The following is a 53,183-nucleotide window of genomic DNA, read 5'->3' as shown; positions in this document are numbered from 1 at the left end:
GGGCGCGCGACGGGCGCTGGAGAAGCTGGGGCTAGGGGATACCGGCGCCAGCAAGGACATGGGCGAATTGCGCGAACTGCTAGGGGCCTGGCGCGACGCCAAGCGATCGGCGCTCAAGGCGGCGTTCGCCTGGGGCGGGCGGATGCTGGCGGCGCTGGTGCTGGTGGGGCTGGCGGTGAAGCTGGGGTTTCCGGGCTGGCTGAAATGATCCTTCGACAGGCTCAGGATGAGCGGAGGCTTCGACAAGCTCAGGATGAGCGGGTGCGCTTCGCGGGCTATGCGGCGGTGTTCGACGCAGTGGACCGGGGTGGAGATGTGGTTCGGCGAGGGGCGTTTCGAGTGGCGGGGAAGGTGCCCTTGCTGTGGCAGCATGCGGGCGCGCCGGTGGGGGAAATCGAGTGGCTGGGCGAGGATTCGCGCGGGCTTAGGGTGATCGGGCGAGTCGAGGATGCCAAGCTGGCGGGGCTGGTGCGCGCGGGCGCGGTGAACGGGCTTTCGTTCGGCTATCGGGTGCGCGAGGCGCGGCGGGGCAGGGTGCGCGAGATCAGGCAGCTGGAGCTGATGGAAGTCAGCCTGGTGACGAGCCCGATGCAGCCGCTGGCGCGGGTGCATGCAACGGCCAGGGCGCCATGATCGGGCCGCGCGGAGATGGGCCATGTCTGTTGTCGCGCCATCATGGGCATTGCGCTATGAACGGTGCTGGCGAGAGGCAATGCCTGGAGTCTGGTGGCAAATCCTTTTCCCATGGCACGGTTCACGAGGCAGGGGACGATCTTCAAGCGGTAGTTCGATCGGATCCCCGAATCCTTGCGCTGTGGGAAAGCCTGACGCCGCTGGGCCGGAACGAATTCATCTGCTGGATCGATGACGCGAAACAGCCGGCGACGCGTCAACGCCGCATTACACGAACCTGCGAGGAACTGTTGGAGGGCAAGAAGCGGCCCTGCTGCTGGGCGGGCTGCATCCACCGAACCGACAAGGCGCCGAGCCGATGGCAACAGGCGGTCCTGATCGACGGGAAGCGAAAGAGCGGTTCGTAACGGAATGCGGCGAAGGTGGCGACGCCGCTGCATGCGCTGGCGGATCAGCCGAAGAACGGACGCACGATGTAGCTGACGAAATAGAAGGTCAGGACGGAGGCGGCGGCGGCATGATCGAGCCACCGGCGGCGCGAGAGCAGGAGCATTGCATAGCTGGCGAACAACCAGAAATTGCGCAGGGCATAGGCGGTCAGCTCCGCCGGATCGGATGCGCGATGGCCCTGAACCATCGCAGTGATCTCGGTGATCATCAGCAACAGATTGGCGGCCAGGAGCAGGCCGACGATCCAGGGGCGGCGGCGATCGAAATAGCTGTCGAGATCGGGCCAGTCGTCGAGGTGGCGAGGGACCATGACGACGCCGAGCACGAAATAAACGAGGCCGACCAGCATGGGCACGGCGAATTGCGGCATATTGATCCCGATGCCCCTGAGCGACATCCAGGCATCGATGAAGGTGGCCATGATCTCGATCAGCGCGATGACGCCGACCAGCGGAAGGATGATCCCGAGCCGCGGCGGAGCACGCTCGCGCAGGATGCTGGCGAAGCCGCCGAACAGCTCGGCGGTCGCCAGGCCGAGCAGCAGGCCGTAGAAGGTCATGAAGAATTCGAACTGGCTCATGAGGTGAGCCACGCGAAGAGGCCGAACAGCGACAGGCCGCTGTTGCCGTAGGTGCTGAGGTAGACCAGGATCAGCCCGCCAAGGGAGATCGCGACCGCCAGGCGTGGGCGAAGCAGCATCCCTGCGGTCATGAGGCTGAGCGCCACCAGATTGACCAGCGCGTAGGGCAGCAGAAACTGCGCGGGCACTCGGCTGCTCTCGTTTACCATGATGAGCAGGTTCGCGGCGAACAACAGCCCGAGCGTCCAGCGGCGGTTGCGATAGGTATATTCGTCGAGATCGGGCCATTCCGACGGGTCTTTCGGTACGACGAGCGTGCTGGCGGCAAAGACGCAGACGCCGATCGCCGTCGGCACCGCGAGCGCGATCATGTCGATCTCGATCGTCTTGAGGCTCATCCAGGCATCGATGAAGAGCGCGAGCAATTGAACGAACATCAGCACGCCCATTAGCGGCGTGAGCAGGCCGAGCCTGGGTCGCGCGCGGTGGCGCAGCAGTCCGGAGAAGCCGAGCAGCAGCTCCGCCACGGCGATGCCGATCAGCAGGCTGTAGAAGGTCATGAAGAATTCGAACTGGGTCATGCGGGCGTCCCCATCATGGCGGGCGCGGCGCCGGAGTAAATCCGACGCCGTCGGACCTCGCTGACGCGAGGCCGGCCGGCCTCGTCCGCGACGCGGGCCAGCTGCGCTGCCCCGCTGACTTCGGTGAAGAATTCGAACTGAGACATGCGCCGGGCCCCCGAAGGGGTCAGAATAAGGCCGGCTTTTCAACGTGCAACCAGGGGTTTCGCCGCGGCGAGGCCCCTTTCCTTTTCGTGAGCGGGAGAATGAGCATGATCGAAGTGAAGGCAGACAGTCTCGAGGCGAGCTTCGAGGCGGTGGAGCGGGCCGGGTTGCCGGCGGCGCGGCCTATGCTGATGGGCGGGCGGCCGGTGGCGAGCGCGGCGTTCGAGACGTTCGTGCGCTCAGGGAGCGGCGCGCTGGAGATGAAGGCGCTTTCCGGAGCCAGCGATGCGGCGGGCGGCTATGCGGTGCCCGAGGAGATCGACGCGCTGATCGACGCGACACTGAAGAGCATCTCGCCCATTCGCGCGATCTCCAACGTCGTGAAGGTCGGATCGTCGGGCTATCGCAAGCTGGTGACCAGCGGCGGCTTTGCTTCGGGCTGGGCGGCCGAGACCGGCGCGCGGGCCGAGACGGCGACGCCGACCTTCAACGAAGTCGCGCCGCCCTCGGGCGAGCTCTTCGCCAATCCGGCGGCGAGCCAGGCGATGCTCGACGATGCGGCTTTCCAGGTCGAGGATTGGCTGGCGGGCGAGATCGCGCGCGAATTCGCCGCGGCCGAGGGCACCGCGTTCGTCAACGGCAACGGGACCAACAAGCCCCTGGGCTTCCTCCAGGCGACGACTTCGTCCTCGGGCGATGCGGCGCGGGCGTTCGGGCAGCTGCAATATGTGGCGAGCGGGGCGGCGGGCGCGTTTGCCGCGAACCCAGAGGAGAAATTGATCGATCTCGTCCAGACACTGCGCGCGCCCTATCGCCAGGGCGCGAGCTGGGTGATGAATTCATCGACGCTGGCGAAGATCCGCAAGTTCAAGACCAGCGACGGGGCGTTCCTGTGGGCGCCTTCGCTCAGCCTGGGCCAGCCGGCGACCTTGCTCGGCTATCCGGTGGTCGAGGCGGAGGACATGCCGGACGTGGCCGCCAATTCGCTGTCGATCGCATTCGGCAATTTCAAGGCGGGCTATCTGATCGCCGAGCGCGGCGAGACGCAGATCCTGCGCGATCCCTATTCGAACAAGCCCTTCGTCCACTTCTACGCGACCAAGCGCGTGGGCGGGATGGTGAGCAATTCGGAGGCGATCAAGCTGCTCAAGTTCGCGGCTTCGTAAGGAGAGAATGATCACGCGGAGGCGCGGAGACGCGGAGAAGAAGGGGCCGTCGGGGGCACCGCTAATCTCTGCCTCCGCGCCTCCGCGTGAAATCCAGCTTCATTCTGAAAAGCCGCTTCGCGGCAGGGGACAGAAAATGGCAGATCAATTTTCCAACGCCGCCGATCGCGTGTCGGCGCCGGCGACGCGGGGCGTGGCGGTGACGCCGCATGACGGCAATGCGCTGACCGATATTCCCAAGGCATTGTTTATCGGCACCGGCGGCATCGTGACCGCGCGCGGCGTGAACGCATCCGCGGACACAATATTCAAGAACGTGCCGAGCGGATCGGTGCTGCCGTTCCGCGCCAGCCATGTGCGCGCGACCGGCACCACCGCCACCGATATCGTGGCGCTCTACTGATGGTCGCGATCGTCGATGCGCAATCGACGGCGGTCACCGCGCTGGGGGACGGCAGCTACCGGATCGACAAGACCGCCGGATCGGCGGCTTTCGACGCATCGGCGGTGTCGGCGGCGGCGATCGCGGGCGATTGCGTGCTCCGCGTGCGTGACCTGAGCGCGCCGAACAGCCTGTTCTTCGGGCTCTCGATCGAGCCTGGCGAAGGCTTGGGATTCGGGCAGATGGACTATTCGGCGCACCTCTATGGCGGCGATTTATACGTGTACGAACGCGGCGTGTATGTGCCGACGCCGAGCACGCACGCCGGCACGGCGTGGATCGTCCGATCGGGAAGCGTGCTGACCTATCTGATCGGCGACCATCCCGCGACCGCGCTGGTGGCGCGCAGCGTGAGCGGCGTGACAGCGCCCTTGTGGTTCGACAGCTCGATTTCCAAGGAGGAGGGCGCGATCGAAGTGCGCTTCGAGCCGCCGGGAAGCTGGTGCGAGCCGCCGTTCAGGGCGCCACAGGCGCTCGAAATGACCTTCGGCTCCAATTTCTGACCTGGGAGAGGCGCGATGACGCTGGACGACGCCAAGGCCTATCTGCGCCTTGAAGGGACAAGCGAGGACGCCTTGATCGAGCGGCTGGTCGCGACCGCCACCGGCCTGTGCGAAGCCTATCTGGGACAGGCGCTGGTGGCGCGCGAGATGCAGGACATGCTGCCGGCGAGCGGGGCTTGGCAGCGGCTGGGCACAGGGCCGGTGCACGCGATCACCGCAGTGGAAGGCGTGCCCGCCGAGGGCGCGGCCTTCGCGCTGTCGCCCGACGCCTACGCCATCGACGTGGATGCCGCCGGCGACGGCTGGGTGCGCGTGATGCGCCCAGGCGCGGCCGGGCGGGTGCGAGTGACCTATGAGGCGGGGATGGCGGCGGATACGGGAGCCGTTCCCGCGCCGATCGGCCAGGGCGTAACCCGGCTCGTCGAATATCTCTATGCCGACCGCGACGGGCGCGACGGGCCGCCGGCGGCGGTGGCGGCGCTATGGCGGCCGTATCGGCGCGTGCGGCTGGCGCCGGAGCGCCGCGCGTGACTCGGCTTGAGCGAATCGGGCGGCGCGTGCAGGCGCGAGCCGCGGCACGGGCGGGTGCGGCGATCGAGGCGCTGCTGCCCGATGCGCGAGTCTCCACCGGCGAAAGCGGCGTTACGATCGAAGGCCGCGGAATGCGGCGGCGCTGGCTGAGCGATGCACGGCTGCGATGGATTTCGGAGTGGCTGCGATGAACGCCGAAGGAGCGGTTCGCGAAGCCGTGGCGGCGGCATTGCGCGGCGACACGGCGCTGATGGCGGGACTCAATGGCGTGTTCGACGGGCCGGCGGTGCGCGCCAGCCCGCCTTATGCCGAGCTGGGCGACACCCTGGCGAGCGATTGGGGCACCAAGGACCGGCGCGGGCGCGAAGTGCGGATCGCAGTGATGCTGCGCGATCATGCCGAGCGGGCGGCGCGGCTGGGGGAGCTGGCGGGCATGGCGGGCGCGGCGATCGAAGCGATGCCTCGCGCGCTCGACGGATGGCGGATTGCCAGCCTGGCGCATTTGCGCAGCCGGATGGCGGGCCAAGGTCCGGGCAAATGGATGGCGGTGATCGAATATCGTGTGCGAATTCTGGAAGGAGACGAGTGATGGCGGCGGAAAAGGGTAGTGCGTTCCTGCTCAAGGTCGGGAACGGGGCGACGCCCGTGGTCTATGCCACAGTGGCGGGCCTGAGGACCACGCAGTTGAGCGTCAATGGCGAGGCCGTGGCGATCACCAGCAAGGATTCGGGCGGGTGGCGCGAGCTGCTTTCCGGAGCCGGCGTGCGATCGGTCAGCGTGAGCGGCGCGGGGGTGTTCACCGGATCGGCGGCGGAGGCGCGGGTGAAGGCCAATGCGCTTTCCGGCGTGCTCGACGATTACCGGCTGAGCTTCGAGAGCGGCGATACGATGACGGGCAAGTTCCTGGTCACGCGGCTGGATTATGCCGGGGATTTCAATGGCGAGCGCAGCTATACGCTGAGCCTGGAGAGTTCGGGCGCGGTGGTGAGCTCGTGAGCGCTGGCGCTGGTCTCGGTGAGACTTCCACCCACCCCCAGCCCCTCCCTGGAAGGGAGGGGAGCAATCCCATGCGAGGCGAGGCGGAGCTGCGCGTGGGCGGCGAGACCCTGGTGCTGCGGCCGAGCTTTCAGGCGCTGGTGGCGGCCGAAGCCGAAGTGGGGCCTTTGTTCGCTTGCGTGGAGCGCGCGGCGGACGGGCGGCTTTCCTTGTCCGAAATGGTCGCCCTGTTCTGGCATTGCCTGAAGGAGCGGCCGGAGGGGCTGACGCGCGACAGCTTTGCCGATGCGGTGGCGACGCGCGGGCTGGCGGCGAACATGCCGGCGCTCAAGATCCTGATCGGCCAGATTCTGGCGGGGCGATGATTTCCTTCGCCGAGGCCGCCGCGAAACTGGCGGGCGCGGCGGGGCTGATGTTCGGCTGGGCCCCCGAGCAATTCTGGCGCGCGACGCCGGCCGAACTGGGCGCGCTGATCGATGCGCTGAAGGGGGAGGCCGGAGCGGACGCCGTGGACGCGGCGACGCTAAAACGGCTCAAGGAGCAATTTCCCGATGGATGAAGAAATCGAGCGGCTGATCGTATCGGTGCGCGCCGACACGGCGGGCTTTGCGCGCGACGTGGCCGAGATGCGCGGCAGCCTGGAAGGGCCGATGGAAGCGGGCGCGAACCGCGCGGGCCGCGCGATCGAAGGCGCGCTGCTTCGCGCGGTGCGCACCGGCAAGCTTGGCTTCGACGATCTCGGCAAAGTGGCGCTGAGCGTGATGAACGAGATCGCGCGCGCGGCGATGCAAAGCGGAGGCCAGCCGGGTGGGGGCCAGCCGGGCGGGTTCGGCGCGGTGCTGGCCGGGGCCGTGGCCGGGCTGTTCGGCGCGCCGGGCCGCGCGACGGGCGGCCCGGTGAGCCCGATGCGGCCCTATTGGGTGGGCGAGCGAGGGCCGGAATTGTTCGTGCCGACGAGCGCGGGGCAGGTGGCGGTTCCTAGTGGCGGGGGTGCGCGCGACGTGCGCGTGTCGATCATCGTGAATGCGGGTGCGGGGGATGCACCGCGAGCGCTGGCGCAATCGAGCCGGCAAGTGGCGCGCGCGGTGAAGGCGGTGCTGGCGGGGGTGGAGTAACTAAAAGCCCCTCCCCTTCAGGGGAGGGGGTTGGGGGTGGGGCAGGTCAGTCTCATCGAAACCGCGGCCTATTGGGACAGGCCCACCCCAACCCCTCCCCTGAAGGGGAGGGGCTTAAGGAGGATGATTATGGGGCATTGGCTTGCCGAAGCGCGCAGGGGGCAGATCGAGGGCGTGGTTTCGCGGTTCGATCCGGCATATTGGACGGTCAATTTCCCGCGGCCGATGATGGCGGCCGTCACCACGACTGCGCATGATGCGCTGCGGGTAGATGGGGTATTCTATCGGCAGGACCAGATCGGCGGGCTGATCTGGGAGGCGGAGGATCGGCACGATCATCCCTTGCTTGCCTTTGAGACAAGCCGGGATTTTCGCGCCTGCCGGCTCAGCTTTCGCTGGCGGTCTTCGGGGCTGCTCGCGCTCGATGCCGTCAATGGCCCGGTGCTGACGATCGAGGGGCGCGATGCCGAGGGCGCGGCGCGGGCCTGGTATGTGCGGTTGTGGAACTATGCCGAGGGCGACTCCGAAGACGCAGTCGTCAGCCTGGATTTCGCCGCGCTCGATGGCGGGTTCCTGTTGCCCGGCGAGGCCGACCCGGTCTGGGCCGGGGATGTGGACCGGATGTTCGTGTCGCTGGTGCCCGAGGGGTATAGCGGCGTGGATGCCGCCCTGGGCCCGGTGGAGGCCTGGGCCGAACTGTCCGAGATCGCCTGTATGGGGCCGGGCTCCGTGCTGGCGATCGGCGATGTGGTGGTGCCCGAGCATGGCCTCCGGATCGCGAATGGCTATGACGATTGCTATCATCTGACGCCCGCCCGCGTGCTGCGGAACATGCTGCAGCTCGGCTATCGCGGGACGATCCTGCATTATGTGGGGATGAGCCATTATTTCCGGCTCGACGGAGGCTATGTCGCGATCGGCGACAGCGCGATCAACGTGGCGTGCGCGGCCTGGACTTCGGATTTCGCGGCGCGGGCGGGGGCGCTCGGCTATTCGGTGATCTGGTCGCTGAGCTACGAATTGCTCGACCAGCATTGCTGGGGCGACTGGAAGCAGCGCGCGGCTTCGGGCGAGCCCGCGCTGACGGGGTGGGAGCCGCCATCGACTTTGCTGTCCCCGGCGCATGCGGGGGCGATGGCGTATCTGCGCGCAGTGGCGCTCGCCTTCGCGGGAATCGCGGACGATGCGGGACTGGCGGTGCGCTTCCAGATCGGCGAGCCCTGGTGGTGGACGCTGCCCGATGGGAGCCTGTGCGTGCATGACGCTTCCGTGGGCGAGGGCGATCCCGGCACGCTGCTGGCGGACTCGACGCTGGCGCTGCGCGATGCAGTGAAGGACGCGCATCCGGAAGCGGAAGTGCTGCTGCTCGTCTATCTGCCGACCGTGATGGGGAATGTGGCGGCGAATATGCCGCTCGGCTGGGCCTGGCCCGCCTTCGATGTCTTGCAGCTCGAGGATTATGACTGGGCGGCGGCGGGGAATGCGGCGGCGAGCGATCGCGGCGTGGCGCTCGCCGAAGCGCGGCTGGGCTATCCGCCGGAGCAGCAACATTATCTGAGCGGCTTCGTGCTCGCGCCCGAAGGCAAGGCCGCCTGGCAGCATATCGACGAGGCGGCGGAGCGCGCGCGGGCGCGGGGCGTGGGGGAGACCTTCATCTGGGCGCTGCCGCAGGTGGTCCGCGACGGCTTCATCCATTTCAGTCAGGAGAGTGATGTGCAAGCGTTCGACGACGTGCTGTTTCCGCTGGCTCTGGGGCGCGAGGCGGAAGTGGCGGCCGAGGTTTCAACCGCGATCGTGACGAGCGCGGGCGGGACCGAGGCGCGCAATGCCGAGTGGGCCGAGGCGCGGACGCACTATGACGTGGGACCAGGCGTGCGCTCCGAAGCGGATATCGCGGCCTTGCTCGCCTTTTTCCGCGCGAGGATGGGTCCGGCCAAGGGGTTTCGGCTGCGCGATCCCTTCGACTGGCAGGGCGCGGACGAACTTATCGGCGCGGGCGACGGCGAGACCGCGAGCTTCGCGCTGGCGAAGCATTATGGCGACGTGACACGGCGGATCACGCGGCCGGTGAGCGGGACGGTGCAGGTTTCGGTCGATGGCGTGGCGACCGAGGATTTCACTCTGGGCGCGGGCGGCGTGGTGACCCTCGACGAGGCCCCGGATGCGGCCGCGGAAGTGCGCGCGAGTTTCGTGTTCGACGTGCCGGTGCGCTTTGCCGAGGACCGGCTGACGGTGAACCGCGCGACGTTTCTGGCGGGGGCGGCGGTGAGCGTGCCGCTGATCGAGGTGCGGGAATGACCTGGCTGGAAGGGGCGCTGACCAGCCTGGCCTTGTGCTGGCGGATCGAGCGGCGCGACGGCGTGACGATCGGGCTGACCGCACACGACCGCGACCTGACGATCGGCGGGCTCGTCTATCGCGCGGCGCCGGGGATGACGCCGAGCGCGATCCTGCGCGGCGCCTCGCTGGATGCGGACAGCATGGACGTGACCGGCGCGCTGAGCAGCACGGCGATCGGCGAGGCGGACTTGCTTGCCGGGCGCTGGGACGGCGCGCGTGTGCACGTGTTCGCCACCGACTGGACCGCCCCGGGCGAGACCGTGACATTGGGCGAGGGCGTGATCGGATCGGTGGAGACCGAGGGCCAGATGCTCACCGCCGAACTGAAGGGGGTGGCGGCGGCGCTCGAGCGGCCGGTGGTGGAGGAAACTTCCCCCGAATGCCGCGCCGAGCTGGGCGACAGGAGGTGCCGCATGGCGATGGCCGGGCGGCGGCGGTTCGCAACGGTGACCGGAATCGAGGGGGCGGTGCTCACGCTCGATGCGACCGAGCCGCTTGCGAATTGCTATGGCGGCGGGCGGCTGCGCTGGTTCGGGGGCGCGAATTCGGGAATCGAGGAGGGGGTTGCCCGCTCTGACGGCGCGACGGTGACGCTCAGGCGCCCGCCCCGCTTCGACAGCCCGGGGCGGATCGAGCTGATCGAGGGATGCGACAAGAGCCTGGCGACGTGCGCGGCGCGGTTCGGCAACGCCGCCAATTTTCGCGGCGAGCCTTACCTGCCCGGCACCGACCTGCTGACGCGTTATCCGGGCGGATGATCGTGGAACGTGCGCGCGCCGCGATAGGCGCGCCCTTCAGGCTGCATGGGCGCGATCCGGCGAGCGGGCTGGATTGCGTGGGGCTCGCGGCGTGGGCGTTCGGGACGGAAGCGCCGGGAGGCTATGCACTGCGCAGCGGCGATGTGGCGCGGGTGCGCGCGGTCGTCGCGGGGCTGGGGCTGGTGGAAGCGGCGGAGCGCAGGGCGGGCGGCTTGCTGCTGCTGCGCGTGAGCCCGGCGCAGCTTCATCTGGCGATCGATAGCGGCAGCGGGATCATCCATGCCGACGCGATGCTGCGCCGCGTGGTCGAGCGGCCGGGAGAAATCCCCTGGCCGGTGATCGCGCGCTGGGCGTCTTTGACCGCTTCGCCGTGACGGCGCCAGCCCGCTCCCCCACGCGGCCACCCAACGGCAGTATCATATGGGTGGCCGGGCGGGGGAGCGGGCCGGCGCTGCAACAAGGGAGAAACTAGGATGGCGACTCTGGTGCTGACGGTCGCCGGCGGCGTGCTGGGCGGGCCGGTGGGTGCGGCGATCGGCTCGGTCGTTGGCGGCGTGATCGATCGCGAAGTGCTGTTCAAGCCAAAGGGGCGCGAAGGCCCGCGGCTGAGCGAACTCAAGCTGCAGACCAGCAGCTATGGCACGCAGATCCCCAAATTGTTCGGCACGATGCGCGTGGCGGGCTGCGTGATCTGGGCCAGCGACCTGGTGGAGCATCGCGGGACGAGCGGCGGCGGCAAGGGCCGGACGAGCACGACCACCTATTCCTATACGGCGAGCTTTGCAGTGGCGCTTTCGGCGCGGCCGATCCTGGGCATCGGGCGCATCTGGGCCGACGGCAAATTGCTGCGCGGGAGCGCGGGGGACTGGAAGGCGCGGACGACCTTTCGGCTGCACCTGGGGAGCGAGGCGCAGGAGGCCGATCCGCTGATTGCCGCGGCCGAGGGCGTGGGCGCCGCACCCGCGCACCGGGGAATCGCCTATGCGGTGTTCGAGGATCTCGAGCTCGGAGATTTCGGCAATCGGATTCCGTCGCTGACGTTCGAAGTCACGGCCGACGCGACCCCTGTCGAGGCTGGCGCGATCCTGCGCGAGATTGGCGAAGGCGCGATCGCATGCGAGGAGGCGACGGAACCGCTAGGCGGCTTTTCGGCCTATGGCGCGAGCCTGCGCGCGGTCGCCGAGACGCTGGCGGGTGCGGCCGGCGGGTGGTTTCGAAGCGATGCCGACAGGCTCGCGCTGATCGGCGGGGCGGGAGCCGTACTGAGCTTGCCGGATGAAGGCATGCGCGCACGCGGGCGGACGGGCGGACGCGAAAAGCGGGCGCTCGCCGCCGCCGACTCCGCGCCGCGCATGCTGACGCTCTCTTATTACGATCCCGCGCGCGACTATCAGCTGGGCGTGCAGCGCGCCGCCAGGCCCGGGGCCGGGACCCGCGAGGCGCGAATCGAATTGCCCGCGGCCATCGATGCGGGGGCGGCGAAGACGATCGCCGAGGGCGCGCTGGCCCGCTTCGATGTTGAGCGCGAGCGGCGGAGCGTCTCGCTCGGCTGGAAGCATCTGGCGGTGCGGCCCGGGGAGCGCGTGGCGATCGAGGGCGCGCCGGGGATCTGGCGCGTCGATCGCTGGGCATTGGAAGCAATGGCGGTCACGCTCGATTGCGTCGCGGTCTCGCCTGCGGCCTTGCCCGTGGCGGCGAGCGGCGGGCGGGTGCTCGCGGCGCCCGACGTGACGCTGGGGAGCACGCGCATCCATGCATTCGAGCTGCCGATGCTCGACGACGCGCCCGCCGGCGCGCCGCGGCTCGCGATCGCGGCGGCCGGCACTGCGCCGGGCTGGCGAAGCGCGGCGCTGCTGACCAGCCTGGACGGCGGCGCGCATTGGGCGGCGGCGGGATCGACGGCGGCCCCGGCGATCCTGGGCGAAATCGCCGTGCCGCCGGGATCGGGGCCAGCAGCGATCGAGGATCGGCGAAACGCAATCGAGGTGGAGCTGGCGCATGACGAGATGGTGCTGGCCGATGCGGACACAGCGGCGCTCGACGCCGGGGCCAATCTGGCGATGGCGGGGGACGAGCTGCTTCAGTTCGGCCGGGCGGAGCCGCTGGGCGGGGCGCGCTGGCGGCTGAGCAGATTGTGGCGCGGGCGGCGCGGAACCGAAGCCGCGATCGGCACGCAGACCGCGGGGGACCGTTTCGTCCTGATCGACCCGGAGACGCTGGCGATGCGCGATCTGCCGTTGGCGGCGATCGGCGGCACCCTAAGCGTGCTGGCGCAGGGCGCGGGCGATGGCGTGGAGGGCGCCGAGGCCGAGGCCGCGATCTCCGGCACCGGGCTGGCGCCCCCTTCGCCCGTTCACGTCGCGGCTCGACAGGAGGCGAGCGGCGATACGCGCGTCACCTGGGTACGGCGCAGCAGGAGCGGCTGGCGCTGGATCGACGGGATGGACGCGCCGCTCGGCGAGGAGAGCGAGCGCTATCGCGTGACTATCGCCCCGGAGGGTGGGACGGCGCGCTTCGAAGAGGCGGCTTCCTCCGTATTTCTGCTTTCCGCAGCGGACCGCGCGACAGCCGTGGAGGTGACCGTCCAGCAAATCGGCACGCACGGGCTCTCGCGGGCCGCCACGCTGATACTTCCGGCATTTGGAGAAGGTTGATGACCGATATTACGACGCCCCGACTCGCCCTTCCGATGCTCGCGGCGGGACAGGCGCAAAAGGAGATGTCTCATAATGAAGCGCTGACGCGCGTCGATCTGGCGCTCAACGGCTTCGCGATGGCGGCCGGCGCCGAGACCCCGCCCGAGGCTCCGGAACCCGGCCAATGCTGGATTCTGGGCGGCGCTCCGGAAGGCGCGTGGGAGGGCCACCCGCACGAAGTGGCGGGGTGGACGGAAGGCGGGTGGCGCTTTCTAGACCCCTGTGCCGGAATGCGGCTGTGGCTGGGGGAAAGCGAAGGATTCGCGTTGTTTAGCGGAGGCGGCTGGGTGATCGGCAAGACCTTTGGACGCCTGTTCGTGGAGGGCCTGCAGATCGTCGGACCACAGGCCGAGGCAATCGCGGAACCAAGCGGGGGAGCAGTGGTTGATGCCGAAGCGCGGGCCGTTATCCTGGCCGTGCTGAATGCCATGCGCGAACATGGACTGGTCGCCTCCGGCTGACCTGTGACGTTCATGCAACAGTACCAGGATTTGTGCGCTTGCGCGGAAACCTTCATTTCGGTAGTGAGTTTGTCGCTGTCCATAGGACAACTCAAAAAGGGGATTAACATGCGGAAGTTCGCCATCACTCTGGCACTTGCGACCACCGCGCTCAGCACGCCCGCTCTCGCTCGCGACGATGCGTGGTATGTAGGCGTCGAAGGCGGCACCATGATCGTGGAAGATATCAAGTTCGATATCGGCGCGACCAACGACGCGATTCAGATCGACCACCGTGCCGGTTGGGATGTCGATGCGACTGTCGGTTACGACTTTGGCGGATTCCGCGCCGAAGCCGAAGTCGGCTATCGCCAGGCGCAAGTGATTTCGGCCCGCTCGCTCGTTACTCTGCCGACGGGCGCAGTTAACCTGGCGCCGGGCACCTATGCGCAGACGGGCGGCCGCACTTCGGCACTGAGCTTCATGGTCAACGGCATGCTCGATTTCGGCGACGATGACGGCGTTCAGGGCTTTGTCGGCGGCGGCGTGGGCGTTGCTCGCGTCAAGAGCCGTTATCACGTTGATGCTCGCGGCAACTTCCTGAACGATTCGGACACCGTGCTCGCATGGCAGGCGATTGCCGGCGTGCGCGCGCCGCTTTCGGACTCGATTGACGTTTCGCTCAAGTATCGCTTCTTCAATGCCGACAAGTTGCAGATGACCGATGCGCTCGGTCGTGCGGCAAATGGCCGGTATCGTTCGCACAGCATCATGGGCGGCCTGACCTTCAACTTCGGCGGACCCGTGGAAGAAGTGATCGTTCCGACGCCTGAACCCACGCCGGCGCCGGCCTGGACCCCGACTCCCGAGCCGACCCAGGCTCCGGTGGTGGTGCAGTGCACGCCCGGACCGTATATCGTGTTCTTCGACTGGGATAAGTCGGACATCACGCCGGAAGCGGCTTCGATCCTCGACAACGCCATCAGCAACTATCAGAACTGCAACAACACGCAGGTCATGCTGGCTGGCCATGCCGACAAGTCCGGTTCGGCAAGCTACAACGTCGGCCTTTCGCAGCGTCGTGCGGACGCAGTGAAGGCTTACCTGACCAGCCGCGGCATCGCAGGCGAGAAGATCGGCACCGAAGCGTTCGGCGAAAGCCGCCCGCGCGTCGAAACCGCCGATGGTGTTCGCGAACTGCAGAACCGTCGCGTGGAAGTCATGTACGGCCCCGGCTCGGGCTACTAAGCCAGGCCGGTCCATACGGACTGACAGGATTTGGGGGAGGCCGGGCGACCGGCCTCCTTTTTTCTTTGCCGGTTGGCTGCATGTGCATCGTTGCGCCAAGAGGGTATCAGATGCGCATGCGCGACCCGGCCTCCTTGCGCTCGGACCCGACGGAGCGGAGCTTCTCCCGGGCGCGGCCCGACCAGCTATGGCGGCACTCGAAGCGGCGCTGGCCCCTATTGCGCTGGGCATGCCCGGCGTTCGGCTTTACGGCATCCGCCGCTTATCGGATTCCTCCATAGCAGCGGGCAATCGGGAAAGTTGCCGGTATCTGGTGGCTGGCGCGATGCCCGTGCGGGCCTGGCTGTTCGATAAGGCACCCGAGGTCGACTGGCTCTGGGGTGGCATCAGGATCGCACGATCGCAGTAAAAGCGCGCCGCGACGTAGCGGGGTTTGCGCCCTGGACACCTATACGTCGAAACCTTGGGTGGAGTGCAGATAACCGCCACGTGGCGAGGGGCTCGCAAGCGATGCTAGTGGCAGAAAGCGTTATGCTTCTCAGTGTCACATAGCGAGCTGGCGGGGCGCTTGACAGCGGCAAGGAGAAGGACTCTACTTTTTACTATAGGGGGCAGACTTGGCTGACGGACTAGCACAAACTTCGGTTCGCCTTTCTCAGCTATTCGAGAAGCGCGCTCGGCGCTTTAAAGTCGCTTCCTTGTTTGTCAAAGGCATGTTTGTTGCGGTAGCCTCCGCCGTAGTAAGCACGGCCCAATTTCTTCAGATACCCCCAAATGGGAACATCACTACCCTCCAAGCGGTAGGAATTACAGGTTCTCTCTTAGTGCTCTGCGGAGCTATTTTCTCACTCATCACGGATGACGATGCTTCAGAAGAACTTTCGGCCGCCCGCCAAGCGACGGAGGAAGCGCGAGAGATATCTGACGCTGTTGAATTTTTCACCACATATGAAGAAACGCTTGAGCGAGCATTCAACTCTATCAGTCCGTTTCAGAGATGCGCAGAGTGCTGGAACGCGCGGCGGTAACTGACCGCGTAAAGATTGAGGATGTGCTGTCCGCCTTCATGGACACAACATTACGCTCGCTGCCGATCTCGATGGGCTTCCAGCAGGCTGATCGGTGGACGATTTGCGTCTATAGAGCGTCCCTAAATCCGCAAACTGACCGGTATGATCTTATATGTGTAGCGCATAATCGAGCAATCAAATGTAACGCGTCGGAAGCCAGGCCTTGGTCAGAAGGCATCGGAGTGTCAGGCATCAGTTATTCCAATCGGAGCGAGATCATCGTTCCGAACCTGCAGAGTGCAAGCTTGGGCTCCATGTTCAATCTTGCTGCCGGAGCCCGCGATTATGATGACGAGCGCTATAGGTCCATCGTATCCGTTCCGGTGAAGGTAGATGGGCAGGACCGTCCTTGGGGCGTCGTCGTTGCAACCAGTGATCGAGTTGACCATTTTACACCCGACGATGAAACCGGATTAAAGACTACGGAGCCCGTCAGATCGCTGGCGGGCATGGTGGCTTTGGCGGCAGCGATGTGCGATAGGAGCCATGACCACGCTTATTGAGAATCGTTCTCACTCTGTATCGTCCTGATTCAACGACTGTTAACCTGTAGGAGCGCCAGAATGTCAGATATGACTGATATGCCACGGACGCACTCGCGCGAATCTGAGATGGACCAGATGCTGGATGAGTTGATCGCAAAGATTGTGAAGCGTGAAGCTTCGCGTGAAGACTTGATCAGCTATCAAGAAATTGTGGCGAGCAGGACGCGCATGATGAGATTGCCGTCAATTCGGTCGCGCTCGGTCGCGCTGCGCCGCAAGTATGCCTAACTGCAGTTAGGCCACGCTGGGCATCTTCGGCGCTCGTGGTAGTGCACCGCTCCATTTCCATCCACGCCTGCCAATCCCACCTGCTAAAGCCTTTGGAGCGTAGGTGTTGTGCGCACGGCCCGTTTTGCAGGTAGCAGCTTATTAGTGGCTTGCCCCGAGCCACTCCGGCACCAGCGCGTCGCCCAACGCCTCGATGCGCCGCAGTTCCACCATCAACCCGAGTTCCAGATAGGTGACTCGGGTCCGATCACCCGCCTCACTCAGTGGCGCCACCACCAATCGGCGGTTGACCTTCCCGCGATAGTGCATGCGTGCGGTGTTTTCCTGGCCGACATAGCAGCCCTTGGCGAAGCTCACGCCGTTCAGTTCGGCGGCGTTGGCTTCCAGCCAGAGCGTTTTGTCCTGGCCCAGTTCGGCCACCCCTTCGGTGACGCCCAGCGACAGCCGGTGCGCACGCCATGCCGCGCTGGCGTCTTCACCATGCTGCTCGGCAAGCCATCGCCAGCCGAGATCTCGCAGCCGGGGATCCCGAGGGGCATCCGCGCGCTTCGTGGGTGACCAATGCACGCCCAGCGTTGATTCGAGTCCGACATATAGGGGGCGGCGGAGGCGATAGATGGAGAGGCGGCGAATCAGCGCTTCCACTTCGCGATCTTCGCAGTCGAGCAGCAGATCGGCGCCGTCATCCCAGATGATGAAGTCGAACAGCGCCTTGCCTTGGGGGGTCAGCAATCCGCTCCATTGCGGTGAGCCGGGAGCTACCTTCTCGACATCCTGCGTTACGAGCCCCTGGAGAAAGCCGCGAACATCCTCGCCACTGAGCCGGATCAGGGCGCGATCGTGCAGGGCAGTGGCCGGGGTGGCATCGGGCATGGCGAACAGGTAGGAGGCCGGGGCGCACTAAATAAGAGGGCGGCCGCATGAACGTGGATCTAAAGCTGACGGGCGGGACCGTGCATCTGCCGGGCGGCCCGGCGCGCGTGGATGTGGGCGTGACCGGCGGGCGCATCGTCGCGCTGGGAAATCCTGGCGGCGCGGTCGGCGATGCCGGCGAGACGATCGACTGCGCGGGTCTCGACATTCTCCCCGGCGTGATCGACAGCCAGGTCCATTTTCGCGAGCCGGGGCTCGAGGCCAAGGAGGATCTGGAAAGCGGCAGCCGCGCCGCGGTGCTCGGCGGAGTCACCGCGGTGTTCGAAATGCCCAACACCAAGCCCAATACCGACACCGCGGAGGCAGTGGCCGACAAGCTTGCCCGCGCCAAGGGGCGGATGTGGTGCGACCACGCATTCTATGTCGGCGCGACCAACAACAATGCCGCGGAACTGGCCGAACTCGAGCGGCTGCCGGGCACGGCGGGGGTCAAGATCTTCATGGGCGCCTCGACGGGCGACCTGCTGGTCTCAGACGACGCCAATCTGGCGCGGGTCCTCGCATCGGGGCATCGCCGCGTGGCGATCCATGCCGAGGACGAGTTTCGCATGCAGGAGCGCCTGGGCGAGCGCATCGCGGGCGATCCGGCGAGCCACCCGGTGTGGCGCGACGACGAGAGCGCGATTCTTGCGACGCGGCGCATCCTGGGCCTGGCGCGCGCCGCCCGGCGGCGGATCCATGTGCTGCATGTGACCACGCCGGCCGAACTCGAATTGCTGGGCGCGAACAAGGATATCGCGACCTGCGAACTCACTCCGCAGCACCTGACGCTGGCAGGCGAGGAAGCCTATCCACGCCTCGGCACCCATGCCCAGATGAACCCGCCGATCCGATCGGGCGCGCACCGGGACGGACTGTGGGAGTGGCTGCGCCAGGGGGTGCCCGATGTGCTCGGCTCGGACCATGCGCCGCACACGATCGAAGAGAAGGCGCGGCCCTATCCCGACTCCCCAAGCGGCATGCCGGGAGTGCAGACGCTGCTGCCGCTGATGCTCGATCATGCCGCCCAGGGTCGGCTGACGCTCCAGCGGCTGATCGACCTGACCAGCGCGGGGCCGCAGCGCATCTTCGGGATCGCGGGCAAGGGTCGGATCGCCATCGGCTATGACGCCGATTTCACCGTTGTCGACCTGAAGGCGCGCTGGACGATCGAGGAGAGCTGGCTGGCGTCGCGCTGCGGCTGGTCGCCGTTCACGGGAATGGCGCTCACGGGCAAGCCGGTCGGCACGATCATCCGGGGCAACCGAGTGATGTGGGATGGGGCGCTGGCCGATGCGGCGATCGGCGCGCCGGTGCGCTTCGAGAGCGTCGAGTTCGGGTGACCAGCGTCGCGAAGCGGACCGATTCGGCCTATCGGATTATCGTCGCGTCCCCCGCCAGGCTTTACGCCGCCTTCATCGACCCCATGGCTTTGGCCGCATGGCTTCCGCCCAAGGGCATGACCGGCCGGATCGAGGCATTCGATCCGCGGCCGGGCGGCGCCTATCGGATGGCGTTGGCCTATGACGACAAGGGCTCGGGCCGCGGCAAGAGTGAGGCGGATACCGACAGGATCGAGGGCGAATTCGTGGGACTGGAGCCCGACATGCGAATCGTCCAGCGGGCGGCGTTCGAGTCGGACGACCCATCGCTGGAGGGCGTGATGACGATCACCTGGCGCTTCGATCCCGTTCCCCAAGGAACCCGCGTGACCGTTACATGCGCAGACGTTCCGGTCGGCATCCGCAAGAAGGACCATCTGGCGGGCTTGCGCTCGACATTGGCGAACCTGGCAGCCTTTGCCGAATAGCGCTTAAAACGGAACGATCCGCCGCTTCTCGGTGAACTTCATATAGCCCGCATTGACGCCCAGCCGCCAGCCGACGCCCAGGCGCACCGGGATCAGCACGATATTGCCCCGGCGCATATAGCTGGCGGAGAAGCCCCCCACGAAATAGGCGCGGCCCTCGCCGGCGGGGAAGCGCTTGTAGAGATCCTGGCTGTCGTAGAGATTGTAGACGAGAACGAAGACCTTGCTCGCATCCCCGCCCAGGTCGAAGCCGATCGAGGGGCCGGTCCAGTAGATCTTCCGCTCGCCCTCGACCTTGTGGAACAACGCGCCCTTGCCATAGCGAAGCCCGACGCCGATCGCCGCCGCGCCTTCGCTGCCGGCGATATAGGCATTGGGGCTGCCCTGGTCCTTCAGTATGTTCTCGATAATCCCGGCAAGCCCCGATGCGCCCTTGCCGAACACGCCCTCCGCCGCGACGACCAGTTCTTCATTGGCGAAGGTATTGGGAGCCTGGACGCGAGCGTCGGCCTGGGCGCGCGCATCGGCGGCGACTCGCGGCTGGGACGGCGGGGGCGCATCCTGGGTAGCGGGGGAGGGGCGATAATCCTCGGGCGGGGGGGAATCCTGCACCGGCGGCGGCGTGTTGAGGTCCGAATCGATCGCCGTATTCGGGTCGATCGTGGTCATCTGCGCGGCTGCGGGCACAGCGCCCAATCCCAGCAAGGCCGCCATCGTCCACAATATCCGTCTGCGCACGCGCATCGCCAATTCCCCGCACCCTGATCTTGGCCGCGAGGCTATGCCCGCGCGGCTGACCCCGCAATGAACACACGACGACCCGAGTCGATTTCGCGCCCGGGGGTTTCTTGCGGTTGATAGCGCGGGAAGCCGCCGCTATAGCCCCCGCTTCGTGGCCTCTTGCGGAGACGTGGGTGAGTGGCTGAAACCAACGCTTTGCTAAAGCGTCGTACGGGAAACCGTACCGAGGGTTCGAATCCCTCCGTCTCCGCCAGAACTTTTCCGTTCGACGGCATCAGCCCGCTCCGCCGCCCAACCACCCATCCAGCCTGGCCTGCGGGTGGCCGGGCGGGGGATGGGCTGGCGCCGCTTCCACGTTAGTACACACCCTAGATCGGATAATGGCCCGGCTGGGTTTCGACCGTGATCCACCGCAATTCGGTAAAGGCGTCCACGCCTGCCTTGCCCCCGAAGCGGCCATAGCCCGATCCCTTCACGCCGCCGAACGGCATCTGCGCTTCGTCGTGAACCGTAGGCCCGTTGATATGGCAGATGCCCGATTTGATGCGGCGGGCGAGCCGTAAGCCGCGCGCGATGTCGCGCGTGAAGATCGCCGCGGACAGCCCATATTCGGTGTCGTTGGCCAGCACCATTGCGTGCTCCTCATCGCGGGCGCGGGTAACCGCCACCACCGGGCCGAAACTCTCGTCGCGGAACAGCTTCATCGATGGCGTCACGCGATCCACCACATGCGCCGGCATCAGCACGCCATTGGCTTCACCGCCGCTGACCAGCTCGGCGCCCGCGGAAAGGGCGTCGTCGATCAGGCTTCGAACATGGCTCACCGTCTTGGCGTCGACGACCGCGCCGAGAGGGGTCTGCCCCAGCCGGGGGTCGCCTACCGCCATATTGGAGACCTTGGCGCCGAACTTCGCGACGAATTCGTCCGCGACCGCATCGACCACGATGATCCGCTCGGTCGACATGCAGATCTGGCCCTGGTTCATGAACGCGCCGAATGCCGCGGCCTTCACCGCTTCGTCGAGATCGGCGTCCTCGAGCACGATCAGCGGGGCCTTGCCGCCCAATTCGAGCAGGACCGGCTTCAAATTCTGCGCCGCGCGAATGGCGATGATCCGGCCCACCGCCGTCGATCCAGTGAAATTGATCCGCCGGATCGCCGTATGATCGATCAGCGCCCCGACAATGTCGGCGGCGTCCTCGGCCGCGTTGGTGACGAGCCCGACCACGCCCGTGGGAAGGGCGGCCGCGAAGCTTTCGGCGATGATGGCGTGGGTGCGCGGGCAGACTTCCGACGCCTTGAACACCACGCAATTGCCGCAAGCGAGCGCCGTCGCGATCGCGCGCACGCCCAGGATCACCGGCGCGTTCCACGGCGCGATGCCCAGAATGACGCCCACCGGTTCGCGGATGGCCATTGCCAGGCAGCCGGGCTTGTCGGAGGGAATCACTTCTCCGCCGATCTGGGTGGTGATCGCAGCAGCCTCGCGAATCATTCCTACCGCGAGCGCGATATTGAAGCGCGCCCAGCCGGCGGTCGCGCCGATCTCGTCTGCCATCGCCGCCACCAGATCGTCGGCGCGCCCGGCCAGCGCATCGGCGGCCCCAGTCAGCATCGTGCGGCGGGCGTTCGGCCCGAGCGCGGACCAGCCCTCGAAGGCCGCATTGGCGCGGTCGGCGGCATCGCATGCCTGCGCCACGTCCATCGCCTGCGCGCGGCTGGCGACCGCGCCGGTTATCGGATTACGCCGCTCGAACATGCGGATTTCGGCCTGGTTCATCGCTCGATTCCTTCGGAACTCAGTGGGCGCGCGTCGCGCGCGCACCCGGGATCGCCTTGACGATCTCGTCGCGGCTGAGGAGCAGCTGCTCTTCGATCGCCGCGCGCTTGGCTGCAAAGCGCGCAGTCGGAACCGGGACCGAAATCGCGAATTCGCGCCCCATCGAATCGAGGAACGCCGCGCCGACCGCGCAAATTCCCTCCGAATGCTCCTCCAGGTCGAAAGCCAGCTGCGCTTCGCGGACCTCGTCGATCTCGGCCGCCAGCTTGGTCAGGTCCTTGCGCGGACCGGGCTCGTAGCGCGCGACGCTTTCCTTCATCAGCGTCCGCGCGCGCTCGGGATTGGTGATCGCGAGCAGCGCCTTGCCGTTGGCGGTGTTATGCAGCGGAAACGCCTCGCCGACCGCTGACAGCGCAGTAAGCCGCGAGGATCCGACCACCTGATCGACGAACACCGCGCTGCGTCCGCGCAGAGTCGAAAGATCGACGGTTTCGGTGAGCCGCCGCGACAGTGCCTGGAGGATCGGCCGCGCGATCCGATCGGTATCCACATTGGCCGCGGCGGCGATCCGGATAAGCGCGGGACCGAGAGTCACGCCCGAGCGAGGGCCCGCGCTCATCAGCAACTGCTCTTCCGCGAGCGCCCCCACCAAGCGCTGGACGGTCGATCGCGCCATGCCTAGCTGCTTGGCGAGTTCGCCCAGGCTCAGCCCCTCCGGATTCGCCTCCAGCGCGCGCAGGATCGCCGCTGCTCGGGCAATCACCTGAACGCCGTTTTTATCCGCAATGCTGCTTGATTCGTCCATCATGCGGTGCAGATGTCACGAAAATGCTGAGGAAGTCCAGCTTTTCCCAACCAACGCGTAGCTATTGACTATTACCGTCAGTCGGGACATGTGTACCGTATTACAGTACATGGAGAGCGATGCGATGGATTGGCGCGACCCTAATTTCCCGGGCTTTGGGGAATCGAATCTCGATAATGCGATGGGACTGCAATTCTTCGACCTGTCGCATCCCTGGGGGTTGGGGCAGCCGTGCTGGCCCTATTTCGAGGACGTCAAGATCGAGCGGCTGCACAACATGGCCCGGTCCGGGGTGCTGACGCAGAAGATCACCACGGTCATGCATTCGGGCACGCATATCGATGCCCCGGCGCACGTCGTTCCCGGCACGCCGTTCATGGACGAAGTGCCGCTTCCCTATTTTTTCGGAACCGGTGTCGTCGTGTCGATCCCGAAGAAGAAATGGGAAGTCATCACGGCGGAGGATCTGGAGAATGCGCGCCCGCAAATCCGCGAGGGCGACATCGTCATCGTCAACACCGGCTGGCACAAATATTACGGCGATAACCGCCATTATTATGCCTATTCGCCGGGATTCTACAAGGAAGCCGGCGAGTGGTTCGTCAAGCGCAAGGTCAAGATGTGCGGCTCGGACACCCAGGCGCTGGACCACCCGCTGGGAACCGCGATCGGCCCGCACGGCACGGGCGCTCCCCACGGCCTGATCCCCTCGATCAACGAGGAGTATTTCCAGGAGACCGGGCGCCGCGTGATCGAGGATTTCCCCGAATGGGAGCCTTGTCATAACGCGATCCTCTCGGCGGGCATTTGCGGATTCGAGAATGTCGGCGGCGACATCGACAAGGTCACCGGCAAGCGCGTGACTTTTGCCGCATTCCCGTGGCGCTGGACCAAGGGAGACGGCTGCATCGTCCGGCTGGTCGCGATCGTCGATCCATCCGGCGATTACCGCATCGAAACGGGGGCCGGCGAATAACATGGACGTGACCCGGATCGCCGACGCGCGGGAATATTTCCCGCCGCTGCACCATGGCTGCACCGCGCTGAGGCTCCAGGGCTTCGAGGCGAGCGCGGCAGACTTCGCCTGGGCGGGGCTCAGCCATATCGAGCCGGGCGGCGGCGCGGATATGGACGCAGGGCCGCTGGGGAAGATCTATGTAGTGATCGAGGGCGAAGTGACGGTGACGCTGGGCGACGGCGGCGCTACGACGCTGGGCAGGCTCGACAGTTGCTTCATCCCCGGGGGAGAAGCGCGCGAAGTGCGCAACACCGGCGATGCGCGCGCCAGCATGATCGTTGTCATGCCCTATCCGGCCGCCGCGTCGTGACGCTGCCCGTCATCAACACCTCGGCATTGTTCGACGTGGCGGGCAAGTCCGCGGTGGTCGTGGGCGCGACGGGCGCGTTCGGCAAAGTGGCGTGCGCGACCCTTGGCAATGCCGGCGCCAAGCTGACCATCGCTGCGGGCAGCGGCAACGACCTGGCGGCGCTGGGGGACGAACTCGCGGCGGCGGGCATCGCCGCTACGCAGGTTGCGCGCCGTCCCAATAGCGAAGCCGATTGCGACACGATCGTCGCGGCGGCTCTCGCCGCTTATGGCGCTATCGACATTCTCGTGATCGCCTCCGGTGTCAACGATGTCGCTCCGGTCACCGAGCTTACGCCGGAGCGCTTCCAGAGAGTCATGCTGGCGAATGTGCATGGCGCATGGCTGATGGCGCGCGCGGCGGGCAGGCAGATGATCGCGCAGGGGACAGGCGGCAAGGTGGTGTTCACCTCCTCGGCGCGGGGCAAGCTGGGGCATCCGGCGGGCTATTCGGCTTATTGCACTTCCAAATCGGCGGTCGATGGAATGACCAAGGCGCTGGGCTGCGAATGGGGCAAGTTCGGCATCACCGTGAATGCCATCGCACCCACGGTATTCCGCTCGCCGCTCACCGCCTGGATGTTTGCCGATGATGAAAAGGCCGTCGCAGTGCGCGAAGGTTTCCTGGCGCGCGTGCCCGCCGGACGGCTCGGCGAACCCGAGGACCTGGCGGGACCTTTGCTGTTCCTCTGCTCGCGGGCCTCGGACTTCCACACTGGCCACATCGTCTATGCCGATGGCGGATATACCGCGGGATGAGCAAGGTCATCATCACCTGCGCGGTCACCGGCGGCATCCACACGCCGACTCTGTCGGCGGCGCTTCCCTATACGCCACAGGCCATCGCGGATCAGGCGATCGCCGCCGCGGAGGCGGGCGCGGCGATCCTCCACTTGCACGCACGCGATCCCGAGACCGGCGCGCCGACGGGCGATCCCGAAGTGTACCGCCGTTTCCTGCCGGTGATCCACCAGGCGACCGACGCGGTGATCAACCTCACCACCGGCGGTAGCCCGAGCATGAGCCCGGAGGACCGGCTGGCCGCGGCGCTCGCCTTCAGCCCCGAGATGTGCTCGCTCAATATGGGATCGATGAACTTCTCGTTCCACGACATGGGCCGCAAGATCACCGACTGGAAGTTTCCGTGGGAGGATCAATACATCCTCGACAGCGAGAAATTCATCTTCCGAAACACCTTTGCCGACATCGCGCGGAACTACGCCCTGCTCGCCGATCACGGCACCCGCTTCGAGCATGAATGCTATGATATCGGCCATCTCTACAATCTGGCCTATTTCGCCGACAAGGGCGTGGCGAAGCCGCCCTTCTTCATCCAGAGCGTGTTCGGCATATTGGGCGGGATCGGTGCGGATCCGGACAATGTGATCTTCATGCGCCGCACCGCGGACAGATTGTTCGGCAAGGATTATGTCTGGTCCGCGCTGGCGGCGGGCAAATATCAGATGCCGCTGATCACGCAGGCGGCGATGCTGGGCGGCAATGTCCGCGTCGGGCTGGAAGACAGCCTGTTTATCGGGCGCGGCAAGCTGGCGGCGTCGAATGCCGAGCAGGTGGCAAAGATCGTCCGTATCCTTGGCGAACTCGGGATCGAGCCAGCGACTCCGGACGAGGCCCGCGCGATGCTCGCGCTCAAGGGCCGCGACCGGACGCGGATCTGACGATGCGCGTGGCGTTGATCGGTGCGGGCCTGATGGGGACGGGGCTCGCGCGGCTGCTTACGCGCGCGGGAGCTGCGGTCTCGGTGTTCGATACCAATGCTGACGCCCTCGCAGCGTTGCGCCACCAGGTTGGCGGCACCACTGCCCTGGCCTCGCTGGGCGAAGCCGCGCGCGATGCCGATCTGGTGATCGAGGCGGCGTCGGAACGGCTCGAAATCAAGCAGGGGATCTTCGCCGAGTTGGCGGCGGCCGGCGGCCCCGCGATCCTCGCAACGAACTCGTCGGTGATTCCGGTGGGGGCGATCACGGCAATGCTCGGCGATGCGGATGCCGCGCGCTGCGTCGGCACGCATTTCTGGAACCCGCCTGATGTGATTCCGCTGGTAGAAGTGATTCAGGGTCCACGCACGAACCTCGCGACCGTCGATGCGGCGATGGAGATGCTCGCTGCCGCCGGCAAGGAACCCGTTCACGTCCGGCGCGATGTGGTGCCGGGCAATCGATTGCAGCATGCCTTGTGGCGAGAGGCGATCGCGCTCGTCGAAGAGGGCGTCTGTTCGCCCGAAGATGTCGATCATATCGTCAAGCGCAGCTTCGGGATGCGGCTCCCCGTCCTCGGTCCGCTCGAGAATGCCGATCTCGTCGGCCTCGAACTCACGGCGCAGATCCATCAGGTCGTGCTGCCCACCCTGAGCCGGGCGACCGAGGCGTCGCCTGAGCTGGCGCGGCGAATAGGAGCGGGGCAAACAGGGGTGGCGGCGGGGAAGGGCTTTTATGACAGCTGGACCGCGGACGGCGTGGCGCAATTGCGCGCCCGGCTGCGTACGCATCTCGATGCGATGCTTCCGGGCGGATCCCAGCTTGACCCGGTTTCCCGCGCCGTGTCAGATCATGATCGCTTTGCGGAGAGGCTGTAGCATGAGCATCGGACCCGAACATCGCCAGGCCGTTCGTAACGAGACCCTGGTCAGTATCGCGATCAACAGCCTGGTGCCCGCCGGCATCATCTGGTCGCTCGGGGTCAGCCCTCCGCAGATGCTGTTCGGCGCCGACGGCATCATCGGGTCGATGATCCCGGCGGCGGGGCTTGCCACGCTGATCATGACGCTCGTGCTGACGATGATCGTCCGCGCCCGGGTGCGCAAGGGCGCCTTGCCCGCGCTCGACTGGCCGGCGGAGGAGCGCGGGGCGATGCGCCTGATTCCACGCAGCCTGCCGCTCCGCGCGCTGGCGCTGGGCGCGCTGGCAATCGTGCTGCTGGTGCCCGGCGGGCTTGCCGTGGTGGCGGCGCTGGACGTGCTGCCGCTGACGCGCCTCGGGTTCCTGATCTTCAACCTGATCTATGGCGCGGTGGTGGGGCTGGTAATGGCGCGGTTCGTGGTCCTCCCGGCGCTCGCCGATCCAGCGGGTCCCGTCAGCGCGCCGCGCCGAACGGGCTGAAACCGGCGATCTGCAATTCGATAAGGCGCCGCAGATCGGAAAGGCCGCGCGCGACCGAGACTGCGTCCTGCGCCAGCCAGCGGCGCACTTCCCAGGCGAAAAGCCCGAATATGATGCGGGCGATCAGTTCGGGCTCGCTCGCGCGCAGCGTCTTTGCGTCGATTGCTTCCTCCACCAGACGGGTGACCGCACTCAGGAAGCGGCTGCGGTGGTCGATGAACTTCTGCGCCTCGCTGCCTTCGCTGAAGAAAGTCAGTTCGCGCAGCACCGCGCGCGAGATCGCCCGTTCGCGAGCATAAAGCGCGTAATAGCCGCTGAACAACGCCATCAGCTTGTCGACCAGATTGTCCTCGTTCGCGGCCGCCGCCAGGCTTTCGTCGAGAACCTGTTCGAGTTCGGGGTTGAAGATCAGGAACAGCAAGTCGCGCTTGTTGCTGGCATAATCGAACAAGGTGCCGAAGCCGACGCCGCCGCGCGCCGAGATGTCGCGCATCGTCGTGCCGTCAAAACCCTTTTCTAGGAACAGCTCGCGCGCCGCGAGCGTGATCCGCCGCAATTTGTCCGCCTTGTTCGCGGCCCGGCGGCCTGTGCCTCTGCCCGGAGGCGCTGGGGGTTCGGCGTTGCTGGCCACGACGCGCCTATAGATGCGGCCAAGCGCCCTGACAACGCCGTTTGCGGCTTGACGGCCCACCAAATACGCCTTATTTCGATCATGATCGCTTTTAGGGATGCATTGCGTGACCGAAGTCCTGGTATACCTCCGAGAGCCCGAGCGGAGCGTTTTGCGCTTCGATGCGCTGGCGGACATATCCGGGGTCGCGGTGCGCGGTGCAGCATCGATCGAAGAAGCGCGGCCATTCCTCGCGGCGGCGGAAGTGCTCATCACGCTGGGACCCCATCTCGCCGGCGAGTCGGCGGAAATCCTGGACGCCATGCCCCGGCTGCGGTGGGTGCAGCTGATCACCACGGGTACGGACAATGTCGCGGAGCATCTTGCCGGGCGCGACGTGACCCTGACCAACGCACATGGGCTGCATGGGCGGCAGATGTCCGAAGCGGCGCTGGGCGCGATGCTGGCGCTCGCACGCGGACTGCCGCGCCATTTGCGCAATCAGGAGGCGCGGGTCTGGGATCGGTTCCCCGCCGCCCTGCTGTCGGGCAAGACGGTGGGGATCGTCGGCCTGGGCGCGATCGCCGAAGCGCTCGCGCCGCGATGCCGGGCGCTGGGAATGCGCGTGGTAGGGATCACCGCCACGCCGCGACCCCTCGAGTCGTTCGATGAAGTGCGCGCCCGCGGCGACATGGCATCGGCGCTGTCCGGCGTGGACCATCTCGTGCTGCTCGCACCCTATTCGGCCTCGACGCACCGGCTGATCGAAGCACGCGCCCTTGCTGCGATGAAGCCCGGCGGCTTCGTCATCAATTTGGCTCGCGGCGGCGTTCTGGATGAAGCCGCCTTGGTAGAAGCGCTCGACAATGGTCAACTCGCCGGCGCCGCGCTCGATGTGTTCGAGCATGAACCGCTGCCGCCCGGCGATCCCTTGTGGTCGCACCCCAGGGTGATCGTGACGCCGCATGTCGGCGGGCTGCACGACGGCTACGCCCAGGACATGCTGGCGCTGGCGGAGTCCAATTTGCGCCGTTTCCTGGCGGGCGGCGCGGACGCATTGCTCAACCGTGTCGAACTTTCGAAAGCTCTCCAACATGCTCAGTGAACGCCTCAACGCTCCCGTTTCCGATGCCGAACTCGAACGCCGCTGGACCGCGGTGCGCAGCGCGATGGAGGCTGCTCGCATCGACGTGCTGATCATGCAGGCCAGCAACGATTTCATGGGCGGTTACGTGAAATGGTTCACCGATCTGCCCGCCACCCAGGGCTATTTCGCCAGCGTGATATTCCCGCGCGACGCAGGGATGGTGCTGATCGGGCAAGGGGGCTTCGGCCATGATGTGACGCTCCCGCTCGAGGGCGATGGCATGCGGCGCGGCGTGGCGCGAGTGATGACCTGCCCGAGCTATGCGACATCCGGCTATGCCCATGCTTATGAGGCCGAGCTGACCTGCCGCGCGCTCGCGCCTTATGCGGGCGGGACGATCGGCATGGTCGGACTGTCCACGCTTCCATACAGCCTGATCGAAGCGCTTCGGCGGGAAATGCCCCGGGCGAATTTCGTCGACGCCTCGGACCTGGTCGATCGGATCAAGGCGATCAAGAGCGATGAGGAGATCCACTTCCTCCGCGGAACCGCGGCGATGCAGGATCGCGCGATGTCCGCTGCCTTTGCAGCCATTGCGCCCGGCATTCGCGACCGCGACATCACTGCCGCCGCCGAAGCGCCGAGCCTGGCCGAGGGCAGCGAGCAGGGGCTATATATGTGCGCCTCGGCCCCTGACGGCCGCGCAGTGCATTTCGCCAACCGGCATTACCAGAATCGCGTGGTGGGGGCGGGCGACGCCGTTTCCCTGCTGATCGAGAGCAGCGGGCCCGGCGGCTATTATTGCGAGCTGGGGCGCACCGCGATCCTGGGCCGCGCGACCGACGCGCAGCATCGCCAGTTCGAATTCGTGCTCCAGGCGCGGCGGTTCATGCTCGATCGCCTGCGCCCGGGCGCCGATTGTGCGGAGATCTGGAACGAATATAACGCCTTCATGAGCGATCACGGCCGCCCGCCCGAGGACCGGCTCCATTGCCACTCGATGGGCTATGACATGGTCGAACGCCCTCTGGTGCGCTTCGACGAGCCGATGCGGCTGGCGGCTAACATGGTCGTGTCATGCCACCCGACATTCGCGGATGAAGACGGGATGCACTGGATCTGCGATAATTTCCTGATTGGAGAAGAGGCGACCGAGCGCTTGCACGCCTTTCCCGAGCGGATTGTAGAACTTGACGGTGCTGAGCTTCCGGACGTGCTGCGCGCCGCCCGGGCGGCGGCCTGATTGGGAGCGCCGGGGGGATGCTCACTCTGGAAACGGCATCGCTGATCGCCCAGGCTACGCTTCGCGAAGGCGGCGAGCGCGGCCTTGCGCCGCTCTGCGCCGTTGTGCTCGATACAGGGGGGCACGACCTGGTGGTAATGCGCTCCGAGCATGCCGCATCGTATCGCGTGGCGATCGCCCGCGCCAAGGCGGCGGGGTGCATCGGGATGGGGATGGGCGGTCGCGAGATCGCTCGCCGCGCGCAGGCGGCGCCGGCTTTTTACGCGAGCCTGCCCGCCATCGTATCGGGCGGCATTCTGCCGGTTCCAGGCGGCATATTGATCCGCGGCGCGGATGGCGCGGTAACCGGTGCGGTCGGGGTGAGCGGCGATACCGCCGATAATGACGAGGCCGCGGCGCTCGCCGGCGTTTCCGCCGCGGGTTTCGCCGCCGATACGGGAGCCGAGCCGTGACCGCTCGCGATCCATGCCGCAAACCATCTCAAGGAGCCTGTCGATGACGCCCGACCGCGCGATGTCCGCCGAGCCGGCGATGCCGCAGTCCGCCTGGCCCGACACGCCGGTCTTCACCGGCTATGCCGCGCCGGTGCGGATCGAGAGCGATACGTATGATCTGGAGGTTATCGGCACGATCCCCCCCGAACTGGACGGCGCCTATATCCGCAACAGCGCGGACCACGCCTTTCCGCCGAAATATGCCAGCGACCTCTTCCTCAACGGCGACGGCATGCTGCACAAGGTGCGCATCCGGAACGGCCGCGCCGACCTTTCCACGCGCTATGTGAAGACCGAAAAATTGCTGCTCGAGCGCGCCGCGCGCCGTGCCCTGTTCGGCGCCTATCGCAATCCCTTCACCGACGATCCCAGCGTTTCCGGCAAGGACCGCTCGACCGCCAATACCTCCGTCATCTTCCACGCCGGCAAGCTGCTCGCCACCAAGGAAGCCGCGCGGCCGATGCTGATCGATCCCGATACGCTCGATACGCTCGGGACCTATGATTTCAACGGCGCGCTGGAAAGCGAGACCTTCACCGCGCACGCCAAGATCGATCCCCGTACGGGCGAAATGGTCTCTTATGGCTATTTCACCAAGGGCGTCGCCGACACCAATATCGAAATCTATTACATCGCGGAATCCGGCGAGCTGACGCGCACCGAGCAATTCCAGGCGCCCTATCCCTCGATGGTCCACGATTTCCTGCTGTCCGAACATTATGCGATCTTCACGATCTGCCCGATGGTCTGTGACTGGGAACGCGTGAAGAAAGGCGAAGCCTTTTTCCACTGGGATGACACCCTGCCTACGATGGTGGGCGTAGTGCCGCGTGCGCCCGGGGGCGCGCAGAGCGTGCGCTGGTTCACTGCGCCGAAGCCCGTGATGGAAACGCATACGTTCAATGCCTGGGAAGAGGGCGACATGCTCAACCTCGAGCATTTCATCACCGAGACCGGCTGGCTCTCGCAATTCCCCGACATCAACGATGCCGACAACAAGGAGAAGCCACCCTTTGCCGAGCGCTGGACGATCGACCTCGCTTCGAACGAGGGCGAAATCGCGATTCAACGGATGTGGGGGCATATCGGCGAGATGCCGATGGTCGACCTGCGATACCTGACCCGGCGCACGCGGCATTTCTGGTTCGGCACCAGCAACCCCGAACTCGGCCCGATGCTTCCGCGCGGGCCAAAGGGGCCGCCTTTCACCTGTCTCGGCCATTTCGATGCGCAGACCGGCGCGCTCGACTTCTTTTATGCCGGACCCGATTCGTCTCCCGAGGAGCCGGTTTTCGTGCCGCGCAGCCTGGATGCCGAGGAAGGCGATGGCTGGCTGCTGTCGGTCGTTGGAAGGCGCGCGCAGAACCGGACCGACCTGGTGATCCTGGATGCGCGCGACCTGGGCGCCGGGCCGGTCGCGACGATCAAGTTTCCATGCCGCATCCATGAGGGGTTCCACGGCATCTGGATACCGGGGGCGGCGCTGGCGCAACGCTAAGCTGCCAGAGGGAAATCGAATGCAGACGATTCGGGCCAAGATCGAAAATGGCGTTCCGGCGGCGAAGCTCCGTACTATAGCCGATTCGCCCGTGGTGCACCGCGCCATGGCGATCGTCGGGCGGATCGGCATCGCCATCTCTTCTGCAGCGCCGCGCTGTTCCACCTCACCAAGGGGTGGAACCTGACGATAGGCAACATGAAGGCCCGGCAGATTCCAATGCCCGAACTGCTGAATGTCGCCGCGATGCTGGCCTCGGCCGGGCTGGCGCTCGCACTGCTCTTCAATCTGAAGCCGCGCTGGGCCGCGCTGGGGCTGGCGCTCTACACGCTGATTGTTTCTTCGGTAATGTACACGCCGGCGCCCGGGGTCTCGCCCCAAATCCTCGTATTGTTCATGAAAGACATGGCGATCTTCGGCGGGCTGCTGGCCCTGTCCTCCGCGCTATCCGCAAATGCGCTGCTGCGGGCCAAGCTGGATCAGGCTCTGGCATAATATCTGCATTCGATCACGCTCTAATCGTTAGTCTTTTGGCTTACAGCGGAGATTCCATAACGGAAGATTGCCCCATCTAATGGGTATATTTGTCCGTTGAGCGGTACACATGGTATTGACTCATGTTCCGGAAAGGCAGATATCCGATCATGATCACTTTAACGAAAAAAGAGAGTGGGAGGGAAATATGAGCCTGAGGACCGTCAACAAGCTGCTCGTCGGAGCATCGCTTACCGCGATCGGCATCGCCTGCCCGGTTGGCTCCTTCGCGCAAACCACCACCGATGATCCGGCCCCGATCACCGGGACCGCCGGCGACCAGGAGGGCCAGCCCGGGCAGCTCGACGAGATCGTCGTTACCGCGCAGCGCCGTTCGGAAAACCTGCAGCGCGCGGCAGTCGCTATCGACGTGGTCGGCGCGGAAGAAATGAGCCGCACCGGCGTGGTCACCGCGGCATCGCTGAACGCCGCCGTACCGTCGCTGGTGGTCACCAAGGCGGGGGGCGCCAACACCAGCTTCTATGTGCGCGGCGTCGGCAATTTCACGGTGAACGCCTCGGGAGATCCCGCGATCGCCTTCAACTATGACGGCGTCTATCTCGGCCGGCCGACATCGACCACGCTGACATTTTTCGATCTGGAGCGCGTCGAGGTCCTCAAAGGACCGCAGGGCATTCTATATGGCCGCAACGCGACGGGCGGCGCGATCAACGTGGTTCCGGCCAAGCCACAGCCCGGCGAGCTCTCGGGATATGGGAGCGTGGGTTACGGCTCGTTCAATGCGCTCGATCTCGAAGCCGCGATCAATCTCCCGCTGGGTCCTGATGGCGCGATCCGCGTGTCGGGCAAGTCGATAAAGGCCGATGGCTATAACAGCGACGGGACCAATGACGAAAAGGGCGAGGGCCTGCGCGTTCAATTGCTGGCGAACCTCACGCCCAATCTGTCCGTGCGCGTCGCGGCCGACTATTCGCATCAGGGCGGCGTCGGTCCCGGGGCCTCGATCAATGGCATCATCCGCTACACGCCCGGCAGCGCCGCTACCGCCACTTCGATCGCCAATTATACGTTCACGCCTTCCAATTTCGATCCCTATAGCGGCCTGCATTCGCCCCAGGCGCGCGCGCTGCAATCGACTCTGGTGATCCCGGGCGCCTTCATAAACCCCGCGCCCTATACCTATCCGTTTCTCGACAACGACTATGTCGGCGTGAATGCGGAGATCAAGCTGGATACCGGAATCGGCAGCTTCACGTTCATCCCCGCCTATCGCGACGCGCGGTTGAACATCCGCTTCAACGGGCCGGGCTTCAACGGCGGCCGGGTAACCGAGCATGACGAGCAGTTCAGCGCCGAGCTCCGGCTGGACGGCAAGCGGCTTGGTCCGGTCGAATGGCTGCTGGGCGCCTATTATTACGATGAGTCCGTCGATGCGCGCTACACGTTCGCCCAATATCAAGTGAACCCGTACCAGCGCTATTTCCCCAAGGTGAAATCCTATGCGGGCTTCGGGCGGCTGATCTTCAACCTGTCCGAACAGTTCCGCCTCGTCGGCGGCGCGCGCTATACGATGGACCGCAAGAGCTTCCAGACTTTGGGGCAAACGGTCATCGAGATCTGCACGCGGCCGCCGCCCCCAGCCGGTCCGGGATGCTTCGGCGGGCCTTCGATTCCGGTGGCAGACGACCTCGCCCAGCTTCGTACGCTGATCCCGTTTCCGACGGCGCCGGGACCCCAGAATTCGGTGGCCTACGGGACTTTCGGCAATCGCGTTTTCTACAGCGAACTCGCTTATACTCGCAAAACATCGACGAACCGGCTGACCTATCGCCTTGCCGCGGAATATGACGTCGGGCCGCGCTCGCTGCTCTATGCCAGCTATGAGACCGGCTATCGCAGCGGCGGCTTCAACAACACCCTCGGCAAGGAATCCTTCGGCCCCGAATATATCAAGGCCGCGACGCTGGGGATCAAGAACCGCTTCCTCGACAATCGGCTCCAGCTCAATGCCGAGGCGTTCTACTGGCAATATACCGATCAGCAGGTCTCGCATTTCGGCTTCGATGCCAACAACGCCAGCTCGCTGCTGATCGAGAATGCCGGCAGCGCGGACATCATGGGCGTCGAGGTCGATACCCAGTTCCTCGCCACGCCGACCACCTTGCTGCGCGGCTCCGTCCAGTATCTCGACAACAAGCTGAAAGACTTCAACTACGCGGTGCCCAGGGTGCCCACGCCCCCCCCTCCGGGTGGTACGCCGACGCTGCCCCAGGTAATCGGCTGTCCCTCGGTCGAGACCGTCAATTCCACGGGCCAGGCGATCTATGCGGTCTCGTGCAGCGGCAAGCCGGGCTACAACTCGCCGAAATGGTCGGTGAATGCGGGGATCGAGCAGACGGTGGAGCTGGGGGCCTTCAAGCTCGTGCTCACTGGCGACGGACGCTATCGCTCGAACCGGGTGATCGGCTTCGAGCAACTGGCCCAGCAGCAATCGGGCGAGGACCTGACCTTCGATGCCAGCGCGACGCTGATGCCGGCGAGCGAAAACTGGGCGCTCACGGCCTATGTGCGCAATATCGGCAACGTCGCGGTGCCCGTGCTCTCGCAATATTCGGGCAGCGTCGGCGGAATCGTGGCGATCAACTATGCGCCGCCGCGCACTTACGGCGTGCACGCGACGTTCAAGTTCTGATGCGGCGGGGGGACCTGGTGCGCGGGTCCCCCGGCATGCGGGAGGGGAGGCGCGCATGCTGACGCTATACGGACACCCGTTTTCGCGCGCCCACCGCAACATGTGGATGCTCAAGGAACTTGGGGCCGGTTATGATCACGTGCCGACCGACTTCCTGAAAGGCGGCACGCGCGAGCCCGAATTCCTAGCCGTCAACCCGAATGGCCGGGTTCCGGCGCTGGTGGATGACGGGCAGCCTTTCTTCGAATCGCTTGCGATCAATCTCTATCTTGCGCGCAAGTTCGGCGGACCGCTCGCGCCCGCAAACCCGATCGAGGATGGGCTGGCGACTCAGTGGAGCTTCTGGGTAGCGAATGAAGTCGAAAAGCCCTTGCTGTTCGCATCCGCCAATCTGAAGCTCTTTGCCGATGGCGTTCCTGCGCACGCCGCGATCGGACTCGGCAAGCTCGATCGGCCGTTTCGTGTTCTCGACAAGGAGCTGGTGGACAAGCCTTACCTGCTGGGCGATCGCTTCACCGTCGCGGATCTCAACGTCGCCGCGGTGATGACGTTGGGCGTTATTTCCGGAGTGCCGTTCCATGCCTATCCGGCAATGCAGGAGTGGCTCCACCGCTGCATCGAGCGGCCGGCGGCGGCGGACTGGAAGCCGATCCAGTTCAGCATTCCGCGCCCGCCTACGGTGGAAGGCTTGTTGGCCATGTTCCTGTGAGCGGCCTCCAGGCCGATGCCGAACTGCGCAGATTTGTCGATGGCGAAGTGCTGCCGGGCACGGGCATCGCGCCCGAACCCTTCTGGGCCGGCTTTGCCGAGCTGATCCGCGATCTCACTCCCGAGAATCGGCGGCTGCTGCGGCGGCGCGGGGAGCTTCAGGAGCTGATCGACGAACGCAACCTGGGTCTGGACGGCCGCGTGCCAGGCCCCAAGGAGGAAGAGGCGTTCCTGCGCAAGATCGGCTATCTCGTCGATCCGCCCGCTCCCTTCACGATCGCGCCCCGCAATGTCGATCCCGAGATCGCGGCGATGGCGGGGCCGCAACTCGTGGTGCCGGTCAACAATGCCCGATACGCGCTGAACGCGCTCAATGCGCGCTGGGGTAGCCTCTACGACGCGCTCTACGGCAGCGACGCGCTGGGCGATTTGCCTCCGTCCGGAGGCTATGATCCCGCGCGCGGCGCGCGCGTTGTCGCTTGGGGCCGCGCCTTTCTCGACGAAATCGCGCCATTGACCGGCGGCAGCCATGCCGATGTGACCGCCTATCGCATCGAGGACGGCCAGCTCGTAACCGATTGTGGATTACTCGCGGACCGCTCGCTTTTCGCCGGCTGGCGCGGCGGCGAGGCAATCCTGCTGCGCCACCACGGGCTCCATGTCGAGATCAGGATCGACGCAACGCATCGGATCGGCGCAGCCGACCGCGCCGGGGTGGCGGACGTCGTGCTCGAAAGCGCACTCACCACGATCATGGACTGCGAAGACAGCGTCGCCGCGGTCGATGCCGAGGACAAGATTCTCGTCTATCGCAACTGGTTGGGGCTGATGCAGGGCAGCCTCAGCGCGACGATTTCCAAGGACGGCCGGGCCGTCGAACGCCGCGCCGCGCCCGACCGCACCTATCACACGCCAAATGGCGAGAGCATGCGGCTCAAGGGACGCTCGCTGCTGTTCGTCCGCAATGTCGGCCATCTGATGACTTCGCCGATGATGCGGTTCGATGGCGACGAAGTGCATGAGGGGATCGCCGATGCGGTCATTACGTCGCTGATCGCGCTGCACGATCTGCACGGGAGGCACGCAAACAGCACCGCGGGCTCCATCTACATCGTCAAGCCCAAGATGCACGGGCCGCAAGAGGCTGCGTTCGCCAACCTGCTGTTCGACCGCACCGAAGACCTGCTCGGGCTGCCGCGCCACACGATCAAGATCGGCGTGATGGACGAGGAGCGGCGCACCAGCGTCAACCTCGCGGCTGTCATCGCCGAGGTGCGTGATCGGGTCGTGTTCATCAACACGGGCTTCCTCGACCGGACCGGGGACGAGATTCACACGTCGATGAAGCTCGGTCCGATGCTGCGCAAGGGAGCAATGAAAGGTGCCCGCTGGCTGGCGGCATATGAGGCAAATAATGTCGATGTGGGCCTCGCCTGCGGCTTTGCCGGGCGTGCGCAGATCGGAAAGGGCATGTGGGCGATGCCCGATCGCATGGCGGACATGCTCGATCAGAAGATCGCGCATCCGATGGCGGGGGCGACCACGGCCTGGGTCCCTTCGCCCACCGCCGCCACGCTCCATGCGGTGCATTATCACCGCGTCGATGTGGCGGACCTGCAACGCCAGCTTGCGAAGCGCCCCGCCGCAGGGCTCGGCGACATGTTGGCCGTCCCCGTCGATCCGGCCCGCGATTGGCCCGCGGAAGCGGTGCGCGAGGAACTCGACAACAATGTCCAGGGCATATTGGGCTATGTCGCGCGGTGGATCGGCCAGGGCGTGGGCTGCTCCAAGGTGCCCGACATTCACGATGTGGGCCTGATGGAGGATCGCGCGACATGCCGGATCTCCAGCCAGCATCTCGCGAACTGGCTGCGTCACGGCGTGGTTTCGCCGGCCGAGGTGCATTCCGCGCTCGAACGCATGGCGGCGGTGGTCGATCGCCAGAATCAAGGCGATCCGCACTATCGTCCCATGTCCCACGATGCCGCCGCCAGCCCGGCCTTTCAGGCGGCAGCCGCGCTGATCTTCCAAGGGGAGGCGCAGCCTTCGGGCTATACCGAGCCGCTGCTGCACAAGCGCAGGACGCTCGTGAAAACCACCGGCCTGGTCGGCTCGCCGGGGGACGGATCAGAGCGATCGCAACTGCTGCCCGCCGAGCTGGTGGGCGGGTGAATCAATTGAAAGGGAGACCATCATGACCATCAAATCCTTTGGGCCCGGCTCGAACCTGGCCGGCCCCGCGCTGGCCGCGCTCCGGATCATGAGCGCATTATTGTTCATGGCGCACGGCATCCAGAAGTTCTTCGGCTTCCCCTCGATCCGCTACGGTATCGCCAATCCGATGTCGCTGATGGGCGTCGCGGGCATCCTGGAGATCGTCGGCGGCGCGCTGCTCCTGATCGGCCTGTTCACGCGGCCCGCGGCATTCGTGCTGGCAGGCCAGATGGCCGTTGCCTATTTCATGGCGCACGCATCGAAGGGCATGTACCCGATCGACAATGGCGGCGAGAGCGCGATCCTCTTCTGCTTCGTCTTCCTGCTGCTCGCGGCCGCCGGTCCGGGTCCGTTCAGCGTCGATGGCGTCCTGGGAAGCCGCAAGGCTCCCGCCGAGCTGTAAAGCGAATGGCGGGTGGGGGTGTTGCCTCCGCCCCCTTCTTTAGCGCTTGTTCATCCGGCCGAGCGCCCCCCGCAGCCAGGCGACGAATTCCCGGTTCGCTTCGCGCACGCCCTGAGCCGAAGCGCGGTACTCCGCCTCTCGTTCACCCAGCAGCACTGCTGGCCAGTCGGCCTGATGAAGTGCCGCCGCGCTACGCATTTGAGAGAATTTGGCGCGATATTCCGTCATCGTCGCGGCATCGGCATGGCGCATGAGAACGGGCTGGGACACTCGCCCTATTTCGGCGATCTGCGCCGCCAGGCGTCGGCGCAAGTTGATCAAATCCTGGCGGCGCTGATCGTCCGCGCGTGTCGCGACTTCCGCGAGATCGGCCTGAATCGCTTCAAGCGCGTCCAGCGAGCCGGAAATTGCCGCCCACTCGTCCATCTGTCATCCCTCCAGCTGCCGCTCCAGCTGGTGAAGCACGCGGTAGCAGGGCAGCACTTGCGCGACGCTGGCGTTGGGATCGCGGCCTTCGCGGATCGCGGCGACGAACTCCCGGTCCTGCAGCTCGATCCCGTTGTTGGAGACCGCCACGGCCGAAAGGTCCACCGGCTCTTCCTTGCCGGTGACGAGATCGTCGTACCGCGCGATCCAGGTCCCGTTATCGCAGATGTAGCGGAAGAAGGTGCCGAGCGGCCCGTCATTATTGAATGACAGGCTCAGCGTGCAGATCGCGCCGCTCTCGGCCTTCAGCTGGATCGACATGTCCATGGCGATCCCGAGCTCGGGATGGATCGGCCCCTGGACCGCATTGGCCTGGACGATCGGCCCGGCCTGATAGGCGAAGAGATCTACGGTGTGCGCCGCATGGTGCCAGAGCAGATGGTCGGTCCAGCTGCGCGCCTCTCCCTTGGCGTTCATGTTCTTGCGGCGGAAGAAATAGGTCTGGACGTCCATCTGCTGGATGTTGAGATCGCCGGCGACGATCCTGTCGTGGATATATTGATGGCTGGGATTGAACCGGCGGGTGTGGCCGACCATCGCGACGAGCCCGGTCTGCTGCTGCTTGGCGAGCACCGCCTCGCCGTCGGCGAGATTGTCGCAGAGCGGGATCTCGACCTGTACGTGCTTCCCCGCTTCCATGCATTGGATCGCTTGGGATGCGTGCATCTGGGTCGGCGTCGCGAGGATCACTGCATCGAGCCCGGGCTGTGCGAGCGCTTCGGAGAGTTCGGTAGTGGCATGGCCGATGCCGTATCTGGCGGCGACCGCCCGGGTGGCTTCGAGCCGGCGCCCGACGACCGACACGACTTCGACGCCGTCGATCAGCCGCAGCGCATCGAGATGCTTTTCCCCAAAGGCGCCGGCGCCGGCGAGTGCGATTTTCATGGCGAGTCTCCGTTCAGGCGGGTTCGAGCACGAGATGCCCGATCGCAGTGTTGCTGCAGGGCACGTGGTAATGGCGGTGCAGCGCGCGGGTGGCCCTGCCCAGGGCGCCGCGCATGATCAGCCACATCACCATTTCGATACCTTCAGAGCCGGTCTCGCGCAGATATTCGATGTGCGGAATGCGGCGCAGGTGATCGCTGTCGCCGATCATGCCGTCCAGAAACATGTTGTCCCATTCCTTGTTGATCAGCCCGGCGCGCGGGCCCTGGAGCTGATGGCTCATCCCGCCCGTCCCCCAGACCTGCACGTTCAGATCTTCGGGAAAGCTCGCCACCGCGCGCGCGATCGCCTCGCCCAGCGCCCAGCAGCGATTGCCCGAGGGAGGGGGATAGGTGACGACGTTCACCGCCAGCGGGATCACCCTGCACGGCCACTCCTCGGCATGGCCGAACATCATCGACAGCGGCACGGTCAGCCCGTGATCGACGTCCATCTCGTTGATGATCGTCATGTCGAATTCGTCGAGGATCAGGCCCTGGGCGATGTGCCAGGCCAAGTCGGGATGGCCGATCACTTCTGGCACCTGGCGCGGCCCCCAGCCTTCGTCCGCAGGCCGGTAGCGCTCGCCGCATCCGATCGCGAAGGTCGGGATGATCTTCATGTCGAAGGCCGAGGCATGATCGTTATAGACCAGGATCACCACGTCGGGCTTTTGCTCCGCCAGCCAGTCGCGGGTCCACTCATAGCCCGCGAAGATCGGTCCGAAATAATCGTCCCGGTCCTTGCCCATGTCGTGCGCGACGCCGAGCAAAGGCACGTGGCTGGATGCGACCCCCGCCGTGATCCGGGCCATCAGCGCGCCTCCTTTTTCGAGCGAAGTCCCTCGGGCGAGCGGCCACCGGCGCCCATCATCGCCTGATAGTCCTCGACCGAAACTCCCGTCATCGTGCTGACCGCCTGTAGGAAGCTCAGTCCATCGGTCGAGAAGACCTTGGACAGGAAATAGATATTGCCGCCCAGATCGAGCAGCGCGTTATAATCGCGCGACAGCAATGCCGCCTTCTGCGCGTCGGACAGCGGCCATTCCTCCAGATAGGCGGCCTCGTCCGCCTTCCAGCGCTCGCGATTCCCGGGCTTCATCAGGCTCATCGCGAACTGGTTGAGGTGATAGCCCTGCCGCGCGCGCGCCGCGGTAAATACCCGCGTTCCCGGAATATCCTCGAGCTCGGCCAGATATTCGTGGATGTCGTTCATAGGCCGCGGGCCTTTAGCTGCGCATCGAGCCGGGGGAACACGCGCCGCGCATTGCCCTCGAAGATCGCATGGCGCCCGGCCTCGCTGATGGCGAGCGCATCGACATAGCGCTTGGTGTCGTCGAAATAATGCCCGGTCATGGGATCGATCCCGCGAACCGCCCCGACCATCTCGCTGCCGAACAGGATGTTCTTGGTGTCGATCACGTCGGCAAGGAGGTCCACGCCGGGCTGGTGATAGACGCAAGTGTCGAAGTAGATGTTGTTCATCAGGTGGGTATCCAGCGCGGGCTTCCTGAGCATGTCCGCCAGCCCGCGATAGCGTCCCCAATGATAGGGCGCCGCGCCGCCGCCATGGGGGATGATGAAGCGGAGCGTGGGGAAGTCCGCGAACAGATCGCCTTCCAGCAATTGCATGAAGGCGATCGTGTCGGCGGCAATGTAATAGCCGCCGGTCGCATGCATCGCCGGATTGCAGCTGCCCGAAACGTGGATCATCGCCGGCACGTCGAGCTCGACCATCTTCTCGTAAAAGGGATACCAATAAAGATCGGTGAGCGGCGGGTGAGTGAAGTGCCCGCCGCCGGGATCGGGGTTGAGATTGCACCCGATAAAGCCAAGCTCGGTCACGCAGCGTCCCAGCTCGGCGATCGAATTGGCCATGTCGGCCTTGGGGCTCTGCGGCAGCATGCAAACGCCCGCGAAGGTCTCGGGATAGAGGCCGACGACCCGCGCGATCAGATCGTTGCAGCGCATCGCCCATTCCCGCGCCACGCCCGCGTCGCCGATATGCGGCGCCATCGCCGAGGCGCGCGGAGAGAAGATCGTGAGGTCCGCGCCGCGCTCCTTGATCAGCCGGAGCTGGTTCGCCTCGATCGTTTCGCGGATCTCGTCGTCGGAAATGTGCGGATATGGCGGTGGCAGTGCGCCTGCATCGAATGCCGCGATCTGCGCCGCGCGCCATGCGTCATGACCCTTTGGCAACACGGTATAATGGCCGTGGCAATCGATGATCAGGCTCATGCGGCGAAAGCCCTCAATCGGGATCGTATGACTTCGATCTTGGCCGGCAGCCCCTCGGGCGGGTTGATCGCCAGCTCGCCGAGCGCCCGTTGCCAACCGAGGGCTGCTTCCGACATCACCGGCGAGAAACCGAGGCCAAGCAAGGTCTGCGTGACTTCGTACATTTCTTCAGAGCGGCGAACGCCGTGCACCAGCATGCGATCGAGATTATAGTCGAAGCGCTTGCTCCAATCCGCCCCGGGCCAACTCGTATCGAGAGAGGCGATGACTTCGGCCTCCACGCCGGCCGCATGCGCGGCGAGTGCGCATTCGGCAGTCAGCGCCTCCACGCCCTTGATCATCACCGAACGGATCATCTTGATGCTGGAAGCGTCGCCGATCCGCGTACCAACCGTCCGCACCGCCGTGAAACCATGCGCATGCAGCGCCGCGACGCCCGCTTCGGCATGCGGACCGGATACGAGCAACGGCGTCCCCAGCCGCTTCGGATACACCGGCGCCATCACCGCCACATCGACATAGCGCCCGCCGGCGCCTTCGATGATGCTGGCGGCCTCGCGCTTCGTGCCCGGAGCCGCGCTGTTCATGTCCAGCCAAAGCGCGCCCTCGCGCAAATGCCGTGCGCACGCGCGGGCGGCGGATAGCGCCTGGTCGGCCGTGACGAGGCACAGGATCGCCTGGGCCTGATCCAGGGCATCCGAGGCTCGGTCGCACCCGAGGACGCCGGCCGCGGCGTAATCGGCGCGCTTGGCATCCCGGCTCGCGGCATCGTCCGTCAGGCGATCGTACGCCGCCGCGCCGGGCCGCGCGAAGGCCATCCCTGCTTCACCGAAGCCGATAAAGGTCACCGCGTTCATGCCGCTTGCCTAGCCGGGCATCGCGCGCGCGCTAATATGATTGCAGCCGATGCTATCGACTTTCCTGAAGTCTGGTTTCGCGGGCCGCCGAGCGGATCAGTTCCACCAGGTGACGCTGAGCGCCGGTAGGCCGCCAGCCGCTGCGGGTGGTGAGCCCGATCGTGCGCACCGCGCCCGGCAAAGGCGGCCCCACGCGCGCCAGCATGCCGCTTTCCACTTCCAGCGCGATCTGGTCCAGCGAGAGCAGGGTGAGCAGGTCGCTCTGCGCCAGCAGCCCGCGAATGACCATCACCGACCCGCATTCGATCGGCACGCGGGGCAGCGCTCGCCCGGCGAACAGGATTTCCCAATGCGCCCTGAGCGGGGTGCCCACCGGTCCGACGATCCAGCCTTGCCTGCCCAGCGCATCCAGCGTGAAATGCTTGCCCACCAAGGGATGTCCGGCACGCGCATAGATGGCGAGCTCGTCGGTGAAAAGCGGCTCCTGATCCAGCCCCGGCGGGGCTTCGTCGCGCAATGCCCCGATCGTCATGTCGATGATGCCGTCCGCCAGCGGGTCCATCAGTTCGCGCCACGAACCCTCGACCACATCGACCACGTTGCGGGGCGACGAGCGCAGAAACGCTGCCAGCGCGTGCGGCAGCACCAGCGCGCGGCTGAGCGGCATCGCGCCGATGGCGATGCGGCCGCCATCACGCTCCTCGCCTTGCGCCTCGGCAATGCCGGCGGTGATCTCCCGCTCCGCAAGGCGCGTGCCCCTCGCCACGGCGTGCCCGGCCGTGGTCAGCACCACGCCGCGCCCGCGCCGCTCGGCGAGGGGCACCGCGAAGATCTGTTCCAGATCGCGCACCGCCCGGTGGATTCCCGGCTGCGAAAGGCCGCTTGCCGCCGCCGCCGCGGCGAAGCTCTGCGCGTCGGCGAAGCGCAGGAAGGCATGGAGCTGGGTCGCCGTCACCAATTGCTCGGGCCGCGCGAACCCTCGCGTGCCCCGGCTTGCCCGGCGGGCAGCAGCTGCGAGACACTCGAATGCGCGCCCCGCGCGCTCCGCAAGCGCGACGCCCGCATCGGTCGGCACGACGCCATCCGGCCGACGCTCGAACAATTGCGTCTCCAATTGCCGCTCCAGCTTGCGCAGGCCCTGGGTCAGTGCGGGCTGGGACAGCCCCACAATTTCCGAAGCGCGGTTCAGGCTTCCCTGCGCAACGACCGCCGAAAGCGCGCGCAAGTGCCGCAAGTTCAAGTCGAATGCCTGGACCATCGTTTTCACCGATAGCAAAAACTTATAGGTGGGCGCCATTATGAAGTTGCGCGGATCGCGGAGGCGGGGAAGGGGCGGGGGAGGAGGCCCAAGCATGGCGGGGAAAGTGGTTCGCAATATCGCGCGCGCGGATCCTGGCGTGATCGATGCGCTGGCGTCCGCGGGCGTCGCGACGGTGCACGAGGCGCAGGGCCGCACCGGCCTGCTCGCGCACTACATGCGCCCGATCTACTCCGGCGCGCGGATCGCGGGTTCGGCACTTACGATCTCCGCGCCGCCGGGCGACAATTGGATGATCCATGTCGCGATCGAGCAGCTGCGCGAAGGCGACATCCTCGTGCTCGCGCCTACAAGCCCGTGTTTCGATGGCTATTTCGGCGATCTCCTCGCGACTTCCGCAATCGCGCGGGGCTGTCGCGGGCTCGTGATCGATGCGGGAGTTCGCGATGTCCGCGATCTTACCGCGATGGTTTTCCCGGTCTGGTCCAGGGCCGTGTCCGCCCAAGGGACGGTCAAGGCCACGCTCGGTTCGGTCAATGTGCCCATCATTTGCGCGGGCGCTTTGATTGAGGCCGGCGATGTCGTTGTGGCCGATGACGACGGCGTTTGCGTCGTGCGTCGGGAGGATGCGGCAGCGATTCTCGAAAAGGCACAGGTCCGTGAGGCGGCGGAAGAATCGAAGCGCAAGCGGCTCGCCGCGGGTGAACTCGGCCTCGACATTTACGACATGCGCGGGAAGCTGGAGGCAATGGGCCTCAAATATGTCTGACGGCGTCCGCTGCATGTGGATGCGCGGCGGCACTTCGAAGGGCGCGTTCTTCGTCGCCGAGGATCTGCCGCTGGACCAGGAGGCGCGCGATGCCTTCCTGCTCCGCGTCATGGGCTCGCCCGATCCACGCCAGATCGACGGCATGGGCGGCGCCGATCCGCTTACTTCCAAAGTGGCGGTGGTCGGCAAATCGCCGCGGGGCGGAGTCGATGTCGACTATCTGTTCCTCCAGGTTTTCGTCGATCGGGCGATCGTCGCCGACAGCCAGAATTGCGGTAACATGCTCGCCGGCGTCGGCCCCTTCGCAATCGAGCGCGGCCTGGTCGCGGCGACCGAAGGCGAGACGCGCGTAGCCATTTACATGGAGAATACCGGCCAGACCGCAGTGGCCACCGTGCAGACGCCGGGCGGCCGCGTGCTTTATGCCGGGGACACCGCGATCAGCGGCGTCCCCGGCACTGCCGCGCCGATCCCCCTCGCCTTTCGGGACACCGCGGGCTCCAGTTGCGGAGCCTTGCTGCCCACCGGCAACGCGGTGGATGAGATCGACGGCGTCGTGTGCACACTGATGGACAACGGAATGCCCTGCGTGGTCCTCGCCGCCCGGGACATGGGCGTCACCGGATATGAGGACCGCGAGACGCTCGACGCCGATGCCGGGATGAAGGCCAGGGTCGAGGCGCTTCGGCTGAAGGCAGGGCCGATGATGAACCTGGGCGATGTGACCGAAAGGTCGGTTCCCAAGATGATGCTGGTAGCCCCCCCGCGCGAAGGCGGAGCGATCGCGGTTCGCTCGCTGATCCCGCACCGCGTCCATGCCTCGATCGGTGTGCTCGGCGCGGTGACCGTGGCGACCGCATGCCTGATCCATGGCTCGCCTGCCCAGGCGGTCGCGACCGTGCCCGACGGCGACGCGAAGGCCATCGGCGTGGAGCACCCGACCGGCGTCACCGAATGCGTGGTAACGGTGGATGCGGATGGCCAGCCGGTCGAGGCCGGCATGCTGCGTACTGCGCGCAAGCTGATGGACGGAGTGGTTTTCGCATGAGCCTCGATGCGAACGGCCGCGTCCGCAGCTGGACGCTGGACTCCTCCAAGCCGCGCTACGTCCCGCCGCCCGGCGCGGTCGATGCGCATTGCCATGTCTTCGGGCCAGCGGTGGAATTTCCGTTCAGCCCCAACGCCAAGTATCTGCCCCAGGATGCGGGTCCCGAGGCGCTGTTCGCGCTGCGCGATCGCTTGGGCTTCACCCGCAATGTGATCGTCCAGGCAAGCTGCCACGGCACCGACAACCGCGCGACGCTGAACGCAATCGCGAAATCGGCGGGCCGCGCACGGGGCGTGGCGGTCGTCGATCCCGCGATCTCCGATGCGGAGCTGGAAGGGTTGGACCAGGGCGGCATCCGGGGCATCCGCTTCAATTTTCTCAAGCGCCTCGTCGATGACGCACCCAAGGATAAGTTCCTGGAAGTCGCCAAGCGCCTGCCCGCGGGCTGGCACGTCGTCGTCTATTTCGAGGCTGACTTGCTTGAAGCGCTGCGGCCCTTCCTCGACGCGATCCCGGTGCCGATAATTATCGACCATATGGGGCGCCCGGACGTCACTCAGGGCCCTGGCGGGGCCGACCTGCGCGCGCTTCGGCAATTGCTCGACAGCCGCGGCGATATCTGGACGAAAGTAAGCTGTCCGGATCGGCTCGACGCGGCCGGCCCCCCTTATGACGATTTTGTCGCCGCAGTCGGCCCGCTGGTCGAGGATTATGGCGATCGCGTTTTGTGGGGCACCGATTGGCCGCATCCCAATATGGAGAGCCGCATCCCCGATGACGGCGCGCTGGTGGACCTCATTCCCCGAATCGCACCTGCGCCCGAGCTTCAGAGGAAGCTTCTGATAGGCAATCCGATGAAGCTGTACTGGCCGGAGGTAATCGTGCCTTAGCGGGCGATCGCCTTCTCCAGCCATTTCGCCGCGGCGCCCGGCGTCACTTTCCCCGCATCGCGATCGACCATGTAATTGGCCTCGCGCATCCGCTCGACCGAAATCGCGCCGATCAATCCCTTGAGCACGCCCTGAAACTTCGCGTCGTTTGCACGGCCCGGCGCGATCAGCAGGATTGCGTCATAGCCGGGGATCGCGCCCCTCGGATCGCGCAACACCTTTAGCTTGTCCGCGGCGATGCGGCCGTCCGAGCTATAGGCGGAGATCACGTCCGCCGCGCCGCTGGCGAGCGCGCGATACATGAAAGTCGGCTGGTATGGGCGCGCGGAGGCGAAGGCGATGCCGTAAGCGCGACGCACCGATGCCCATTCGGGACGTTCGAGAAATTCGGGATCGGTGGCGAAGGCGAGCTGATCGGCCTGGCGCGCGAGATCGTCCAGGCTCTCGATCCCGCGCCTCGCGGCCGCGTTCCCGCGCATCGCAAAGGCATAGGTGTTTTCGAAGCCGAGCGACCCGAGCATCGTGATCTGGTGCTGCGCCTTCACCCATTGCCCCACCCCGGCGACGATCGCTTCGCGGCTGGGCACGTCGCTGCGCTTCATCTGGTTCGCCCAGACCGTACCCGAATAATCGACCAGCACGTCGATATCGCCGCCGGCCAGCGCCGTGAACGCCACGGCCGATCCCAGCCCCTCGCGGTAACGGACGCGGTATCCAGCTGCCTCCAGCCGATGCCCGATCACGCGGATCAGGATATATTGCTCGGAAAAGCCCTTGGCCCCGATCGTGACTACGCCCTTTGCGGCCGGCCATGCGGGGGCGAGCGCGGCCAGTAAGCCCAGCAGCAATGCGCCAAGGCTCGCCCAGACCAGTCCGCGCCGACGCCGCGCGATGCCGTATTCGACTAGTCCCAGCAGTGCATCGGCGGTGAGTGCGAGCCCCGCCGCCGCGAAGCAGCCCGCGAGCACCAGCGTCCAGTTCTGCGTCTGCAGCCCCGCGAAGATCAGATCGCCCAGGCTGGGCTGGCCGACAGTGGTGGAAAGCGTCGCCGCGCCGATCGTCCAGACCGCCGCGGTGCGCACGCCGGCCATCAAAACCGGCGCGACCAATGGCGCCTCGACCAGCCACAGCCGCTGGTTCCGCGTCATCCCCATGCCATCCGCGGCTTCGAGTATGGCGGGATCGAGCGTGGCGAGCCCGGCCACGCCGTTCCGAAGGATCGGGAGCAGTGCGTAAAGCGTCAGCGCGAGCAGGGAGGGCAGGAAGCCGAGCGCGGGAATGCCGCCGCCGGCCACCGCCGACAGCCAGAGCAGGATCGGGTAGAAGAGCGCGAGCAGCGCCAGCGACGGAATCGTCTGGACCAGACTGGCAAAGCCCAGAGCGACTCGCGCAACCGTACGGTTGCGCGACGAGAGCACTACCAGCGGCAGGCTGATCGCCAGCCCGAGCAGCAGCGCGGCAAAGGCGAGCAGCAGGTGCTGGGCAAGCAATTCGGGGACGCGGGCAAAGGCTTCGCTCACCGGGCCAGTTCCGCCAGCCGCTCGGCCTGCTCCCTCGGCACCGCGAGCAGCGCATCGGCAGCCGCACCGCCCGCGCCGGCGAGCAAATCGCGCGGGCTGGCATCGGCGGCGATCCGCCCGGCCGCCATCACCAGCACGCGATCGGCGAGCAGCAGCGCCTCCGCCATGTCGTGCGTCACCATGATCGTCGTGAGCCCGAGCCGATCGTGCAGCGCGCGGATCGCCTTGCCCAGCCCGGCGTGTGTCACCGGATCGAGGGCGCCGAACGGCTCATCCATCAGCATGATCGCGGGTGCACATGCCAGCGCCCGCGCAACGCCGACACGCTGGCGCTGGCCGCCGGAAAGCGCATCGGGAATCCGCGTCGCGAAATCCTCCGGCAGCTCGACCAGGGCGAGCAGCTCGGACACCCGCGCGGCGGTGTCGCGCTCGCCCGCCAGCTTGAGCCCGATCGCGACATTCTCGCCGGCGGTCATGTGCGGGAACAGCCCGACATTCTGGAACACATAGCCGATCCGCCGCCGCAGCAGATGCGCGGGCCCGGCGCGAACCGATGCGCCGCCGATCAGCACTTCGCCCGTGCTCGGCTCGATCAGCCGGTTGACCGTCTTGAGCAAAGTCGATTTGCCCGAACCCGAGCTGCCCACCAGTGCAACGAAGCTGCCGCCCGCGATCTCGAGCGAGACCTGGTCCACCGCCGTCACGCCCCCCGCAAATGCCTTACTGACATTTTTGAAGGTAACGTTGCGCGTTTGCTCTGGCATCGCGGCGATTTGTGCGGGATGAAACCGCAAAGGTCAAAGACACATGGGGAGGGCCGATGGCCACCAAGGCGGCATTCATCACCGGCGGCGCATCGGGCATCGGCCAGGCAGTGGCAAAGGACCTGGCGGCGCGCGGCTGGCGCGTCGGGCTGGCCGACGTCAACGTCGCGGGCCTCGAAGCGACCAAGGCGATGCTGCCCGAAGGCATGGCCACCACGCATGTGATGGACGTGCGCGACCGCGCGCAATGGGCGGCCGCGCTGGCCGATTTCGCCATGGCGAGCGGCGGGCGGCTCGATTTCCTGTTCAACAATGCCGGGATCGCAGTGGGCGGCCCGCTCGAGACGATGAGCGACGAGGATGTGGACCGCGGGTTGGACATCAACATCACTGGAATGGTCTATGGCGCCAAGGCCGCGTACCCCCTGCTCAAGGCGACTCCGGGATCCGCGATGATCCTGACCAGTTCGGCGGCGGGGATCAGCGGCAATGCCGGCATGTCGGTTTATAGCGCGGGCAAGTTCGCGATGCGCGGCTTCGCCGAATCACTGAACGCCGAATGGGGGCATGAGGGGATTTTCGTCGGATCGCTGATGCCCAGCTTTATCGAAACCCCGCTGCTCAACCACGTTACGCAGGATTCGAACCGCAGCGTTCGCGAATCGGTGCGCGGCGCCGGGCTGGAGATCACGCCCGTCGAGGAAGTGGCCAAGACCGTCTGGAGTATCCTGGAGAAGCGAAGGGACGTGCACACGCGCGTCGGCAAGACCGCGCATCGCTTGTGGTTCATGGCGCGCTGGATGCCGGGGACCTTGCGCAAGCTGGCGCGTCGGCAGTTCAAATAGCTCTCCCGCCCTCTCCCATCGGGAGTGCGAGGTCGGATCGCGCTGGTTGCGCAGACTTGGGTCGCGCTTCTTCAGTGCGGCCCTAGCCGTAGCTGGGTGAGGGGATCACCCTCTCGATAGCGCATCCCCTCATCCAACTTCTCCCTCTGGAGAAGGTTTGAAGATCAAACCAACCCGTCGATCGCCTGCGCCATCTGGATATCGCGGATCGAAAGCCCGTCCGCGTCGTGCGTGGTGAGCAGCACGTCCACCCGGTTCCACACATTGGACCATTCCGGGTGATGGTCCGCCTTTTCCGCGAGCAATGCCACGCGCGCCATGAAGCCGAAGGCCTGGTTGAAATCCTTGAACGTGAAGCGCCGCGTGATCGCGTCACGCTCGGCATCATAGCTCCATTCGGGCAAGGCCGAGAGCGCTTCGGCGCGCAGGCCTTCGCTCAGCCGCGCGGTCACTCCGCCGCCCGCACCAGTTTGAGCGCCCCGGGGCTGAAGGTCTCGGTCTTCAGATCGTCACCGACGAACCATTTGCAGAACACCTGGCCCGCGAACAGGCTATCGACCGTCATTTCCGGCCCGCCCGACTTCAGTTGCACGATGTCGCCGATATTGAAACTCGCTGCCATCCTGGCCTCCCTTGCCGCTACCGACATGGCTAGGGCATAGCCGAAGCCGATGACTGGTCAAACTGCTCCCGATGCCGCGACGATCGAGGCCCTGGCGCGCGACGCGCTCGCGCGGATTCCGGAGCCGTTCGCCGGTCATCTTGCCGACGTCGTCCTGATCGTGGAGGAATTCGCCGATGACGAGACGCTCGATGCAATGGGGATCGAGGACCCCTTCGACCTGACCGGCCTCTATCACGGCCGCCCGATCGGCGAGAAATCGGCCTTCGAGAGCGGCGCGCTGCCCGACCGCATCCATCTCTATCGCCGGCCGCTGCTGGAAGAATGGTGCCAGACCGGCGTGTCGCTCGATGCGCTGATCACGCATGTCGTGGTCCATGAAGTAGGCCACCATTTCGGCCTGTCCGACGCTGACATGCACGCGCTGGAGGGGCAGGCCGGGTGAGCTGCCTCGCCTTTTGCGATGTGACTTGCGTGCGCGGCGGACGGCTGTTGTTCGAAGGGTTGAGCTTCTTGCTGGCGGCGGGGCAGGCCGCGCTCGTCACCGGGCCGAACGGCGTGGGCAAGTCGAGCCTTATCCGGGTCGCGGCCGGGCTGCTGGCGCCGGCATCGGGCGGCGTCGAGGGCGAGGGTGCGCGGGCCTTGCTCACCGAAGCGGCGGCGCTCGATCCGGAGCTGAGCCTTGGCGCTGCGCTGCGTTTCTGGGCGCGGATCGACGGGCATGCCGATGCCGTAGCCAGCGCGCTGGAAGCAGTGAACCTCGCCGAGCTTGAAGCCGTGCCGGTGCGGCTGCTTTCGACCGGCCAACGCCGCCGCGCCGCTTTCGCCCGGGTGATCGCGAGCGGGGCTCCGGTCTGGCTGCTCGACGAGCCGGCCAACGGCCTGGACGATTCCTCGGTTCGCGTGCTCGAAACGCTGATCGCGCGCCACCGCGCCGAGGGCGGTATCGCGCTGGTCGCCACGCACCTTCCGGTGGCGCTGCCGGGCGCCTTGGAGGTGCGGCTGTGAACGCCCTTGCCGCGATCGCCTGGCGCGAGGTGCGCCGGGCATGGAGCAGTGGCGGGCTGATCCTTGCTGTCGTCTTCTTCCTCCTCGTCTCGATCCTGTTTCCCTTCGCCATCGGGCCTGATGGAAAGCTGCTGGCGCGGGTTGGCAGCGGGGTCATCTGGACCGGAGCATTGCTTGCAGCATTATTGCCCGTCGAGCGCCTGATCGCACCCGATGCCGAGAGCGGCGTGCTCGATCAATTCGCGGCGCGCGGGCTTCCCGATGCCGCCGTCGCGGCGGCGAAGATGGCCGGCCATTGGTTCGGCTTCGCGCCAGCCCTGGTCGCGGCGACGATGATTGCTGCGGCTTTGCTGCGGCTTCCGGGTGCAGCATTATGGCCGATCCTCACCGGGCTGGCGGTGGGCACGCCCGGCCTCGCCGCGCTGGGGATCGCCACCGCTGGACTGGTCGCGGGGCTGCGCGGCGCGGGGTCATTGGCGGGGTTGGTCATGCTCCCCTTTGCGGTCCCGTTGCTGATCTTCGGCACCACGGCCGATCAGCCCGGCGCACTCAAATTGCTCGGGGCATTCAGCCTGCTTCTGGTCGCCGGCTGTCCGTTCGTCGCGGGTGCGGCGATGCGGATGGGGAGGAGCTAGCGGCTCCACCGCGCGAAGATCGCGGTCGGCAATTCCAGTCCGCGCGCTTCCTCGCGCACGGTCAGTTCGCCTGCCTCCACCGTCCCGCCCAGATCGGCGAAATGCTGGCGGACCAGCTCGCCGATCGCCAGAGCCGACATGCGCACCGCATAAACGGTGAGGAACAGGAAGCGCGATTCCGCATCCAGCAGCGCGCGGCAATCCGCGATGAGGCCGGGCAGGCCCTCTTCCAATTTCCATATTTCGCCGTTTGGTCCGCGGCCCCATTTGGGGGGATCGAGGATGATTCCGTCATAGCGCCGCCCGCGCCGCACTTCGCGCGCAGTGAACTTGCCGGCATCGTCGATCATCCATCGGATCGGCAAGTCCGCCATGCCCGAAAGCTCGGCATTGGCCTTGCCTTCGGCCACCGATTTCTTCGAGGCATCGACATGCGTCATCCGCGCGCCCTTTGCCGCCAGCGCAAGCGTGCCGACGCCGGTATAGCCGAACAGGTTCATCACCTCCGGCGCTTCCAGATCCGCGGTCTGCGCGCGCATCCAGTTCCACACCGGCGCCATGTCCGGAAAGAAGCCGAGATGGCGGAACGGGGTGGTTTGCGCAGTGAAGGTGACTTCCTGCCACTTCAGCGGCCAGCCCTCGCGCGGTGTGGGCTTCGAATAATGCCAGCGACCGCCGCCCTCATCGTCGGGCGCGGGGAGGAACTCGCCATGCGCGTCCCAATCCTCGGATGCCGGCGCCCACATCGCCTGAGGCTCGGGACGGATGAAGCGGTATGGCCCATAGCGCTCGAACTTGCGGCCGTGCCCGCTATCGATCAGCCCGTAATCGGTCCAGGGCTCGCCGGTGAGGGTGGTAAGCTTCATCCACATTTCC

The 53,183-nt window shown here is 66.1% G+C and carries 65 protein-coding genes and 1 tRNA gene (1 of these 66 running past the window's edge); 47 read left to right on the top strand and 19 right to left on the bottom strand.

Annotation, left to right across the window (positions count from 1 at the left end; all coding sequences use genetic code 11):
* The 3 genes in view from VF617_RS03770 to VF617_RS03760 are tightly spaced (at most 56 nt apart) and all read left to right on the top strand, a layout consistent with a single transcriptional unit that may run on beyond the window.
* Window positions 1–208: the 3' portion of a DUF6127 family protein gene (locus tag VF617_RS03770; RefSeq protein WP_331013526.1), read on the top strand. Its footprint begins 101 nt before the window's first position; the window shows 208 of its 309 coding nt (coding positions 102–309); the start codon falls outside the window, past its left edge; it ends in the stop codon at window positions 206–208.
* Window positions 205–633 (top strand): HK97 family phage prohead protease, encoded by a 429-nt coding sequence (locus VF617_RS03765; protein ID WP_331013525.1) that lies wholly within the window; start codon window positions 205–207, stop codon window positions 631–633. The genes VF617_RS03770 and VF617_RS03765 overlap by 4 nt, the downstream gene beginning before the upstream one ends.
* A gap of 56 nt (window positions 634–689) precedes the next feature.
* On the top strand, window positions 690–1,040 hold the full coding sequence (locus VF617_RS03760; RefSeq protein WP_331013524.1) for a YdeI/OmpD-associated family protein: 351 nt from the start codon (window positions 690–692) through the stop codon (window positions 1,038–1,040).
* 44 nt (window positions 1,041–1,084) lie between these two features.
* Here VF617_RS03760 and VF617_RS03755 read toward each other — a convergent pair whose 3' ends face one another.
* Both VF617_RS03755 and VF617_RS03750 read right to left on the bottom strand, forming a co-directional pair.
* Window positions 1,085–1,663, bottom strand: coding sequence for a hypothetical protein (locus VF617_RS03755; protein ID WP_331013523.1), 579 nt, complete (start codon window positions 1,661–1,663; stop codon window positions 1,085–1,087).
* Window positions 1,660–2,244, bottom strand: a complete 585-nt coding sequence (locus VF617_RS03750) for a hypothetical protein (protein ID WP_331013522.1) — start codon at window positions 2,242–2,244, stop codon at window positions 1,660–1,662. Before VF617_RS03750 ends, VF617_RS03755 begins: the two co-directional genes overlap by 4 nt.
* Window positions 2,245–2,495: 251 nt before the next feature.
* On the opposite strand from VF617_RS03750, the gene VF617_RS03745 reads away from it, so the two are divergent.
* The 18 genes from VF617_RS03745 (at window position 2,496) to VF617_RS03660 (ending at window position 16,466) form a co-directional block, all read left to right on the top strand.
* On the top strand, window positions 2,496–3,554 hold the full coding sequence (locus VF617_RS03745) for a phage major capsid protein (RefSeq protein WP_331013708.1): 1,059 nt from the start codon (window positions 2,496–2,498) through the stop codon (window positions 3,552–3,554).
* A gap of 136 nt (window positions 3,555–3,690) precedes the next feature.
* Complete coding sequence (locus VF617_RS03740; protein ID WP_331013521.1) at window positions 3,691–3,957, top strand: spike base protein, RCAP_Rcc01079 family; 267 nt, start codon at window positions 3,691–3,693, stop codon at window positions 3,955–3,957.
* Window positions 3,957–4,499 (top strand): hypothetical protein, encoded by a 543-nt coding sequence (locus tag VF617_RS03735; RefSeq protein WP_331013520.1) that lies wholly within the window; start codon window positions 3,957–3,959, stop codon window positions 4,497–4,499. The genes VF617_RS03740 and VF617_RS03735 overlap by 1 nt, the downstream gene beginning before the upstream one ends.
* Before the next feature lie 15 nt (window positions 4,500–4,514).
* Window positions 4,515–5,030 carry a head-tail connector protein gene (locus VF617_RS03730; RefSeq protein WP_331013519.1) on the top strand — a complete coding sequence of 172 codons (516 nt, stop codon included), beginning with the start codon at window positions 4,515–4,517 and terminating at the stop codon, window positions 5,028–5,030.
* On the top strand, window positions 5,027–5,221 hold the full coding sequence (locus tag VF617_RS03725) for a hypothetical protein (RefSeq protein WP_331013518.1): 195 nt from the start codon (window positions 5,027–5,029) through the stop codon (window positions 5,219–5,221). The genes VF617_RS03730 and VF617_RS03725 overlap by 4 nt, the downstream gene beginning before the upstream one ends.
* Window positions 5,218–5,619, top strand: a complete 402-nt coding sequence (locus VF617_RS03720) for a DUF3168 domain-containing protein (RefSeq protein ID WP_331013707.1) — start codon at window positions 5,218–5,220, stop codon at window positions 5,617–5,619. Before VF617_RS03725 ends, VF617_RS03720 begins: the two co-directional genes overlap by 4 nt.
* Window positions 5,619–6,026 (top strand): phage major tail protein, TP901-1 family, encoded by a 408-nt coding sequence (locus VF617_RS03715; protein ID WP_331013517.1) that lies wholly within the window; start codon window positions 5,619–5,621, stop codon window positions 6,024–6,026. Before VF617_RS03720 ends, VF617_RS03715 begins: the two co-directional genes overlap by 1 nt.
* 71 nt (window positions 6,027–6,097) lie before the next feature.
* Window positions 6,098–6,391 carry a gene transfer agent family protein gene (locus VF617_RS03710; RefSeq protein ID WP_331013516.1) on the top strand — a complete coding sequence of 98 codons (294 nt, stop codon included), beginning with the start codon at window positions 6,098–6,100 and terminating at the stop codon, window positions 6,389–6,391.
* Entirely contained in the window at window positions 6,388–6,585 is a 198-nt protein-coding gene (locus VF617_RS03705; RefSeq protein WP_331013515.1) for a phage tail assembly chaperone, read from the top strand. The genes VF617_RS03710 and VF617_RS03705 overlap by 4 nt, the downstream gene beginning before the upstream one ends.
* Window positions 6,578–7,141, top strand: coding sequence for a tail tape measure protein (locus tag VF617_RS03700; protein WP_331013514.1), 564 nt, complete (start codon window positions 6,578–6,580; stop codon window positions 7,139–7,141). Before VF617_RS03705 ends, VF617_RS03700 begins: the two co-directional genes overlap by 8 nt.
* Before the next feature lie 129 nt (window positions 7,142–7,270).
* Entirely contained in the window at window positions 7,271–9,439 is a 2,169-nt protein-coding gene (locus VF617_RS03695; RefSeq protein ID WP_331013513.1) for a DUF2460 domain-containing protein, read from the top strand.
* Window positions 9,436–10,239 carry a DUF2163 domain-containing protein gene (locus VF617_RS03690; protein ID WP_331013512.1) on the top strand — a complete coding sequence of 268 codons (804 nt, stop codon included), beginning with the start codon at window positions 9,436–9,438 and terminating at the stop codon, window positions 10,237–10,239. The genes VF617_RS03695 and VF617_RS03690 overlap by 4 nt, the downstream gene beginning before the upstream one ends.
* Window positions 10,236–10,613 carry a peptidoglycan endopeptidase gene (locus tag VF617_RS03685; RefSeq protein ID WP_331013511.1) on the top strand — a complete coding sequence of 126 codons (378 nt, stop codon included), beginning with the start codon at window positions 10,236–10,238 and terminating at the stop codon, window positions 10,611–10,613. The genes VF617_RS03690 and VF617_RS03685 overlap by 4 nt, the downstream gene beginning before the upstream one ends.
* Window positions 10,614–10,712: 99 nt before the next feature.
* Window positions 10,713–12,893: a phage tail protein gene (locus VF617_RS03680; RefSeq protein WP_331013510.1), complete on the top strand. Its 2,181-nt coding sequence runs from the start codon at window positions 10,713–10,715 to the stop codon at window positions 12,891–12,893.
* The gene (locus tag VF617_RS03675) at window positions 12,893–13,396 is read left to right on the top strand and encodes a DUF2793 domain-containing protein (protein WP_331013509.1); all 504 of its coding nucleotides are present in this window, start codon (window positions 12,893–12,895) and stop codon (window positions 13,394–13,396) included. Before VF617_RS03680 ends, VF617_RS03675 begins: the two co-directional genes overlap by 1 nt.
* Before the next feature lie 108 nt (window positions 13,397–13,504).
* Window positions 13,505–14,623, top strand: a complete 1,119-nt coding sequence (locus VF617_RS03670; protein ID WP_331013706.1) for an OmpA family protein — start codon at window positions 13,505–13,507, stop codon at window positions 14,621–14,623.
* Between the two features lie 1,006 nt (window positions 14,624–15,629).
* Window positions 15,630–16,196 carry a GAF domain-containing protein gene (locus VF617_RS03665; protein WP_331013508.1) on the top strand — a complete coding sequence of 189 codons (567 nt, stop codon included), beginning with the start codon at window positions 15,630–15,632 and terminating at the stop codon, window positions 16,194–16,196.
* A 60-nt stretch (window positions 16,197–16,256) separates the two neighbouring features.
* A complete protein-coding gene (locus VF617_RS03660; protein WP_331013507.1) occupies window positions 16,257–16,466 on the top strand; it encodes a hypothetical protein in 210 nt (69 codons plus the stop codon).
* Between the two features lie 141 nt (window positions 16,467–16,607).
* Here VF617_RS03660 and VF617_RS03655 read toward each other — a convergent pair whose 3' ends face one another.
* Window positions 16,608–17,339 (bottom strand): folate-binding protein, encoded by a 732-nt coding sequence (locus VF617_RS03655; RefSeq protein WP_331013506.1) that lies wholly within the window; start codon window positions 17,337–17,339, stop codon window positions 16,608–16,610.
* Window positions 17,340–17,386: 47 nt separating this feature from the next.
* Between VF617_RS03655 and VF617_RS03650 the strand changes: the two genes are divergently transcribed.
* Together VF617_RS03650 and VF617_RS03645 are read left to right on the top strand one after the other, a co-directional pair.
* On the top strand, window positions 17,387–18,721 hold the full coding sequence (locus tag VF617_RS03650) for a dihydroorotase (protein WP_331013505.1): 1,335 nt from the start codon (window positions 17,387–17,389) through the stop codon (window positions 18,719–18,721).
* On the top strand, window positions 18,718–19,188 hold the full coding sequence (locus VF617_RS03645) for an SRPBCC domain-containing protein (RefSeq protein ID WP_331013504.1): 471 nt from the start codon (window positions 18,718–18,720) through the stop codon (window positions 19,186–19,188). Before VF617_RS03650 ends, VF617_RS03645 begins: the two co-directional genes overlap by 4 nt.
* A gap of 3 nt (window positions 19,189–19,191) precedes the next feature.
* On the opposite strand, the gene VF617_RS03640 is transcribed toward VF617_RS03645, so the two are convergent.
* Window positions 19,192–19,932 (bottom strand): DUF1134 domain-containing protein, encoded by a 741-nt coding sequence (locus VF617_RS03640; RefSeq protein WP_331013503.1) that lies wholly within the window; start codon window positions 19,930–19,932, stop codon window positions 19,192–19,194.
* Window positions 19,933–20,092: 160 nt separating this feature from the next.
* Here VF617_RS03640 and VF617_RS03635 point away from each other — a divergent pair.
* Window positions 20,093–20,182 (top strand) — tRNA-Ser (locus tag VF617_RS03635).
* A gap of 115 nt (window positions 20,183–20,297) precedes the next feature.
* Here the strand turns inward: VF617_RS03635 and VF617_RS03630 are convergent.
* Both VF617_RS03630 and VF617_RS03625 read right to left on the bottom strand, forming a co-directional pair.
* A complete protein-coding gene (locus VF617_RS03630; RefSeq protein WP_331013502.1) occupies window positions 20,298–21,710 on the bottom strand; it encodes an aldehyde dehydrogenase in 1,413 nt (470 codons plus the stop codon).
* 19 nt (window positions 21,711–21,729) lie between these two features.
* Window positions 21,730–22,515 carry an IclR family transcriptional regulator gene (locus tag VF617_RS03625; protein ID WP_331013501.1) on the bottom strand — a complete coding sequence of 262 codons (786 nt, stop codon included), beginning with the start codon at window positions 22,513–22,515 and terminating at the stop codon, window positions 21,730–21,732.
* 88 nt (window positions 22,516–22,603) lie between these two features.
* Here VF617_RS03625 and VF617_RS03620 point away from each other — a divergent pair, with 88 nt between their 5' ends.
* Genes VF617_RS03620 through VF617_RS03595 form a run of 6 tightly spaced genes read left to right on the top strand, consistent with a single transcriptional unit; the run spans window position 22,604 to window position 27,000 of the window.
* On the top strand, window positions 22,604–23,491 hold the full coding sequence (locus VF617_RS03620) for a cyclase family protein (RefSeq protein ID WP_331013500.1): 888 nt from the start codon (window positions 22,604–22,606) through the stop codon (window positions 23,489–23,491).
* 1 nt (window position 23,492) lies between these two features.
* Entirely contained in the window at window positions 23,493–23,843 is a 351-nt protein-coding gene (locus VF617_RS03615) for a cupin domain-containing protein (protein WP_331013499.1), read from the top strand.
* Complete coding sequence (locus VF617_RS03610) at window positions 23,840–24,640, top strand: SDR family NAD(P)-dependent oxidoreductase (protein WP_331013498.1); 801 nt, start codon at window positions 23,840–23,842, stop codon at window positions 24,638–24,640. The genes VF617_RS03615 and VF617_RS03610 overlap by 4 nt, the downstream gene beginning before the upstream one ends.
* Window positions 24,637–25,560 (top strand): 3-keto-5-aminohexanoate cleavage protein, encoded by a 924-nt coding sequence (locus tag VF617_RS03605; RefSeq protein WP_331013497.1) that lies wholly within the window; start codon window positions 24,637–24,639, stop codon window positions 25,558–25,560. The genes VF617_RS03610 and VF617_RS03605 overlap by 4 nt, the downstream gene beginning before the upstream one ends.
* Before the next feature lie 2 nt (window positions 25,561–25,562).
* Window positions 25,563–26,477 (top strand): 3-hydroxyacyl-CoA dehydrogenase family protein, encoded by a 915-nt coding sequence (locus tag VF617_RS03600; protein WP_331013496.1) that lies wholly within the window; start codon window positions 25,563–25,565, stop codon window positions 26,475–26,477.
* A 1-nt stretch (window position 26,478) separates the two neighbouring features.
* Window positions 26,479–27,000 (top strand): hypothetical protein, encoded by a 522-nt coding sequence (locus tag VF617_RS03595; protein ID WP_331013495.1) that lies wholly within the window; start codon window positions 26,479–26,481, stop codon window positions 26,998–27,000.
* Here VF617_RS03595 and VF617_RS03590 read toward each other — a convergent pair.
* Window positions 26,975–27,631, bottom strand: a complete 657-nt coding sequence (locus VF617_RS03590) for a TetR/AcrR family transcriptional regulator (protein WP_331013494.1) — start codon at window positions 27,629–27,631, stop codon at window positions 26,975–26,977. The two genes, VF617_RS03595 and VF617_RS03590, sit on opposite strands and share 26 nt — an antisense overlap.
* Before the next feature lie 106 nt (window positions 27,632–27,737).
* Between VF617_RS03590 and VF617_RS03585 the strand changes: the two genes are divergently transcribed.
* From VF617_RS03585 to VF617_RS03540, 10 genes are all read left to right on the top strand, one after another.
* The gene (locus VF617_RS03585; RefSeq protein ID WP_331013493.1) at window positions 27,738–28,715 is read left to right on the top strand and encodes a D-2-hydroxyacid dehydrogenase; all 978 of its coding nucleotides are present in this window, start codon (window positions 27,738–27,740) and stop codon (window positions 28,713–28,715) included.
* Window positions 28,705–29,940 carry a M24 family metallopeptidase gene (locus VF617_RS03580; protein ID WP_331013492.1) on the top strand — a complete coding sequence of 412 codons (1,236 nt, stop codon included), beginning with the start codon at window positions 28,705–28,707 and terminating at the stop codon, window positions 29,938–29,940. Before VF617_RS03585 ends, VF617_RS03580 begins: the two co-directional genes overlap by 11 nt.
* 17 nt (window positions 29,941–29,957) lie before the next feature.
* Window positions 29,958–30,392, top strand: a complete 435-nt coding sequence (locus VF617_RS03575) for a GlcG/HbpS family heme-binding protein (RefSeq protein ID WP_331013491.1) — start codon at window positions 29,958–29,960, stop codon at window positions 30,390–30,392.
* 43 nt (window positions 30,393–30,435) lie between these two features.
* Window positions 30,436–31,932 (top strand): carotenoid oxygenase family protein, encoded by a 1,497-nt coding sequence (locus VF617_RS03570; protein WP_331013490.1) that lies wholly within the window; start codon window positions 30,436–30,438, stop codon window positions 31,930–31,932.
* A gap of 19 nt (window positions 31,933–31,951) precedes the next feature.
* Window positions 31,952–32,119 (top strand): hypothetical protein, encoded by a 168-nt coding sequence (locus VF617_RS03565; protein WP_331013489.1) that lies wholly within the window; start codon window positions 31,952–31,954, stop codon window positions 32,117–32,119.
* Window positions 32,120–32,151: 32 nt separating this feature from the next.
* Complete coding sequence (locus tag VF617_RS03560) at window positions 32,152–32,427, top strand: hypothetical protein (protein ID WP_414713942.1); 276 nt, start codon at window positions 32,152–32,154, stop codon at window positions 32,425–32,427.
* 187 nt (window positions 32,428–32,614) lie between these two features.
* The gene (locus VF617_RS03555; RefSeq protein ID WP_331013487.1) at window positions 32,615–35,119 is read left to right on the top strand and encodes a TonB-dependent receptor; all 2,505 of its coding nucleotides are present in this window, start codon (window positions 32,615–32,617) and stop codon (window positions 35,117–35,119) included.
* A 55-nt stretch (window positions 35,120–35,174) separates the two neighbouring features.
* Window positions 35,175–35,828, top strand: a complete 654-nt coding sequence (locus VF617_RS03550) for a glutathione S-transferase family protein (RefSeq protein ID WP_331013486.1) — start codon at window positions 35,175–35,177, stop codon at window positions 35,826–35,828.
* Complete coding sequence (locus tag VF617_RS03545) at window positions 35,825–37,999, top strand: malate synthase G (RefSeq protein ID WP_331013485.1); 2,175 nt, start codon at window positions 35,825–35,827, stop codon at window positions 37,997–37,999. The genes VF617_RS03550 and VF617_RS03545 overlap by 4 nt, the downstream gene beginning before the upstream one ends.
* Window positions 38,000–38,021: 22 nt before the next feature.
* Window positions 38,022–38,444: a DoxX family protein gene (locus tag VF617_RS03540; RefSeq protein WP_331013484.1), complete on the top strand. Its 423-nt coding sequence runs from the start codon at window positions 38,022–38,024 to the stop codon at window positions 38,442–38,444.
* A 39-nt stretch (window positions 38,445–38,483) separates the two neighbouring features.
* On the opposite strand, the gene VF617_RS03535 is transcribed toward VF617_RS03540, so the two are convergent.
* Genes VF617_RS03535 through VF617_RS03505 form a run of 7 tightly spaced genes read right to left on the bottom strand, consistent with a single transcriptional unit; the run spans window position 38,484 to window position 44,245 of the window.
* On the bottom strand, window positions 38,484–38,870 hold the full coding sequence (locus VF617_RS03535) for a hypothetical protein (RefSeq protein ID WP_331013483.1): 387 nt from the start codon (window positions 38,868–38,870) through the stop codon (window positions 38,484–38,486).
* A gap of 3 nt (window positions 38,871–38,873) precedes the next feature.
* Window positions 38,874–39,815 (bottom strand): Gfo/Idh/MocA family oxidoreductase, encoded by a 942-nt coding sequence (locus VF617_RS03530; protein ID WP_331013482.1) that lies wholly within the window; start codon window positions 39,813–39,815, stop codon window positions 38,874–38,876.
* Window positions 39,816–39,828: 13 nt separating this feature from the next.
* The gene (locus tag VF617_RS03525; protein ID WP_331013481.1) at window positions 39,829–40,668 is read right to left on the bottom strand and encodes a class III extradiol dioxygenase subunit beta; all 840 of its coding nucleotides are present in this window, start codon (window positions 40,666–40,668) and stop codon (window positions 39,829–39,831) included.
* Window positions 40,668–41,069, bottom strand: a complete 402-nt coding sequence (gene ligA / locus VF617_RS03520; protein WP_331013480.1) for a protocatechuate 4,5-dioxygenase subunit alpha — start codon at window positions 41,067–41,069, stop codon at window positions 40,668–40,670. Before ligA ends, VF617_RS03525 begins: the two co-directional genes overlap by 1 nt.
* Complete coding sequence (locus VF617_RS03515) at window positions 41,066–42,091, bottom strand: amidohydrolase family protein (RefSeq protein ID WP_331013479.1); 1,026 nt, start codon at window positions 42,089–42,091, stop codon at window positions 41,066–41,068. The genes ligA and VF617_RS03515 overlap by 4 nt, the downstream gene beginning before the upstream one ends.
* The gene (locus VF617_RS03510) at window positions 42,088–42,948 is read right to left on the bottom strand and encodes an NAD(P)-dependent oxidoreductase (RefSeq protein WP_331013478.1); all 861 of its coding nucleotides are present in this window, start codon (window positions 42,946–42,948) and stop codon (window positions 42,088–42,090) included. The genes VF617_RS03515 and VF617_RS03510 overlap by 4 nt, the downstream gene beginning before the upstream one ends.
* A gap of 52 nt (window positions 42,949–43,000) precedes the next feature.
* The gene (locus VF617_RS03505; RefSeq protein ID WP_331013477.1) at window positions 43,001–44,245 is read right to left on the bottom strand and encodes a LysR family transcriptional regulator; all 1,245 of its coding nucleotides are present in this window, start codon (window positions 44,243–44,245) and stop codon (window positions 43,001–43,003) included.
* Between the two features lie 55 nt (window positions 44,246–44,300).
* Here VF617_RS03505 and VF617_RS03500 point away from each other — a divergent pair, with 55 nt between their 5' ends.
* The 3 genes from VF617_RS03500 to VF617_RS03490 are packed head-to-tail and all read left to right on the top strand — an operon-like array spanning window position 44,301 to window position 46,913.
* A complete protein-coding gene (locus VF617_RS03500) occupies window positions 44,301–44,975 on the top strand; it encodes a 4-carboxy-4-hydroxy-2-oxoadipate aldolase/oxaloacetate decarboxylase (RefSeq protein WP_331013476.1) in 675 nt (224 codons plus the stop codon).
* Window positions 44,968–46,023: a 4-oxalomesaconate tautomerase gene (locus VF617_RS03495; protein ID WP_331013475.1), complete on the top strand. Its 1,056-nt coding sequence runs from the start codon at window positions 44,968–44,970 to the stop codon at window positions 46,021–46,023. Before VF617_RS03500 ends, VF617_RS03495 begins: the two co-directional genes overlap by 8 nt.
* Window positions 46,020–46,913: an amidohydrolase family protein gene (locus VF617_RS03490; protein ID WP_331013474.1), complete on the top strand. Its 894-nt coding sequence runs from the start codon at window positions 46,020–46,022 to the stop codon at window positions 46,911–46,913. Before VF617_RS03495 ends, VF617_RS03490 begins: the two co-directional genes overlap by 4 nt.
* Here the strand turns inward: VF617_RS03490 and VF617_RS03485 are convergent.
* Entirely contained in the window at window positions 46,910–48,433 is a 1,524-nt protein-coding gene (locus tag VF617_RS03485; protein WP_331013473.1) for an ABC transporter permease/substrate-binding protein, read from the bottom strand. The two genes, VF617_RS03490 and VF617_RS03485, sit on opposite strands and share 4 nt — an antisense overlap.
* On the bottom strand, window positions 48,430–49,197 hold the full coding sequence (locus VF617_RS03480; protein ID WP_331013472.1) for an ATP-binding cassette domain-containing protein: 768 nt from the start codon (window positions 49,195–49,197) through the stop codon (window positions 48,430–48,432). Before VF617_RS03480 ends, VF617_RS03485 begins: the two co-directional genes overlap by 4 nt.
* Window positions 49,198–49,253: 56 nt before the next feature.
* On the opposite strand from VF617_RS03480, the gene VF617_RS03475 reads away from it, so the two are divergent.
* On the top strand, window positions 49,254–50,042 hold the full coding sequence (locus tag VF617_RS03475) for an SDR family oxidoreductase (RefSeq protein ID WP_331013471.1): 789 nt from the start codon (window positions 49,254–49,256) through the stop codon (window positions 50,040–50,042).
* 164 nt (window positions 50,043–50,206) lie between these two features.
* On the opposite strand, the gene VF617_RS03470 is transcribed toward VF617_RS03475, so the two are convergent.
* A complete protein-coding gene (locus VF617_RS03470) occupies window positions 50,207–50,494 on the bottom strand; it encodes a 4a-hydroxytetrahydrobiopterin dehydratase (RefSeq protein ID WP_331013470.1) in 288 nt (95 codons plus the stop codon).
* Window positions 50,491–50,664 carry a YodC family protein gene (locus VF617_RS03465; RefSeq protein WP_331013469.1) on the bottom strand — a complete coding sequence of 58 codons (174 nt, stop codon included), beginning with the start codon at window positions 50,662–50,664 and terminating at the stop codon, window positions 50,491–50,493. Before VF617_RS03465 ends, VF617_RS03470 begins: the two co-directional genes overlap by 4 nt.
* A 49-nt stretch (window positions 50,665–50,713) precedes the next feature.
* Between VF617_RS03465 and VF617_RS03460 the strand changes: the two genes are divergently transcribed.
* The 3 genes from VF617_RS03460 to VF617_RS03450 are packed head-to-tail and all read left to right on the top strand — an operon-like array spanning window position 50,714 to window position 52,307.
* Window positions 50,714–51,109, top strand: a complete 396-nt coding sequence (locus VF617_RS03460) for a metallopeptidase family protein (protein ID WP_331013468.1) — start codon at window positions 50,714–50,716, stop codon at window positions 51,107–51,109.
* Entirely contained in the window at window positions 51,106–51,672 is a 567-nt protein-coding gene (gene ccmA / locus VF617_RS03455; protein ID WP_331013467.1) for a heme ABC exporter ATP-binding protein CcmA, read from the top strand. Before VF617_RS03460 ends, ccmA begins: the two co-directional genes overlap by 4 nt.
* Entirely contained in the window at window positions 51,669–52,307 is a 639-nt protein-coding gene (locus tag VF617_RS03450) for a heme exporter protein CcmB (protein ID WP_331013466.1), read from the top strand. The genes ccmA and VF617_RS03450 overlap by 4 nt, the downstream gene beginning before the upstream one ends.
* Here the strand turns inward: VF617_RS03450 and VF617_RS03445 are convergent.
* Window positions 52,304–53,173 (bottom strand): class I SAM-dependent methyltransferase, encoded by an 870-nt coding sequence (locus VF617_RS03445; protein WP_331013705.1) that lies wholly within the window; start codon window positions 53,171–53,173, stop codon window positions 52,304–52,306. The genes VF617_RS03450 and VF617_RS03445 overlap by 4 nt on opposite strands.
* Between the last annotated feature and the right edge of the window lie 10 nt (window positions 53,174–53,183).

The sequence above is a fragment of the Sphingomonas sp. genome, from assembly GCF_036388215.1.
Taxonomy (GTDB): domain Bacteria; phylum Pseudomonadota; class Alphaproteobacteria; order Sphingomonadales; family Sphingomonadaceae; genus Sphingomonas.
This window is presented reverse-complemented; position numbering and strand designations above follow the sequence as displayed.

Coding starts and splice junctions, on each gene's coding strand:
- VF617_RS03765 (WP_331013525.1), top strand. CDS start 205: ATGATCCTTCGACAGGCTCAGGATGAGCGGAGGCTTCGACAAGCTCAG.
- VF617_RS03760 (WP_331013524.1), top strand. CDS start 690: ATGAACGGTGCTGGCGAGAGGCAATGCCTGGAGTCTGGTGGCAAATCC.
- VF617_RS03755 (WP_331013523.1), bottom strand. CDS start 1,663: ATGAGCCAGTTCGAATTCTTCATGACCTTCTACGGCCTGCTGCTCGGC.
- VF617_RS03750 (WP_331013522.1), bottom strand. CDS start 2,244: ATGACCCAGTTCGAATTCTTCATGACCTTCTACAGCCTGCTGATCGGC.
- VF617_RS03745 (WP_331013708.1), top strand. CDS start 2,496: ATGATCGAAGTGAAGGCAGACAGTCTCGAGGCGAGCTTCGAGGCGGTG.
- VF617_RS03740 (WP_331013521.1), top strand. CDS start 3,691: ATGGCAGATCAATTTTCCAACGCCGCCGATCGCGTGTCGGCGCCGGCG.
- VF617_RS03735 (WP_331013520.1), top strand. CDS start 3,957: ATGGTCGCGATCGTCGATGCGCAATCGACGGCGGTCACCGCGCTGGGG.
- VF617_RS03730 (WP_331013519.1), top strand. CDS start 4,515: ATGACGCTGGACGACGCCAAGGCCTATCTGCGCCTTGAAGGGACAAGC.
- VF617_RS03720 (WP_331013707.1), top strand. CDS start 5,218: ATGAACGCCGAAGGAGCGGTTCGCGAAGCCGTGGCGGCGGCATTGCGC.
- VF617_RS03715 (WP_331013517.1), top strand. CDS start 5,619: ATGGCGGCGGAAAAGGGTAGTGCGTTCCTGCTCAAGGTCGGGAACGGG.
- VF617_RS03710 (WP_331013516.1), top strand. CDS start 6,098: ATGCGAGGCGAGGCGGAGCTGCGCGTGGGCGGCGAGACCCTGGTGCTG.
- VF617_RS03705 (WP_331013515.1), top strand. CDS start 6,388: ATGATTTCCTTCGCCGAGGCCGCCGCGAAACTGGCGGGCGCGGCGGGG.
- VF617_RS03700 (WP_331013514.1), top strand. CDS start 6,578: ATGGATGAAGAAATCGAGCGGCTGATCGTATCGGTGCGCGCCGACACG.
- VF617_RS03695 (WP_331013513.1), top strand. CDS start 7,271: ATGGGGCATTGGCTTGCCGAAGCGCGCAGGGGGCAGATCGAGGGCGTG.
- VF617_RS03690 (WP_331013512.1), top strand. CDS start 9,436: ATGACCTGGCTGGAAGGGGCGCTGACCAGCCTGGCCTTGTGCTGGCGG.
- VF617_RS03685 (WP_331013511.1), top strand. CDS start 10,236: ATGATCGTGGAACGTGCGCGCGCCGCGATAGGCGCGCCCTTCAGGCTG.
- VF617_RS03680 (WP_331013510.1), top strand. CDS start 10,713: ATGGCGACTCTGGTGCTGACGGTCGCCGGCGGCGTGCTGGGCGGGCCG.
- VF617_RS03675 (WP_331013509.1), top strand. CDS start 12,893: ATGACCGATATTACGACGCCCCGACTCGCCCTTCCGATGCTCGCGGCG.
- VF617_RS03670 (WP_331013706.1), top strand. CDS start 13,505: ATGCGGAAGTTCGCCATCACTCTGGCACTTGCGACCACCGCGCTCAGC.
- VF617_RS03660 (WP_331013507.1), top strand. CDS start 16,257: ATGTCAGATATGACTGATATGCCACGGACGCACTCGCGCGAATCTGAG.
- VF617_RS03655 (WP_331013506.1), bottom strand. CDS start 17,339: ATGCCCGATGCCACCCCGGCCACTGCCCTGCACGATCGCGCCCTGATC.
- VF617_RS03650 (WP_331013505.1), top strand. CDS start 17,387: ATGAACGTGGATCTAAAGCTGACGGGCGGGACCGTGCATCTGCCGGGC.
- VF617_RS03640 (WP_331013503.1), bottom strand. CDS start 19,932: ATGCGCGTGCGCAGACGGATATTGTGGACGATGGCGGCCTTGCTGGGA.
- VF617_RS03630 (WP_331013502.1), bottom strand. CDS start 21,710: ATGAACCAGGCCGAAATCCGCATGTTCGAGCGGCGTAATCCGATAACC.
- VF617_RS03625 (WP_331013501.1), bottom strand. CDS start 22,515: ATGGACGAATCAAGCAGCATTGCGGATAAAAACGGCGTTCAGGTGATT.
- VF617_RS03620 (WP_331013500.1), top strand. CDS start 22,604: ATGTGTACCGTATTACAGTACATGGAGAGCGATGCGATGGATTGGCGC.
- VF617_RS03615 (WP_331013499.1), top strand. CDS start 23,493: ATGGACGTGACCCGGATCGCCGACGCGCGGGAATATTTCCCGCCGCTG.
- VF617_RS03605 (WP_331013497.1), top strand. CDS start 24,637: ATGAGCAAGGTCATCATCACCTGCGCGGTCACCGGCGGCATCCACACG.
- VF617_RS03600 (WP_331013496.1), top strand. CDS start 25,563: ATGCGCGTGGCGTTGATCGGTGCGGGCCTGATGGGGACGGGGCTCGCG.
- VF617_RS03595 (WP_331013495.1), top strand. CDS start 26,479: ATGAGCATCGGACCCGAACATCGCCAGGCCGTTCGTAACGAGACCCTG.
- VF617_RS03580 (WP_331013492.1), top strand. CDS start 28,705: ATGCTCAGTGAACGCCTCAACGCTCCCGTTTCCGATGCCGAACTCGAA.
- VF617_RS03575 (WP_331013491.1), top strand. CDS start 29,958: ATGCTCACTCTGGAAACGGCATCGCTGATCGCCCAGGCTACGCTTCGC.
- VF617_RS03570 (WP_331013490.1), top strand. CDS start 30,436: ATGACGCCCGACCGCGCGATGTCCGCCGAGCCGGCGATGCCGCAGTCC.
- VF617_RS03565 (WP_331013489.1), top strand. CDS start 31,952: ATGCAGACGATTCGGGCCAAGATCGAAAATGGCGTTCCGGCGGCGAAG.
- VF617_RS03560 (WP_414713942.1), top strand. CDS start 32,152: ATGCCCGAACTGCTGAATGTCGCCGCGATGCTGGCCTCGGCCGGGCTG.
- VF617_RS03555 (WP_331013487.1), top strand. CDS start 32,615: ATGAGCCTGAGGACCGTCAACAAGCTGCTCGTCGGAGCATCGCTTACC.
- VF617_RS03550 (WP_331013486.1), top strand. CDS start 35,175: ATGCTGACGCTATACGGACACCCGTTTTCGCGCGCCCACCGCAACATG.
- VF617_RS03540 (WP_331013484.1), top strand. CDS start 38,022: ATGACCATCAAATCCTTTGGGCCCGGCTCGAACCTGGCCGGCCCCGCG.
- VF617_RS03535 (WP_331013483.1), bottom strand. CDS start 38,870: ATGGACGAGTGGGCGGCAATTTCCGGCTCGCTGGACGCGCTTGAAGCG.
- VF617_RS03530 (WP_331013482.1), bottom strand. CDS start 39,815: ATGAAAATCGCACTCGCCGGCGCCGGCGCCTTTGGGGAAAAGCATCTC.
- VF617_RS03525 (WP_331013481.1), bottom strand. CDS start 40,668: ATGGCCCGGATCACGGCGGGGGTCGCATCCAGCCACGTGCCTTTGCTC.
- ligA (WP_331013480.1), bottom strand. CDS start 41,069: ATGAACGACATCCACGAATATCTGGCCGAGCTCGAGGATATTCCGGGA.
- VF617_RS03515 (WP_331013479.1), bottom strand. CDS start 42,091: ATGAGCCTGATCATCGATTGCCACGGCCATTATACCGTGTTGCCAAAG.
- VF617_RS03510 (WP_331013478.1), bottom strand. CDS start 42,948: ATGAACGCGGTGACCTTTATCGGCTTCGGTGAAGCAGGGATGGCCTTC.
- VF617_RS03505 (WP_331013477.1), bottom strand. CDS start 44,245: ATGGCGCCCACCTATAAGTTTTTGCTATCGGTGAAAACGATGGTCCAG.
- VF617_RS03500 (WP_331013476.1), top strand. CDS start 44,301: ATGGCGGGGAAAGTGGTTCGCAATATCGCGCGCGCGGATCCTGGCGTG.
- VF617_RS03495 (WP_331013475.1), top strand. CDS start 44,968: ATGTCTGACGGCGTCCGCTGCATGTGGATGCGCGGCGGCACTTCGAAG.
- VF617_RS03490 (WP_331013474.1), top strand. CDS start 46,020: ATGAGCCTCGATGCGAACGGCCGCGTCCGCAGCTGGACGCTGGACTCC.
- VF617_RS03480 (WP_331013472.1), bottom strand. CDS start 49,197: ATGCCAGAGCAAACGCGCAACGTTACCTTCAAAAATGTCAGTAAGGCA.
- VF617_RS03475 (WP_331013471.1), top strand. CDS start 49,254: ATGGCCACCAAGGCGGCATTCATCACCGGCGGCGCATCGGGCATCGGC.
- VF617_RS03465 (WP_331013469.1), bottom strand. CDS start 50,664: ATGGCAGCGAGTTTCAATATCGGCGACATCGTGCAACTGAAGTCGGGC.
- VF617_RS03460 (WP_331013468.1), top strand. CDS start 50,714: ATGACTGGTCAAACTGCTCCCGATGCCGCGACGATCGAGGCCCTGGCG.
- VF617_RS03445 (WP_331013705.1), bottom strand. CDS start 53,173: ATGAAGCTTACCACCCTCACCGGCGAGCCCTGGACCGATTACGGGCTG.